Source organism: Thermodesulfovibrio sp. 3907-1M (assembly GCF_040450955.1).
GTDB classification, from domain to species: domain Bacteria; phylum Nitrospirota; class Thermodesulfovibrionia; order Thermodesulfovibrionales; family Thermodesulfovibrionaceae; genus Thermodesulfovibrio; species Thermodesulfovibrio autotrophicus.
The window spans coordinates 400649-458319 of record NZ_CP144373.1 but is presented as its reverse complement, the minus strand read 5'-3'; the positions used below and the strand labels follow the sequence as shown (position 1 = coordinate 458319).

The 57671-nt window shown below is 35.8% G+C and carries 57 protein-coding genes, 2 tRNA genes and 1 pseudogene (2 of these 60 running past the window's edge); 24 read left to right on the top strand and 36 right to left on the bottom strand.

The genetic code is table 11. The features are described 5' to 3' along the window. From lysS to V4D30_RS02470, 4 genes are all read right to left on the bottom strand, one after another. Positions 1–849, bottom strand: partial view of a lysine--tRNA ligase gene (lysS, locus tag V4D30_RS02485; RefSeq protein WP_353684675.1) — the 5' portion only. It extends 633 nt beyond the left edge of the window; 849 of the gene's 1482 nt are visible here — the first part of the coding sequence; it begins with the start codon at positions 847–849; its stop codon lies off the left edge, out of view. Positions 850–1269: 420 nt separating this feature from the next. Beyond that, positions 1270–1344 (bottom strand) — tRNA-Pro (locus V4D30_RS02480). A gap of 2 nt (positions 1345–1346) precedes the next feature. Beyond that, entirely contained in the window at positions 1347–1697 is a 351-nt protein-coding gene (locus tag V4D30_RS02475; protein WP_353684674.1) for a MerR family transcriptional regulator, read from the bottom strand. Between the two features lies 1 nt (position 1698). Beyond that, positions 1699–1983, bottom strand: a complete 285-nt coding sequence (locus V4D30_RS02470; RefSeq protein ID WP_353684673.1) for an integration host factor subunit alpha — start codon at positions 1981–1983, stop codon at positions 1699–1701. Positions 1984–2178: 195 nt separating this feature from the next. On the opposite strand from V4D30_RS02470, the gene V4D30_RS02465 reads away from it, so the two are divergent. The 6 genes from V4D30_RS02465 to rgy are packed head-to-tail and all read left to right on the top strand — an operon-like array spanning position 2179 to position 11949. Next, positions 2179–2583, top strand: coding sequence for a thioesterase family protein (locus V4D30_RS02465; protein ID WP_353684672.1), 405 nt, complete (start codon positions 2179–2181; stop codon positions 2581–2583). Between the two features lies 1 nt (position 2584). After that, positions 2585–3829, top strand: coding sequence for a beta-ketoacyl-[acyl-carrier-protein] synthase family protein (locus tag V4D30_RS02460; RefSeq protein ID WP_353684671.1), 1245 nt, complete (start codon positions 2585–2587; stop codon positions 3827–3829). An 11-nt stretch (positions 3830–3840) separates the two neighbouring features. Continuing rightward, on the top strand, positions 3841–5475 hold the full coding sequence (locus V4D30_RS02455; RefSeq protein WP_353684670.1) for a class I adenylate-forming enzyme family protein: 1635 nt from the start codon (positions 3841–3843) through the stop codon (positions 5473–5475). Positions 5476–5522: 47 nt separating this feature from the next. After that, positions 5523–6884: an alginate export family protein gene (locus V4D30_RS02450; RefSeq protein WP_353684669.1), complete on the top strand. Its 1362-nt coding sequence runs from the start codon at positions 5523–5525 to the stop codon at positions 6882–6884. A 14-nt stretch (positions 6885–6898) separates the two neighbouring features. Further along, on the top strand, positions 6899–8548 hold the full coding sequence (locus V4D30_RS02445) for an AMP-binding protein (protein ID WP_353684668.1): 1650 nt from the start codon (positions 6899–6901) through the stop codon (positions 8546–8548). Further along, positions 8545–11949, top strand: coding sequence for a reverse gyrase (gene rgy / locus V4D30_RS02440; protein WP_353684667.1), 3405 nt, complete (start codon positions 8545–8547; stop codon positions 11947–11949). Before V4D30_RS02445 ends, rgy begins: the two co-directional genes overlap by 4 nt. A gap of 5 nt (positions 11950–11954) precedes the next feature. Here rgy and V4D30_RS02435 read toward each other — a convergent pair whose 3' ends face one another. The 9 genes from V4D30_RS02435 to V4D30_RS02395 are packed head-to-tail and all read right to left on the bottom strand — an operon-like array spanning position 11955 to position 21533. After that, positions 11955–12422, bottom strand: a complete 468-nt coding sequence (locus V4D30_RS02435; protein ID WP_353684666.1) for a hydrogenase 3 maturation endopeptidase HyCI — start codon at positions 12420–12422, stop codon at positions 11955–11957. Next, the gene (locus V4D30_RS02430) at positions 12409–12879 is read right to left on the bottom strand and encodes an NADH-quinone oxidoreductase subunit B family protein (protein ID WP_353684665.1); all 471 of its coding nucleotides are present in this window, start codon (positions 12877–12879) and stop codon (positions 12409–12411) included. The genes V4D30_RS02435 and V4D30_RS02430 overlap by 14 nt, the downstream gene beginning before the upstream one ends. A 12-nt stretch (positions 12880–12891) precedes the next feature. After that, positions 12892–14343: a proton-conducting transporter membrane subunit gene (locus V4D30_RS02425; protein ID WP_353684664.1), complete on the bottom strand. Its 1452-nt coding sequence runs from the start codon at positions 14341–14343 to the stop codon at positions 12892–12894. Then, positions 14340–14984 carry a hypothetical protein gene (locus V4D30_RS02420; RefSeq protein ID WP_353684663.1) on the bottom strand — a complete coding sequence of 215 codons (645 nt, stop codon included), beginning with the start codon at positions 14982–14984 and terminating at the stop codon, positions 14340–14342. Before V4D30_RS02420 ends, V4D30_RS02425 begins: the two co-directional genes overlap by 4 nt. Before the next feature lies 1 nt (position 14985). After that, entirely contained in the window at positions 14986–15900 is a 915-nt protein-coding gene (locus V4D30_RS02415; protein WP_353684662.1) for an NADH-quinone oxidoreductase subunit H, read from the bottom strand. Beyond that, on the bottom strand, positions 15897–17960 hold the full coding sequence (locus V4D30_RS02410; protein ID WP_353684661.1) for a proton-conducting transporter membrane subunit: 2064 nt from the start codon (positions 17958–17960) through the stop codon (positions 15897–15899). Before V4D30_RS02410 ends, V4D30_RS02415 begins: the two co-directional genes overlap by 4 nt. Continuing rightward, entirely contained in the window at positions 17960–19417 is a 1458-nt protein-coding gene (locus tag V4D30_RS02405; RefSeq protein WP_353684660.1) for a hydrogenase 4 subunit D, read from the bottom strand. The genes V4D30_RS02410 and V4D30_RS02405 overlap by 1 nt, the downstream gene beginning before the upstream one ends. 9 nt (positions 19418–19426) lie before the next feature. After that, positions 19427–19915 carry a 4Fe-4S dicluster domain-containing protein gene (locus V4D30_RS02400; RefSeq protein WP_353684659.1) on the bottom strand — a complete coding sequence of 163 codons (489 nt, stop codon included), beginning with the start codon at positions 19913–19915 and terminating at the stop codon, positions 19427–19429. After that, positions 19908–21533 (bottom strand): NADH-quinone oxidoreductase subunit C, encoded by a 1626-nt coding sequence (locus tag V4D30_RS02395; RefSeq protein WP_353684658.1) that lies wholly within the window; start codon positions 21531–21533, stop codon positions 19908–19910. Before V4D30_RS02395 ends, V4D30_RS02400 begins: the two co-directional genes overlap by 8 nt. A gap of 495 nt (positions 21534–22028) precedes the next feature. Here V4D30_RS02395 and wrbA point away from each other — a divergent pair, with 495 nt between their 5' ends. The 6 genes from wrbA to phnD all read left to right on the top strand — a co-directional run bounded on the left by wrbA (position 22029) and on the right by phnD (position 27455). Further along, a complete protein-coding gene (wrbA, locus tag V4D30_RS02390; RefSeq protein ID WP_353684657.1) occupies positions 22029–22634 on the top strand; it encodes an NAD(P)H:quinone oxidoreductase in 606 nt (201 codons plus the stop codon). A 207-nt stretch (positions 22635–22841) separates the two neighbouring features. Continuing rightward, the gene (locus tag V4D30_RS02385) at positions 22842–23420 is read left to right on the top strand and encodes a Fe-Mn family superoxide dismutase (RefSeq protein WP_353684656.1); all 579 of its coding nucleotides are present in this window, start codon (positions 22842–22844) and stop codon (positions 23418–23420) included. 9 nt (positions 23421–23429) lie between these two features. Further along, a complete protein-coding gene (locus V4D30_RS02380; RefSeq protein ID WP_353684655.1) occupies positions 23430–24053 on the top strand; it encodes a TusE/DsrC/DsvC family sulfur relay protein in 624 nt (207 codons plus the stop codon). Beyond that, a complete protein-coding gene (locus V4D30_RS02375) occupies positions 24053–25771 on the top strand; it encodes a 2-oxoacid:acceptor oxidoreductase subunit alpha (RefSeq protein WP_353684654.1) in 1719 nt (572 codons plus the stop codon). Before V4D30_RS02380 ends, V4D30_RS02375 begins: the two co-directional genes overlap by 1 nt. Further along, positions 25749–26597: a 2-oxoacid:ferredoxin oxidoreductase subunit beta gene (locus V4D30_RS02370; protein ID WP_353684653.1), complete on the top strand. Its 849-nt coding sequence runs from the start codon at positions 25749–25751 to the stop codon at positions 26595–26597. The genes V4D30_RS02375 and V4D30_RS02370 overlap by 23 nt, the downstream gene beginning before the upstream one ends. A gap of 15 nt (positions 26598–26612) precedes the next feature. Continuing rightward, positions 26613–27455 (top strand): phosphate/phosphite/phosphonate ABC transporter substrate-binding protein, encoded by an 843-nt coding sequence (gene phnD / locus V4D30_RS02365; protein ID WP_353684652.1) that lies wholly within the window; start codon positions 26613–26615, stop codon positions 27453–27455. 111 nt (positions 27456–27566) lie between these two features. Here phnD and V4D30_RS02360 read toward each other — a convergent pair whose 3' ends face one another. Continuing rightward, the gene (locus V4D30_RS02360; protein WP_353684651.1) at positions 27567–27854 is read right to left on the bottom strand and encodes a hypothetical protein; all 288 of its coding nucleotides are present in this window, start codon (positions 27852–27854) and stop codon (positions 27567–27569) included. A gap of 136 nt (positions 27855–27990) precedes the next feature. Next, positions 27991–28137 (bottom strand): annotated as a pseudogene (locus tag V4D30_RS02355) (transposase); the annotation flags it as partial. Between the two features lie 90 nt (positions 28138–28227). On the opposite strand from V4D30_RS02355, the gene V4D30_RS02350 reads away from it, so the two are divergent. The 3 genes from V4D30_RS02350 to V4D30_RS02340 all read left to right on the top strand — a co-directional run bounded on the left by V4D30_RS02350 (position 28228) and on the right by V4D30_RS02340 (position 29988). Continuing rightward, a complete protein-coding gene (locus V4D30_RS02350) occupies positions 28228–28608 on the top strand; it encodes an FmdE family protein (protein WP_353684650.1) in 381 nt (126 codons plus the stop codon). A 328-nt stretch (positions 28609–28936) separates the two neighbouring features. After that, positions 28937–29683: a class I SAM-dependent methyltransferase gene (locus tag V4D30_RS02345; RefSeq protein ID WP_353684649.1), complete on the top strand. Its 747-nt coding sequence runs from the start codon at positions 28937–28939 to the stop codon at positions 29681–29683. Positions 29684–29841: 158 nt separating this feature from the next. Continuing rightward, the gene (locus tag V4D30_RS02340; protein ID WP_353684648.1) at positions 29842–29988 is read left to right on the top strand and encodes an AAA family ATPase; all 147 of its coding nucleotides are present in this window, start codon (positions 29842–29844) and stop codon (positions 29986–29988) included. 133 nt (positions 29989–30121) lie between these two features. Here V4D30_RS02340 and V4D30_RS02335 read toward each other — a convergent pair whose 3' ends face one another. Further along, positions 30122–32023 carry a methyl-accepting chemotaxis protein gene (locus tag V4D30_RS02335; RefSeq protein ID WP_353684647.1) on the bottom strand — a complete coding sequence of 634 codons (1902 nt, stop codon included), beginning with the start codon at positions 32021–32023 and terminating at the stop codon, positions 30122–30124. A gap of 54 nt (positions 32024–32077) precedes the next feature. Between V4D30_RS02335 and V4D30_RS02330 the strand changes: the two genes are divergently transcribed. Further along, on the top strand, positions 32078–32989 hold the full coding sequence (locus V4D30_RS02330) for a chordopoxvirus fusion protein (protein ID WP_353684646.1): 912 nt from the start codon (positions 32078–32080) through the stop codon (positions 32987–32989). A 118-nt stretch (positions 32990–33107) separates the two neighbouring features. Here V4D30_RS02330 and V4D30_RS02325 read toward each other — a convergent pair whose 3' ends face one another. The 4 genes from V4D30_RS02325 to V4D30_RS02310 form a co-directional block, all read right to left on the bottom strand. Further along, positions 33108–34286: a hypothetical protein gene (locus tag V4D30_RS02325; protein WP_353684645.1), complete on the bottom strand. Its 1179-nt coding sequence runs from the start codon at positions 34284–34286 to the stop codon at positions 33108–33110. Beyond that, on the bottom strand, positions 34283–34804 hold the full coding sequence (locus V4D30_RS02320; protein WP_353684644.1) for a cation transporting ATPase C-terminal domain-containing protein: 522 nt from the start codon (positions 34802–34804) through the stop codon (positions 34283–34285). The genes V4D30_RS02325 and V4D30_RS02320 overlap by 4 nt, the downstream gene beginning before the upstream one ends. Next, complete coding sequence (locus tag V4D30_RS02315; protein ID WP_353684643.1) at positions 34780–36801, bottom strand: HAD-IC family P-type ATPase; 2022 nt, start codon at positions 36799–36801, stop codon at positions 34780–34782. Before V4D30_RS02315 ends, V4D30_RS02320 begins: the two co-directional genes overlap by 25 nt. 312 nt (positions 36802–37113) lie before the next feature. Further along, positions 37114–37187: transfer RNA gene (locus V4D30_RS02310), tRNA-Arg, on the bottom strand. A 94-nt stretch (positions 37188–37281) separates the two neighbouring features. On the opposite strand from V4D30_RS02310, the gene V4D30_RS02305 reads away from it, so the two are divergent. Further along, positions 37282–38502, top strand: coding sequence for a transglycosylase SLT domain-containing protein (locus V4D30_RS02305; RefSeq protein WP_353684642.1), 1221 nt, complete (start codon positions 37282–37284; stop codon positions 38500–38502). Here V4D30_RS02305 and V4D30_RS02300 read toward each other — a convergent pair. The 13 genes from V4D30_RS02300 to V4D30_RS02240 form a co-directional block, all read right to left on the bottom strand. Continuing rightward, a complete protein-coding gene (locus V4D30_RS02300) occupies positions 38499–39101 on the bottom strand; it encodes a tetratricopeptide repeat protein (RefSeq protein ID WP_353684641.1) in 603 nt (200 codons plus the stop codon). The genes V4D30_RS02305 and V4D30_RS02300 overlap by 4 nt on opposite strands. After that, the gene (locus V4D30_RS02295) at positions 39101–39748 is read right to left on the bottom strand and encodes a histidinol phosphate phosphatase domain-containing protein (protein ID WP_353684640.1); all 648 of its coding nucleotides are present in this window, start codon (positions 39746–39748) and stop codon (positions 39101–39103) included. Before V4D30_RS02295 ends, V4D30_RS02300 begins: the two co-directional genes overlap by 1 nt. Beyond that, entirely contained in the window at positions 39745–40305 is a 561-nt protein-coding gene (locus tag V4D30_RS02290) for a hydrolase (protein WP_353684639.1), read from the bottom strand. The genes V4D30_RS02295 and V4D30_RS02290 overlap by 4 nt, the downstream gene beginning before the upstream one ends. Next, the gene (locus V4D30_RS02285) at positions 40306–40680 is read right to left on the bottom strand and encodes a response regulator (RefSeq protein WP_353684638.1); all 375 of its coding nucleotides are present in this window, start codon (positions 40678–40680) and stop codon (positions 40306–40308) included. It abuts the gene before it with no gap. Then, positions 40661–42520 (bottom strand): ATP-binding protein, encoded by a 1860-nt coding sequence (locus tag V4D30_RS02280; RefSeq protein ID WP_353684637.1) that lies wholly within the window; start codon positions 42518–42520, stop codon positions 40661–40663. Before V4D30_RS02280 ends, V4D30_RS02285 begins: the two co-directional genes overlap by 20 nt. A 2-nt stretch (positions 42521–42522) precedes the next feature. After that, positions 42523–43767: an ABC transporter substrate-binding protein gene (locus V4D30_RS02275; RefSeq protein WP_353684636.1), complete on the bottom strand. Its 1245-nt coding sequence runs from the start codon at positions 43765–43767 to the stop codon at positions 42523–42525. After that, positions 43749–43973, bottom strand: coding sequence for a sulfurtransferase TusA family protein (locus V4D30_RS02270; protein WP_353684635.1), 225 nt, complete (start codon positions 43971–43973; stop codon positions 43749–43751). Before V4D30_RS02270 ends, V4D30_RS02275 begins: the two co-directional genes overlap by 19 nt. Continuing rightward, positions 43954–45777 (bottom strand): 4Fe-4S binding protein, encoded by a 1824-nt coding sequence (locus tag V4D30_RS02265; protein WP_353684634.1) that lies wholly within the window; start codon positions 45775–45777, stop codon positions 43954–43956. The genes V4D30_RS02270 and V4D30_RS02265 overlap by 20 nt, the downstream gene beginning before the upstream one ends. Positions 45778–45826: 49 nt before the next feature. Continuing rightward, positions 45827–46051, bottom strand: coding sequence for a ferredoxin family protein (locus V4D30_RS02260; RefSeq protein ID WP_353684633.1), 225 nt, complete (start codon positions 46049–46051; stop codon positions 45827–45829). An 80-nt stretch (positions 46052–46131) separates the two neighbouring features. After that, positions 46132–46428, bottom strand: coding sequence for a selenite/tellurite reduction operon protein ExtJ (extJ, locus tag V4D30_RS02255; protein WP_353684632.1), 297 nt, complete (start codon positions 46426–46428; stop codon positions 46132–46134). Between the two features lie 39 nt (positions 46429–46467). Next, the gene (gene nrfD, locus V4D30_RS02250; protein ID WP_353684631.1) at positions 46468–47457 is read right to left on the bottom strand and encodes an NrfD/PsrC family molybdoenzyme membrane anchor subunit; all 990 of its coding nucleotides are present in this window, start codon (positions 47455–47457) and stop codon (positions 46468–46470) included. After that, a complete protein-coding gene (locus V4D30_RS02245) occupies positions 47454–48011 on the bottom strand; it encodes a 4Fe-4S dicluster domain-containing protein (RefSeq protein WP_353684630.1) in 558 nt (185 codons plus the stop codon). Before V4D30_RS02245 ends, nrfD begins: the two co-directional genes overlap by 4 nt. Before the next feature lie 2 nt (positions 48012–48013). After that, positions 48014–50206 carry a molybdopterin-dependent oxidoreductase gene (locus V4D30_RS02240; protein ID WP_353684629.1) on the bottom strand — a complete coding sequence of 731 codons (2193 nt, stop codon included), beginning with the start codon at positions 50204–50206 and terminating at the stop codon, positions 48014–48016. Positions 50207–50299: 93 nt separating this feature from the next. Here V4D30_RS02240 and V4D30_RS02235 point away from each other — a divergent pair, with 93 nt between their 5' ends. From V4D30_RS02235 to V4D30_RS02205, 7 genes are all read left to right on the top strand, one after another. Then, positions 50300–50773: a ubiquinol-cytochrome c reductase iron-sulfur subunit gene (locus V4D30_RS02235; protein WP_353684628.1), complete on the top strand. Its 474-nt coding sequence runs from the start codon at positions 50300–50302 to the stop codon at positions 50771–50773. Continuing rightward, positions 50770–51414 (top strand): cytochrome b N-terminal domain-containing protein, encoded by a 645-nt coding sequence (locus V4D30_RS02230; protein ID WP_353684627.1) that lies wholly within the window; start codon positions 50770–50772, stop codon positions 51412–51414. Before V4D30_RS02235 ends, V4D30_RS02230 begins: the two co-directional genes overlap by 4 nt. Then, positions 51411–51770, top strand: a complete 360-nt coding sequence (locus tag V4D30_RS02225; protein WP_353684626.1) for a hypothetical protein — start codon at positions 51411–51413, stop codon at positions 51768–51770. The genes V4D30_RS02230 and V4D30_RS02225 overlap by 4 nt, the downstream gene beginning before the upstream one ends. Continuing rightward, the gene (locus V4D30_RS02220; protein WP_353684625.1) at positions 51767–51901 is read left to right on the top strand and encodes a hypothetical protein; all 135 of its coding nucleotides are present in this window, start codon (positions 51767–51769) and stop codon (positions 51899–51901) included. The genes V4D30_RS02225 and V4D30_RS02220 overlap by 4 nt, the downstream gene beginning before the upstream one ends. A gap of 75 nt (positions 51902–51976) precedes the next feature. Further along, entirely contained in the window at positions 51977–53281 is a 1305-nt protein-coding gene (locus V4D30_RS02215) for a cytochrome ubiquinol oxidase subunit I (protein WP_353684624.1), read from the top strand. 2 nt (positions 53282–53283) lie between these two features. After that, complete coding sequence (gene cydB / locus V4D30_RS02210) at positions 53284–54306, top strand: cytochrome d ubiquinol oxidase subunit II (protein WP_353684623.1); 1023 nt, start codon at positions 53284–53286, stop codon at positions 54304–54306. A gap of 4 nt (positions 54307–54310) precedes the next feature. Beyond that, positions 54311–54718, top strand: coding sequence for an Rrf2 family transcriptional regulator (locus V4D30_RS02205; protein WP_353684622.1), 408 nt, complete (start codon positions 54311–54313; stop codon positions 54716–54718). Here the strand turns inward: V4D30_RS02205 and V4D30_RS02200 are convergent. The 3 genes from V4D30_RS02200 to leuS all read right to left on the bottom strand — a co-directional run. Beyond that, a complete protein-coding gene (locus V4D30_RS02200; RefSeq protein ID WP_353684621.1) occupies positions 54715–55257 on the bottom strand; it encodes an HD domain-containing protein in 543 nt (180 codons plus the stop codon). The two genes, V4D30_RS02205 and V4D30_RS02200, sit on opposite strands and share 4 nt — an antisense overlap. 12 nt (positions 55258–55269) lie before the next feature. After that, positions 55270–56469 (bottom strand): MFS transporter, encoded by a 1200-nt coding sequence (locus V4D30_RS02195; protein WP_353684620.1) that lies wholly within the window; start codon positions 56467–56469, stop codon positions 55270–55272. Positions 56470–56635: 166 nt separating this feature from the next. After that, positions 56636–57671, bottom strand: the end of a protein-coding gene (leuS, locus tag V4D30_RS02190) for a leucine--tRNA ligase (protein ID WP_353684619.1). It continues 1517 nt past the right edge of the window; the window shows 1036 of its 2553 coding nt (coding positions 1518–2553); its start codon lies off the right edge, out of view; its stop codon occupies positions 56636–56638.

Genomic DNA, 57671 nt, shown 5'->3' with positions numbered 1-57671 from the left:
AAAATCCATGAGCCAGTTATAGTCTTTGTAAGCCACATAAAACTCCACCATTGTGAATTCCGGATTGTGCTTCGTTGATATTCCCTCATTTCTAAAATTCTTCCCTATTTCAAAAACTCTTTCAAATCCGCCCACAAGAAGCCTTTTCAGATAAAGCTCTGGTGCAATTCTTAAGTAAAGCTCCATATCAAGAGCTTCATGATATGTTTTAAATGGCTTTGCTCTCGCACCTCCTGCAATTGTATGCATCATAGGAGTTTCAACTTCAAGGAATCCTTCCCTTTCAAGAAACTCTCTCAAATACTTAATAATTTGTTGTCTCTTTATAAAAGTTTCCTTTACTGATGGATTTACAATAAGGTCAACATATCTCTGCCTGTATCTTGCCTCTATATCTTTAAGTCCATGCCACTTTTCTGGAAGAGGCCTGAGGGATTTACTTAAAAAAACAAAGTTATGAACTTCTATTGTTAACTCATTTGTCTTTGTTCTAAAGAGTTTTCCTTCAACACCAATAATGTCGCCGATATCAAGATTTTTAATTAAAGAAAATTTTTCTCCTAAGACATCTTTTCTTAGATAAATTTGAATTCTTCCCTTTGAATCCTGTATATGGGCAAAAGCTGCTTTACCAAAATCTCTTAAAAGAATTATTCTTCCAGCAGCTGAGGTTCGTATGTTTTCCTGCTCCAGTTTTTCTTTATCAAGATCTCCAAATTTTGTAAAAATTTCTTCAGTGCTGTATTCAGGATCAAAAACTCCATTGTAAGGTTCAATACCAAGACTTCTCAGTGTTTCAAGTTTTTTAATCCTCTGCTGGATAAGTTCAGATAAAGGCGTTTCCTGCATATTACTAATTTATACCCCCTTTATTTATTGAAGCTGTTAAAAACTTGCAAACTCTTGAAAATCAAGAATTTGCAAGTCCTTCTAATTTTAAATTAACTCCGCACTAAGGCGGAGATCCCTCGGCTTCGCCTCGGGATGACATAAAAGAGGTGTCATTCCGAGCCTGCCCATACTTTGTCATTCCGAGCCTGCCAGAGGCAGGCGAGGAATCTCCTTTGTTTCTTTCGGCATTGGAAGACTCAGAGATTCCTCGGGTGGAATGCCACCCTCGGAATGACAAAAAAAGTGGAATGCCACACTCGGAATGACAATGAAAATGGCATTGAGCCCCTCGGGATGACAATAAAAACGCTTTTAAATATAACATTTTAAAGAACAACCTCTTATTCTACAGTCTTCATAAAATCTTTAATTAAAAAATCGGGGCGAGCCGATTTGAACGGCCGACCACTCGCACCCCAAGCGAGTGCGCTAACCAGGCTGCGCTACGCCCCGATTCAAGAAAGCATTCTCAAAATCTCTTTAAGTTTAATTCTTACTTTATCTAATATATCTTCTTTTGTTAGCGTTTCATTTGAAGCTTGCCTGTTATACATTTTTCCTAATTTCTGTCTCACTCCCTCTACAGTAAATCTCTCCTCATAAAGCATCTTTTTGATTAAAAAAAGCATCTCTATATCTTTTTTAGTATACAATCTTTGCCCTGTCTTTGTCTTTTTAGGCTTTAAAAAAGGGAACTCTGTTTCCCAGTATCTTAAAACATAAGGCTCAACTCCAACAATTCTGCTGGTTTCTCCAATTTTATAAAAAATTTTAAAAGGCAGTTGTTTTTGTATTGCCTCTCCCATTTCAGCTCATACTTTTCTGAATCCTTTGTTTCAACTGCTCACTTGGTCTGAAAGTAACCACTTTTCTTGGCTTAATTTCCACAGTTTGCATGGTCTTCGGATTTCTACCCATTCTACTTCCCTTTCTTCTTACTGTAAAAACTCCGAAACCTGATATTTTAACTACTTCTTCTTCCTTCAAAGCCTCTTTTATCGTGTCAAAAACTGTCTCCACAATTTTCTGTATCTCAGTTTTCGGTAATCCTACTCTTTCAAAAATGAAATTAATAAGATCAGCTTTCGTCATCACATCCCCCTCAGCTCAGCAATTTAGTTTATTGAATTTTATCTTATTTCATTGCGATATTGTCAAGTTAAAGGATTACCTTCAGGATTAAGCTGGATTAAGCGTCAGCAGGAGCCTCTTTGCTTACGCTCAAATTGGCAGAAAAAATTGCCACTGTACTTTACACAGATCTTTTTTTGTGATATAATTTTTACCGTGAATTCAGAGAGTTTTATAGATGTTCCAGTAAGAGTTAAGTATGCTGATACAGATAATTTTGGTATTGTTTATTATGGAAACTATGCAATATTTTTTGAAAAAGCAAGGACAGAGTATTTAAGGCAAAAAGGATATACTTACAAGGAATTGGAAAACAATGGATATCATCTTCCAGTTGTTGAGTTTCATGTTAAATATTACAAACCTGCAACATATGATGATTTGCTTATTATAAGAACTTCAATAGAAAGTTTAAAATCAAGAGGGATAGTATTTCGCTACGAAGTTTTTAAAGAAGAAGAAAAGATTGCAGAAGGTTTCACATATCATATCTGTGTTAACAGTGAAAATAAACCTGTTGCTCTTCCTCATTGTTTTATAGAAATTCTAAAAAATCTTTAAAATGAAACAAAAAGCTGTTATAACAGGAATGAATCTTATTACTCCTCTGGGAGTGAGTTTAGATATATGCTGGAGAAAATTAGTTAATGGAGAATCTGGAATTAGCCAAATTACATTTTTTAATCCTGAAAACAATAAATGTCAGATTGCAGGACAGTGTAATGACTTTTCAGCTGAAGAATTTCTTGATAAAAAAATAATATCTCGCTATGACAGAATGTTTCATTTTTTTATCTCAGTAGCTTTATTAACAGCAGAAACGTCAGGTTTTAAACCTGAATCAATTAAAGATCCTTTCAGATTTTCTATCATTGGAGCAAGTGCTATTGGTTGTCCTGCTACTTTTGAAAAAAATTATGGAATATTTACATCAAAAGGACCTAAAAAGGTCTCTCCTTTTTGCATTTTAAACTTAGCTGCCAATCCTGTGGCAGGAGAGGTAGCAAGAATTTTCAATGCCCGCGGACCACAGTATTTTCTTCAAGAAGCCTGTGCTGCAGGAACTAAAGCTATAGGGCTGGCTACAAAACTAATTCAGATGGGAATAATTGACATTGCAATGGTTATAGGAGCTGATGCAGGCATAACACCAACAATTATTGCAAGTCTTGAAAACATCGGAGCAATTGCTGGTGGGAAAGGAAATATAATGCCTCAACAAGCCTCAAGACCATTTGACAGTTTAAGATGTGGCTTTGTTCCTTCAGAGGGAGCTGGTTGCGTTATTGTAGAATCTTATGACCATGCTTTGAAAAGAGGAGCAATTCCTTTAGCTGAAGTTGCAGGATTTGGTGCAACCTGCGATGCCTATCATCCAACCGCACCAGAACCACAAGCTTTAAGCATTGCTGAATGCATGAAAATGGCTTTACAGGACGCAAGAGCTTCACCAGAAGAAATTGACTGCATTAATGCGCATGGAACCTCTACAGTTTTAAACGATTTAACTGAAACAGTAGCAATAAAAAAAGTTTTCAAAGAGCATGCCTACAGAATTCCTATTTCAGCAAATAAGTCAATGATTGGACATATGTGGGGAGCTGCTGGAGTAGTAGAAACTATTTTCTCCGTAAAAACAATAATTGAAGGAATTATACCTCCAACAATAAATCTTGAAAATCCTGATCCAGACTGTGATCTTGATTATGTTCCGAATAAAGCAAGAAAAAAAGAAGTGAACACAGTTTTAAAAAATTCTTTTGGTTTTGGAGGTATTAATGCTTCCTTGGTGTTAAAAAAGATTTAAGGAGGTTTCCCATGAGCAGTTACAATGTGGAAAGATTTAAAGAAATCTTTGAAAAAAATTTTACTTACCTGTCAGGCTTTTTAAGAAATGTTAAAAAATTTCCTGAAAAAGTAGCTCTTATTGATACAGACACTGCAAGACAGTGGACATACAGTGAGCTTAATAAAGAAGCAAACAGGTTTGCTTCAGCCTTAATTGAGGAAGGAGCAAAAAAGGGCGATGTTGTTATGTTTCAGCTTATGAATGTCCCGGAATTTGCTTTTATCTGGCTTGGATGTCAGAAAACTGGAACTGTAAGCAGTCCTGTAAATTTCAGACTTTCTTCGGGTGAAACTGCCTATACAATAGATGATTCGCAACCACGGATTTTTATATTTGACATAGCTTTAAAAGAAATGGTAAAGGAAGCAATTAAACTTTCAAAACATAAACCAAAAAGATTGATTTATGTAGGACATGGAGAATGTGAGTTTGCAATACCCTATGAAGAATATGTAAAAGGAAAACCGGATTTTGAGCCAATAGAACCTCCTCAGGAGGCTTATTCTGAAGTTACAAGGCTTTATACATCAGGAACAACTGGAAGACCTAAGGGAGTTCCTCTTAATAATATAAATGAAGTTTTAACAGCCATTGATGTAATTGTCAGTCTTGGCTTGAATAAAAACGATATTTTACTTAATCTTTCTCCATGGTTTCATCGTGGAGGGATTCACATCGGAGGTCCAAATCCAGGACTTTATCTTGGTGCAACAATTGCATCAATGAAAGCCTTTTATCCAAAACCTGCGTTAGAAGCAATAGAAAAATATAAAGTCACATTTATAATTGGTGTTCCTACAATGTATAAGGTCATGATGGAGGAACAGAAAAAGCATCATCATGATTTAAGCTCTTTAAGAGGTCTTGTAAGCATGGGTTCTCCACTTGACAGAGCACTTTGTATTGAGATGCAGAATGTATTTACTCCAAACATTTTCAACGGGTACGGCACCTCTGAAACATTCTGGAATACTCTCTTAATACCGGAAGATCTTCCTCAGATGGCTGGAACTGCTGGCAGGGCAGTTTTATTTGATGAGGTTAGAGTAGTAAGAGTTTATGAAGACAGACTTGCAGAACCAGAAGAAATTGTTAAAAAAGACAATCAGGAAGTTGGCGAAGTCATTATAAAATCACTTAAATGCAGTTATGATTACCACAACAAACCTGAAGAGACAAATAAAAAAATTAACAAAGAATGGTTTTATACAGGAGACCTTGCTACATGGGATGAAAATGATTATATAACAATCGTTTCAAGAAAAGATGATATGGTTATTGTAGGAGGAGAAAACATTTATCCAATTCAAATAGAAGAAGTAATACAGGAGCATCCAAAGGTAATGTATTGTGCAGTTGTGGGAGTTCCTGATGAAAAAAGAGGACAGGCTCTGGTAGCCTATGTTGTAAAAAAAGATGAAACCTTAACTCTTGAGGAACTTAAAAATTTCATATCAAAACATCCCATGCTTCCAGCCTACAAAAGACCTCGTTACTGGAGATTTCTTGATTCCCTTCCAATGACAGCTACAGGAAAGAAACAACATTATAAACTTAGAGAACAAGCCAGAGAAGACTTAAAAAATGGCTTACTTTTAAGATAATTCAGGAGGTGTAAGATGGGGTAATTATTTTATTTTTGATCTTTTTGTTGTCTTTTCCTTTTTTTGCCTTTGCAATTGAACATGAGACAGGGGGTGCCATAAGACTCAGACAGGAAATACTTGATAATTTCATTTACCTTGGAACAACCCACTCACCAGCTGATGATAGAAGCTATTTTAGATTGAGAATTCAACTCTGGGATAATGTTAAGTTTAATGATAAAATCTCTCTTTACGCAAGACTGGCAACAGAGCCGAGATATCATGTTTCAGGTCCATATCGGGTTACTCTTGACAATGGAACAAATTTAAAAAGGCTTGATCAGGATGAAATCTTTATTGACAACCTTTATTTAGATCTTAAAACTCCCTTTAACCTTCCCTTAAACCTCAGAATCGGAAGACAGGATTTTCTTGGAAAAGACATGTATGGAGAAGGATTTATAATTTTTGATGGAACTCCTGCTGATGGATCAAGAAGCTTTTATTTCAATGCTGTTAAACTTCAGCTTATCTTAGCTGAAGGACATACTGTTGACTTTGTTTACATATCAGATCCTGTAACAGATGTTTATCTTCCGAGCCTTCATCCTTCTGCATATGATACAGAAAAAGAAACAAGCAGGCTTTATATAAATCACAAAAAAAGAGTTACTGCCACTCATGAACAGGGCTTTTTAATATATGGAAGAAATAAACTCTCTCAGAAATTTACAGTTGAGCCATATTATCTTTACAAGACAGAGGATGAATGGGATGGCAACCCTGAGCTTAATTTTCATACTTTTGGAATGAGAGCAGTCTTCAAGATAAACGATGAATGGTCATTAAGAGGAGAAATGGCTCGCCAGATTGGTAAATACTCTGATGGGAAAGATAAAACAGGATTTGGTGGATATATTTTTTTAGCAAAGGCTTTTCCACAGGTAAAACTATCTCCAAAAATTGAAGCAGGCTTTGTTTATTTATCTGGAGATAATAGAAATACACCTAATAAAGATGAATCATGGAATCCTCCTTTTTCAAGAGCTGCATTTACAAATGAGCTCTTTGCATATATAGTTATTCCAGAGACTTTATCAAAAGGAGGTCCGATACCGGGTTACTGGACAAACTTAAAGGAAGTGGTAACAAAATTAATTTTAACTCCTTCCAAAAATGCTAATCTTTGTTTTTCATATCAGCATCTCTGGGCAGATAAAAAAACTAATTTCATAGGAACACTTAGTCAGATGTTTTCAAACGAAGGTTATGACAGAGGGCATATGTTAACTTTTCTTGGAACATATCAGTTTACAAAAAATATTGACGGACTTTTACAGTTTGAATACTTCATACCTGAAGACTTTTATACATCAAAAGCAAAAAATGCCACATTTATAAGATGGCAAATTCAGTATAAACTTTAGAAGGAGTCAGTAAGATGAAAATTGATGTTACAACGCTTTATGGAAGAAGAGCAATTAATAGATGGGAAAGAGTTTCAGTCGGTGATATTATGGAAAGAGTTACATGGTCTTTTCCTGATAAAGAAGCTTTAATTGCATGGGCTGGTGCTTGCTCTGATGAATCATTAAAAAGAGTAACATACAGACAGGGTGATAGAATTGCAAATCAGTTTGCAAATGCTTTACTTGAACAAGGACTCAAAAGGGCAGATAGAGTTCTTTTTTATTGCGCCAATTCTGTAGAGTTTTTTCTGGCTCAGATAGGGACAATAAAAGCTGGCGGAGTGATAGTTCCTGTAAATGTTATGTTAGCTCCAGATTTACTGGATTACATAATAAATCATGTGGAACCAAGCTTTTTAGTTACAGATACGAAAACCTATCCAAGAGCACAGGAGATTTTTAAAAGAAGTAAAATTCATCCCCTTGTTACAATTCCAATAGGTGGAGATGCTGTATCTGGAAGCAAAAGTTTTTTTGAATTTATTGAATCCCAACCCGATTCCGAGCCAGAAGTGGAAATACACGGAGATGATATATTTCAGATTCAATATACAGCAGGAACCACAGGAATGCCAAAAGGAGTTATGCATTCTCATATTTACATGTATTTTTGTGGAATTGGCTGGGCAATGAGCCATAGAGGAGTTTTACTTACAGAAACTGATATAAGAACAGGAATTTTTTATCCAATTTTTCACATAGCCTGTCAGGGAATGACTTTTGGTACTCTTCTTTGCGGCGGAACTGCTATCATTTCAAGAGGAATTGATCATTACAGCATGGCAGAGGCTATATCTAAGGAAAAAATAACATGGGTTTTTGCTGCGCCACATGATTTTTACAGAATCTGTGAAATAATAGAGGAAAATCCAGAAAAATATGATACAACATCTCTTAAGGCGATTTCTTATGGATGGGGACCTTTCAGACCTGATTATGATAAAAGAATGAGAAAGATATTTGAAGAAAATCTTTTAATTGTTGGAAATGATGGGCAGACTGAATGCGTGTATGATACAAGAATGTGGCATCATAAGTGGTATAAAAAGTACGAAGAAAAAGAACCTGCTTTTAATTATCTTGGAGTACCTCATCCTTTTTACGCAACAACAATAATGGATGACAGTGGTAAAATATGTGCTCCTGGAATTGTAGGACACAAAGTTATGCGTTCTCCTGTTATGATGGCAGGATATTACAAAGATGAAGAAGCAACCCGTCACGCTTTCAGATTTGGATGGTTTGATGGAGGAGATGCAGCTATGTATGATGAAGAAGGGCTTATTATAATGGTTGACAGATACAAGGATATAATAAAATGCGGTGGTGCCAATGTTTCAAGCATCCGTGTTGAACAGATTTTAAAACTTCATCCAAAGGTAGAAAATGTTGCAGTAGTTGGACTTCCTCATCCAAAATGGGAGGAAGCTCCTGTAGCCTTTGTTGTTTTAAAAGAAGGAGAAAATACAACAGAAAAAGAATTATTATCTTTTTGTAGATACAGGCTTGCTTTTTATGAAATTCCTAAAGCTATAATCTTTATAGAAAGTCTTCCACAGACAGTGGGTGGAAAAATTCAGAAATATAAACTGAAAGAGGAGTATAAAAATCTTTTTATATGATTCCAGTCCTGTTTAAAAAGTTATGTCCTAACTGCGGTGGGGAGATAAACTCTCAAAGACTGGAAAAAGGTCTTCCCTGTGAAAAATGCCTTCCCGATGAAGAGATTGATCCCTGTAAATTCATAGAATCAGGAAATTATATAGAAATTTGCCAGATTAACGAACATGTTAAAAAATGGGAAAACCATTTTGAAAAATGTATAAAATCAAACCCATGGAGTCTTCAAAAAACATGGGCAAAAAGAGTTTTTTCTGGCAGTTCCTTTGCTCTTTTAGCACCAACAGGAGTTGGCAAAACTTCTTTTGGAATCTCTATGGCATCATATCTTGCAAGGGAAGATAAAAAGTCATACATTATTGTGCCAACAAAACTTTTAGTTGAACAGGTCTGTAAGCGTTTAGAAGATTTTGGACTTAAAGATGAGATTCTTGCTTTTAATGAAACCACTGCAAAACTTAAAGAAAGACTAAAAAAAGAGGATTTCAAAGTTCTCATTACCACATCAATGTTCCTTTATAAAAATCAGAAAATAATTCCAGAAAACTTCAACTTTATTTTTATTGACGATGTAGATTCCTTTTTAAAAACAGCCAAAAATGTTGATAAAGTTCTCTATTTACTCGGATTTTCTCCATCTGACATTGCAAAAGCTCTTGAACTCATTTTACTTAAAGCAAAGGCTAACAAAACTGATACTGACTGGAAAAAGATAAATGAAATTCAGAAAGAGCTTGACAAATTAAAAAGTCACAAGAAAGGTGTGCTTGTGGTATCTTCTGCCACCAGTCAACCTCGTTCAAAGAGAATAAAAATTTTTCGTGAACTTCTGGGATTTGAAATTGGCACTCCCACATTTTATTTAAGAAATGTTGTTGATGTCTTTACTGAAAGAGGTTCATTGGTTGAATGGATTAAAAAACTTGGTAATGGAGGGCTGGTTTTTATCTCTTCTGATAAAGGGAAAGAGGGAATAAATGAAGTTATAAGGGAATTCAAAAAAAATGGAATAAAGGCAGTATCCTATGAAAATATAAATGATACAGCAATACACAGTTTTGAAACAGGTAAAGTAGATGTTTTAGTGGGTATAGCTTCTTATAAAAATCCTTTAGCTCGTGGATTTGACATGCCCCATGCTGTCAGATACGCACTTTTTCATGGAGTACCAAAAATTGTTATTTCCTTAAAGTTTGAATCAAACCTGAGTCATCTTTTATGGTCAGTCTCTTCAATTCGTTCTTTTATTGTTAAAAAATTACCAGAATACACACAGAAAATAAACAGCTGGATTAATCAATTAAGAAAATTTCAATCTCTAACCGAAGAGTTTATAAGTTTAAAACACTCTCTCAGAAAGAGAATAGACAGTTTAAGAGAAGAAATCGGCAATTTTTTCTCATCAAAAGAAGTTTTGAATTTACTGAATTCTTCTGACGAAATAACACTTAGATTCACTGAAGAAGGCTATCTTATGATGGTATCCGATGCTACGGGGTATCTACAGGCAAGTGGAAGAACTTCAAGAATGTATGCGGGTGGAATTACAAAGGGACTTTCATTAATTTTAGTAGATGATAAAGCTACTTTTAAACATCTTATGAGAAAGGTAAAATGGTTCAGTGATGAAATAAAGTTTTTGCCTGTAGAGGAGATTGACTTAGACAGTATTTTAAAAGAAATTGATAGGGACAGGGCAAAAATTAAAGAGTTTTTCAAAACAAAGAAACATGAGGACAGTAAAGATCCACTGAAACCTGTTTTAATTATTGTAGAGTCTCCAAATAAAGCAAGAACCATTGCAAACTTTTTTGGCAAACCTGTAAAAAGAAAAATCTTTGATCATGACATTTTTGAAACATCCATTGAAGACAGATATATAATGCTTACATCCTCTTATGGACACATTCTTGATTTGATAAAAAATGAAGCTTTTTATGGAGTATTAGTTAACAAGAACATTATTCCAATTTATGAAACCATTGAAGATAAAGACTCAATAATCAAAAGCATAAGAAAAATTGCTGTAGAGGCAGAGCAGGTTCTTATTGCTACAGATCCCGATACTGAAGGAGAAAAGATAGGCTGGGATATTCACGAGATATTAAAACCCTACGTGAAAGATATAAAGAGAATGGAATTTCACGAAGTTACTAAAAAAGCAGTAATTAAAGCATTAAAAGAACCAAGAGATTTTGATTTAAATCTTGTTAAAGCCCAGATCGTAAGAAGAATTGCTGATAGATGGATTGGATTTGAGTTTTCTCAGTTACTTCAAAAAAATTTCGGAAAACAAACTCTTTCAGCTGGAAGAGTTCAAACTCCTGTATTAGGCTGGATAATTAACAGGGAAAAGGAATACAAAGAAAAAATCTATAAAGTTGTATTTTTAATAGGAGAAAATAATAAAAAACTAAGAATTAGTTTTGACTTTGAAGATAAACAGGAAGCCATGAAATTTTTTGCCGGTTTAAAAGAAGCTCAAATTGAAATTATTTCAGAGGAAGAAAAAATAGAAATGCCTCAACCTCCTTACAGAACTGATACGATGCTTAAAGATGCTGGAGATTTTTATAAATTTTCCCTACCAAAAACAATGGAACTTGCTCAAACCCTTTTTGAACTTGGATTTATAACTTATCACAGAACAGACTCTCAAAGAGTCTCTGATGCTGGAATTAATGTGGCAAAGGAATTCATAAAAGAAGAGTTTGGTCTGGAATACTTTTTACCAAGACTCTGGTTTGAAGGAGGTGCCCATGAATGCATCAGACCTACAAAAGCAATTGAACCTGAAGAATTAAGCTCAATGCTCATAACTGGACAGATTGAAGGACTAAGTAAAGAACATCTTCTTCTTTATGAAATGATTTTTAGAAGATTTATTGCAAGCCAGATGAGACCAGTTAAGTCTAAATATAGAGAAATTCTAATCAAAGCATTGGATAAACAACAAAAAATTAACTTGCGGACAGAGATAATTGAAGACGGCTGGAACAGAATTTTAAAAATTGAGACTTATCCTGCGGAAGAAGGTATTTTTAATATAGAAAATACCAAACAAATCAAACAACAGCCAAAGGTTTATCTTTACACTTACAGTGAGCTTGTAGCAAAAATGAAGGAAAAGGGAATTGGAAGACCTTCAACCTATGCCAGCATTGTTGAAAAACTCCTTGATAGAAAATATATCTTTGAATCAAAAGGCTTTTTAATTCCTACAGAGCTTGGTAAAACCGTGTATTTTTATTTAAATCAAAAAGAAGAGATAAAAAGCTTTCTTTCCGAAGAATTTACAGAACAGCTTGAATCATTCATGGATAAAGTGGAAGAAGGTATTATTGATTATGAAAAACTGCTTCATGATTTATATAAAAAGATTTTAAAAACAAGAAAACGTTGAGAATTCTACTTTTTTAAAGCTTGAATTAAAATATTTTTTAAAATTTCTGCCACCCCTAAAACTTTTTCACTCACTGATTTTCCAAAATCCGTATTTTCAGGTTGAATGCCAATTATGAAGATTTCAGTTTTGATTTTTGATCTTATGTATTCAATACACATTTTAAGATTACTCTGATGGCTTGAGATTCCTGTGTGCAGTAAATTCTCCTCTTTTAAAAAAACTACTGCTGCAGGTTCATGATTCATATGCACAGCATCAATAAAAATAACTGTATCTGGTTTATGCTGGATTATTTTGTCAATAAATCTCTCAGGTTTATCTTCACAGTCAATCAATATTGCATTTATTTTTTCATTACTAAGTGCTTTTACAATGTATGAACCTACGGCATCATCTCCTCTTAAGGGATTGCCTATTCCTGCGATTAAAACCCTTCCTTTAATCTGTTTTAAAAATTCATTCAATTCCAATTTGTTCTGCCACAAGAGGTTTTATTTTCTTTTTTGATATTCCAAGAGCTTGAGCAATTCCAAAGAGAATTGCCTCAGGACGGGGAGGACATCCTGGGATGTATAAATTTACTGGAATTACTTTATCAACTCCACCAACTACATTGTAGCTGTCAAACCATATTCCACCTGCTGTTGCACAGGAGCCAAGAGCAATAACAATCTTTGGCTCAGGAGTTGCTTCATAAACTGATTTAACAAACTCTACAGTAGGTCTTGTTACAGGTCCTGAAATAACAAGTGCATCTGCATGTCGTGGAGAACTTACTGCTTTCATTCCAAATCTTTCAATGTCATAGTAAGGAGTAAGTACATCAAGAAGTTCTATATCACAGCCATTGCATGCTCCTGTGTTTACATGAAATATCCATATTGATTTTTTTAGTGCCTTTTGAGCTAATTTTTTAAGCAAAGACATCTTAAGCCTCCTTTAGCCAGCGATTTTTATAATTCCCTTTGTTGCCATGTCAATAACAGGATGAATAATTTCTGGATATATTCCAAAAATGATTAATACTACAGCAAAAACTCCAGTACAAAATATCATTGAAAAAGGCACAGGGCTTGTGAAAACCTCAATTTTTTCATTTTTCTCCCAGAATATTGATATTGCTGTCCTTAAAAGAGCAATGGCACAGATAAACTCTGATAAAATTAAGACTATTGATACCCATAAAAAACCTTCACTGGTAATGGCAATAAATATTGTAACTGAACTTAAAAAGCTTGCAAAAAGTGGCATTCCTCCTGCTGCCAGTGAACCGATAAAAAACAATATGGTAATCGTAGGCATTTTGCCAATTGATCTCTTTATTTCCTCAATTTTTCTGCTTCCTGTGGCATAGATTATTGCTCCTGCTGAAAAAAATAATATCCCTTTCATAACAGTATGATTTATAATATGGAAAATGCCTCCGAATAATCCTTCATAACTCTTCAAAGCCAGAGCTGACGCTATAAATCCCATCTCACTTATGCTTATGTAGGCAATCAATTTTTTGATATCTCTTTGATTAAATGCAAGGATAGCGCCAATCAACATGCTTAATGATGAAAGGGTTATCACAAGAGTCTTTATTTCTTCGTAATTAAGAGAGAATATTGTTACTGTGCGGGCTAATCCATAAAATCCAAGCTTTGTTACTGCTCCAGCTAAAAATACTGTAATTGAAGATGGAGACTCTGCATAGGAGTCAGGCAACCAGAGATGGAATGGAATTAATCCTGCTTTTGTGAAAAATCCAACAATGAATAAAAATGCAGACAGAAGGGCAATATTTCGCGGTAAACTTTTAATCACTTCTCCAATATTGCTTATCATTATAGGTTTTCCAGCAATGTAGAAAAGTAAAATAATTCCGAGCAAGCTAAAAAGAATTCCCACATTAACTAAAATTAAATATTTAAAACCTGCTTTCAATGATTCCTTATTTAAGTTGAAAACAACGAGATAAACTGAAAGAATGCTGCTTAATTCAACTGTAATATAAAGCCAGAAAAGATTGTTCAAAGTGAATGAAAGATTCATAAATGCTGTCCCGATAAGTATAACACTGTAATAAATATGAAAGCTTTCTTTTCTGTGTCCATAAACTCTAACAATATATTTTGGTGAATATAAAATTACCATCAAAGCAACAAATTCAACTATTAACTGCATGAGCAGACTTAATCCATCAATGTAAAAAATTTCTCCAGAAGATAAAGATTTTCCATCCGATGAAACTAATGAATTCCATGAAAGCACCGTTGACAGCATAGCTAAAATTATTGAAAAAGTGGAAAACAATTCCTTTACTAAAGCTCTTTTACCAAAAAGAAGAATTATTAAAGAACCTAAAGCTGGAGCTATAAAACTGAAAGTGAGCAGAATAAAACTCATTGTTCACTCCTTTGAGAGTTTAATTCTTTAAATTTCTTAATCTCTTCTCTAAAAAATACTTCATTCAGCCTTACAACAATATAGACAAAAAATAGCACTGCCACAACAAAATTGAAAGTTAATGAAATTTCAATAAGCTTTGGCATATGGGGAATCATGCTTATTATCAGGAAATGAATTCCGTTTTCAATAATAAAAAAGCTTATTATCATTTTCACCATGTCTTTTTTTGATATGAAAAGATAAAAACCATATATAGAAAGGGTTAATCCACAAGAAAAGCTTGAAAGCACCTCTGGCAATTGAGATGCTTTAAATATTTCAACAAAATGAAAACCAACAGAAAGAACAACTATTGATAAGGCTATAGAAAGAGGATGGGATACTGAAGGTTTTTCTTCTGTCTCAATTCTGTTTTTAAGACACTTAAGTAAAAAAACAGGCATTAAAACAGCTCTTACAATCAGATCAACTGTCCCTATTATATAAAAAGAAGGTATTTCATGGATGTAGCCAATAGCAAAGACTGCCACAACAATAAAAAGAGAATGGGGAACAAGACTTAAAGCGGAAAACTTTAAGCTTTTAGCTTCTCCTGCAAGAAAAGTAAAAAATAAAATTATAATGTAGAGTATCTCCATATTACACCCCTAAAAGTGCAAGAAATATAGATGTTAATGAAAAAATAGCAAGAGTAAGGTTATATTTCAGCGCCTGGTCAATTCTGAGTCTCGGATTTAAAGCTTCAATGAGAGTGCTTATAAATATAATTATTGAGACTTTTATCAAAGCAATGCCTGTGTTCAATAAAGAGTTTTCCAGCAGGGGCCAGGGAATAAAAATCTGAGTAAAAACAAGACAGAAAAGAACCTGCCTTGACATGTTAGCCCATTTAACGCATGCATATTTTGGTCCACTCAATTCAATAAGGACACCTTCTGCAATCTCCTGTTCAGCTTCAGATATATCAAAGGGAATTTTACCAATCAAAGCCTGAAGCGAGAGAAATACACAGACTGTTGCAAGAAGCATGGAAACATTTGGTCCACTGGCATGATACCATGTAACTATATCTCCAATTTTAAAAGACCCAGCATTTATAGCGCCTGTTATGAGAGCTATTGCAAGAATTGGCTCAACTGAGAGATGTAGCATCATTTTTCGTGATGCACCAATGTAAGCAAAGGGATTTTCAGAGGCAGATGCGGTAATAATTATTGCGATTCCAACAACTGTAATTATATAAATAAAAAGAAATATATCTCCCCAGAAGTTTAACGGTGGAGTTAATCCTGTTATAGGAATTAAAAGACAAGCCACTGCAATGCTTACAACTGACAGATATGGTGAAAGCCGGAAAAGTGGATTTATCGTTGATTTCAGGTCTTCCTTTCCCATTAATTTGATAATGTCATAATATGATTGAAGCGGAGGAGGTCCTACTCTGCTCTGTATCAATGCCCTTACTTTTCTGGTAAATCCATCAAAAAATGGAGAAAGGAGTAAAACGACAAATATATTTATAATTGATGAATATATGAGAAAATCTGAAATCATAACCTTCCTCCTGCAAAATAAAACAGTAAGATCATAACGAGAATGCTACCACATATAAGCCATGCAATATATTTTTTCGTTGTTAACCCGTGTATTTTATATAGTGATTCAAATATCTTTATCAAAATATTTGCCACTGGATAATAAAGCCATTCATCGGGATGAAGAATTTTTAAAACTCTTTCCGGTATTGAGATTTTGATTGACGGAGTTGTAACAGGATAAAATCCTTTAAATTGAATTTTTCCAATACTGAAGCTCACAAGGTCTTTAAAGGGCTGATAAAAACTATGTCCTCTATATGCTACTTCTTCAGGAACATGTTCTTTTCCACCATACCATGTTTCTACTTCTCTTTTAGGAGCCTGAGCATATTTTTCAAAGGAGAATATTAAAAGACATAGAATCAGCAATGGAATCATAACAAAAACAGGAAACCACGCACCCTGAGAATAATTTTTAATAAAGTTAATCTCAACCCCAGCAATATTGCCTGTAAAAACTGATGAAAAATCTGGTAAAGAGGCTGATGAAGCCGCGGTGGCAGCATAAATAATCTTTAAAGGGAAGATGGGAAATAATCCTGTTAAAATACAAAGTATTGCAAGGATTAACTGGGGCAAAACCATACTCCATGGTAAATTTCTTTTTTCATCAACTGTTCCCTGAAGCTTTCCCATAAAAGCAGAATTTACAAATTTAAGAAAAGATGCTAAAGTTACTGCAGAGATAAAAACAGAGATGATTCCGAAAACTATAAAAGCTCCTCTTATGAGGAAGAATACTTCTGACTGTTTTGCTGTCCAGATTGAGGACTCAAAAATAAGAAGTTTTGATATAAAACCATTAAATGGAGGAACTCCAGCAATTGATAGAGAGGCAATCAAAGCAGTGATTGCTGTAAGAGGCATTACTTTTATCAATCCTGAAACCCTGTTAAGGTCAGTTGTGCCTGTTTTATAAAAAATTGAGCCAGCATTTAAAAATAAAAGGCTTTTATAAATAGAATTATTGAAAACATGAAATAATCCTCCCACCAGTGCAATAGCACCGAGAAAGGGATTAATTTTTAAAAAATAAAGTCCAACACCAATTCCAAGAAGCATGTATCCTACCTGTCCAATTGCATGGAATGACATGAGTCTTTTAGCTTCATCCTGTGTTAAAGCAGCAATTGTTCCAATAAAGATTGAAAAAACTCCAGATGTTGCGATAATAAATCCCCATATCTGAGTATGAAAAGAAAGAGGAAGCACAGAACAGAAAAATCTCAGGAGAGCATAAACTGCAAGCTTTGACATTACTCCACCAAAGAAAGAAGAAGCTGATGACGGTGGCTGTGGATATGCATTTGGAAGCCAGAATCCAAAAGGAAGAACTCCAGCTTTTGTAACAAAGGCTATGAAAAAGCAGAACAAAATAAAATGAGCAACTCCTGGGTGATTGTTTATGATAAATGCAAAACCTTTATTTATTTCATGAAAAGAAAAATCATTGCTGTATGAATAAAGAATTACTGAGGCAAGAATTAAAAATGCTGTTGCCACATGAGTAGTAATAAAATACTGAAGTCCTCCTTTAATTGCTGGTTTCCTCTCTTTTTCAAAAACAACAAGAAACCACGAGCTAAGCGTCATAAACTCCCAGAAAACTATGAAAAATAGAATATCCTTTACAGAGACAACTCCCACAGATGAGATAAAAAGAAGCATTAAAAAGGGATAAAAACCAGCTGGTGAATTTGATTTATAAGCATTAAGATACTTCCACGAAAATAAAGACACGCAGAAGGAAATCAACGATATTATTAAAAGAAATAAAACAGAGAGAGAATCAATGCTTATAAGAAAAGAAGAGTTTAACAGAGGCTTAAGGGAAAAGAGATTATGTTCAACAATTTTGTTTGCAAGGAGTACATCTATGGAAAGATAAAAAAGACATGCTGATGATATAGCTGTCAGAAAAGCTATTAAAATTCCAGACAGATTTTTATTTTTAATAAAAGATGTTAATACTGCTGCAGAAATCAAAGTTAAAAATGAAATATAAAGATATTCCATCAATGCCCTCCTGATAAAGCTTTAACAAAGGGATAACCAATTAAAGGAGAGAGCAGACTCAAAATTAAAAGCAACATTAAACTGAGCTTCATTGATAAAGGAAGATTGTTACTGGCTTTCATTACCTTTTCTGATGCTTCTCCAAAGAAGACTCTATGCCCCACAAAAATATACCAGCAAAAGGAAAGAATGCTTTCAAAAATTGCAGTGATACCGAATGCTGTAGCGGCTGTATTTTTAATTTCAAAAGCTCCTGTAAAAATCATGAATTTACTCCAGAATCCTGAAAAAGGTGGAACTCCAATTATTGCAAACATTCCTGCAAGAAAACATGCAGTAAAAAGGGGAAATTTCTTTGAGACTCCCTGAAGTTCTTTAATACTTTTTGAGCCTGTTGCATAGGCAATTGCACCAACTGAGAGAAAAAGCAAACCCTTTGCAAATCCATGATTAATAATATGAAAAATTCCTCCACAACCTGCTGTTTTTGAACCATAGATTCCAAGAGATACACCAAGGAAAATATAGCCAAGATGTCCTATGGTTGAGTAGGCAAGCAGTTTTTTCAGGTCATCCTGAAGATAGTATAAAATTACAGAAAGCATCATTGTTGAAATAGCAATAATTCCTACAATAAAGGCTTCATTTTCTGTAAAAGAGGAGTTAGAAAGATAAATTCTTGCCATCAGATAAACTCCTGCTTTCACCATTGCTGCTGCATGAAGATAGGCACTTACTGGTGTTGGAGCTACCATTGCATCAGGTAACCAGGTAAAAAGGGGTATCTGAGCTGACTTTGCAGTGGCAGCAAAAAACAGAAGAGCAAAAACAATAAACTTACTGGATAAAGATAGTGAATCAATTACTGAAAAATCAAAGGATTTTGCCTGACAATACATTAAAGCAAGGGCAATTAAAAAGCCAATTCCACCGATATGAGTCATTATGAATGCTTTTAATCCAGAAAAAAGAGCCTTTTTGTCTTTTGTGTAAGAAATTAAAGCCCATGAACATAGAGTAGTTATTTCCCAGAAGAAAAATAACTGTAAAAAATTGACAGCTGTAACAACTCCAACCATTGCACCAATAAAAAGAAGTATAAGAAAGTAGTAACTTCCGTAGGGTTTGTAAAAGGGATGATCAGCATTCAAAGGAGACATATATCCACAGGAGTATGAAACTACAAAAAAGCCAATTACAGTTATAAGAATAAGTAAAATTAATGTGAGGGGATCACAAAAAACTCCGAAACTCAATTCAGCATTAAGCCATTTAAATAATGAAAAACTGTAATAAACTCTCATTGTTGAAAGAGATGTCTCAAAAATACTCAGCAGGCTGAATAAAAGTGTAATCAGACAAAATACAGAAGCAATAGGTCCAGCTTTATTTTTAAAAATATAAGATAGTAAAGCTCCGATAAATGGTGTAATCAATGTTAAATATAAGAAATCCATACTAACTCCTTAAGAAGCTGCTTTTCTTCTGCATTCAGGGCATATTTTAAGTTTACTAATCTGTTCCTCGCTTTTTTCCTGAAGCCTTTCAATCTGCTTTTTTAACATATTCAATGAAATAAAGGGTTTTCCACAAATGATGCATTTCACCATCTTTATTTTTATAACGATCTCAAGGTCTTTTTTGTTGTCAGTAGCAAGTTCATACTCATGAGTAATTCTGATTGCTTTCTCAGGACAGGCAGCAGCACATCTTCCACAATATATACATCTACCTGATGAAAACATGACGATTTTTTCGTCCTCATGATTTTCAATGGTTATTAATCTTGAAGGACATGTTTTTACACAGTTTCCACAACCTATACATTTGTTTGGGTCAACCTCAAGTCTTCCTCTCAGATTTTCAGGCGGAGTAACAGGAACAAAGGGATAAGGTCTTGTGATTTTTTTATGCCTTGATGAAAGTAAGAGAGCTTTTATTTTACTTTTAAACATTTTTTAATTCCTCTGCTGTATAAACTTTTACAGAATGTTTTTTTAAATCAAAAACTTCATATCTTTCAGTACAGGAAAAACATGGGTCAATACTTCCAATAATTAAAGGAGCATCGGCTATTGAAGCTCCTTTAAGCATAACAGAAAGAATCTGATAATTCTGATATGATGGAGCTCTCACACTCCATCTGTAAGGTCTTCCATCAGGACCAGTCATAACATAGTGAAAAAGCTGTCCTCTTGGTGCTTCAATGTAAGATATGGCTTCTTTCCACGGTTCAATTTTTGAGACTTTCACCGATGTTTGTCCTTCTGGAATATTTTCAATAATCTGCCTGAGAATGCTTATTGAAATCAAAATTTCTTCCAGTCTTACAAGGGTTCTTGCCCATACGTCTCCTGCTCTATTTAAAGGAACTCTGAAATTCAGCATCGGATAGGCAGCGTAGGGAAAATTAACTCTCATATCAATGTTTATTCCTGAAGCTCTTGCAACAGGACCGCATACGCAGTATTTTTTTGCCTCATCATTATTGAGAATCCCTACATTTTTAAATCTTAGCTGTATCACTTCATCATCAAGAATAATTTCTCTGAGCTCTCTTACTTCTCTTTCAATATCTGATATTACCTTTTCTATGTCTTTTAGATGCTCTGGTTGAACATCAATAGTGACTCCTCCAACAATATTTATTCCATAAGTTTTTCTATTTCCTGTTATAATCTCGCATATATACATAACGGGCTCACGAATTCTCCATGACTGCATAAAAAGCGTATCAAAACCAACAATATGAGCTGCAAGCCCTACCCATAAAAGGTGACTGTGAAGTCTCTCCAGTTCAAGAAACATGCTGCGGATAAACTTTGCCCTCAAGGGAATTTCAATATTTGCAGCTTTTTCAACTGCCTGACAGTATGCACAGGAATGAACAAATCCGCAGATACCGCAGATTCTTTCCGCAAGAAAAGGAATCTGCTGATAATTCAAAGCGCTTTCAGCAAGCTTTTCAATTCCTCTATGGACATAAAAACCTCTGTAGTCAAAATCAACAATCTCTTCTCCATCAACAATTAATCTAAAATATGCAGGCTCTTCAAGGGATGGATAAAATGGACCAATTGGAATAACTGTTTTACCTTCTTGTGGTTTCTTGAGAGGCTGAGGCTGTTTTGATTCAGGTGGTTTGGTGTTGTAGGAAAAATCTTTTCTTAAAGGATGTATTCCCTGTGGCCAGTTGTCAGGAAGAACAAGCCTTCTTGGATCAGGATGTCCTTCAAATTTTATCCCGAATAAGTCATTACATTCTCTTTCAGCCCATATTACTGCTGGAATTATTTCTGAGATTGATGCTATTGAAGGTTCAGAGGAATCCAGAGAAGTTTTTAAAATAACATTCATTTTATCATCAATAAGAGAGAAAAAATAATTAAGTTCAATCTGATTTCTCTGAGTAATAAAATCAATGGCTGTAAGATGGACAAATCTTGCTCGCTGCATCACAAGAAGTTTTGCAACCTCTTTTATTTGAGAGGGATTTGTGTGGATAACAAGATTTTCCTCGGTAGTTTCAATTTTTTCAGCTATATCCACAATATTTTCTGCAATTTTCTTCATAAATAAATTATTCCGGAAAAATTGTTTAATTTCAAATAACAATTATTAATATCAGGATAACATTTTTTTGGTATAATTTAAATGACTAAAAAAGTGAGATTGAGGCTGTTCATTAAAAATGATAACTTTGTCATGCGGAGCTTTTTAGTTGTCATGCCGTGGGTGGCATTATAGTTTTTGTCATTCCGAGGGGCTCAATGCCATTTTCATTGTCATTCCGAGGGTGGCATTCCACCAAAGGAATCTCTGAAATAGTGAGAACAAAGGAGATTCCTCGCCTGCCTCTGGCAGGCTCGGAATGACAAAGTATGGGCACAGGCTCGGAATGACAAAGTATGAGCAGGTTCGGAATGACAGAGAAAAAGGGGTTGGAATAACAGAAAAAGGGCTCGGAGTGACAGTAATTGAAAATTAATTATATTTGAAAGTTCTTGATTTTTCAAGAAATTGTAAATTTTTGAATAGTCTCAAAAATCTTTAAGTAGGAGGGATGTTATGAAAATTCTTATTGTCTATTACAGCACCTTTGGTAATACCTATAAGATGGCAAGATTGATAGCAGAAGGAGTTAAAGAAGCAGGAGGCGATCCTGTAATAAGAAAATGCCCTGAACTTATTCCAGAACAGGTTATTGCTTCAAGACCGGATATGCAGGCTGGTAGAGAAATGCAAAAGGATATACCTGTTGTTACTATTGATGATTTTAAAAATGCTGATGGATATGCCTTTGGAACTCCGACAAGATTTGGTAATGTATCTGCCCAGCTTAAAAATGTTATTGATCAGCTTGGTCCCTTGTGGATACAGAGAATTTTTGAAGGCAAACCAGCAGGAGTTTTTGTTTCAACAGGAACAATGCATGGAGGACAGGAAAGCACAATTTTGACATTTATGACTGTTTTGCTTCATCTTGGATTTGTTATTGTAGGTGTGCCTTACTCTGTTGCTGATCTTTATCTTACAAAAGGTGGAGGCTCTCCCTATGGACCAGGTCATGTAGCAGAAGCTGAAAACAAAAGAGAAATTGATGAAAACGAAGCAAATATCTGTAAAGCCTTTGGTAGAAGACTTACTGAAATAGCTAAAAAACTTAAAAGATAAATTTGCGCACAGAAGGTCTTAAAATTTTTAGAGTGCTCCTGCAGCCTGAATTTAAAAATCACTTGCTTTAGCTCGGGATAAAAAAATGTCATCTCAAGTTGCATATGAGGAATAACATTTTTATCGCCAAATTAAGAAAATAGCTTGACATTTTAATTTTTATTTGATAATCTTTATTCAAGAAAACTTTTTCGCAGGAGGTTAAATATGTCTTATCAGGCAAATGATTACTCAAAATTAATTGGAATGCAGGGATTCAGTGAAACACTTCTTAAAAATCACTTTACTCTGTATCAGGGCTATGTGACAAATACAAATAAACTTCTTGACACCCTTAAAGCAATGCTCAATGAAGGTAAACAGAGCACACCTGAGTATGCAGAGCTGAAAAGAAGGCTTGGATGGGAGTGGAATGGCGTAAGACTTCATGAGCTTTACTTTGAAAATCTTGGCGGTGATGGCGTTTTTCCTCAGGATGGTAAACTGGCAAAGCTGATTAATGAAAACTTTGGTAGCTTTGAAAACTGGTTAAAGGACTTCAAGGCAACAGGCACAATGCGCGGAATCGGATGGGTAATTCTCTATCAGGATACTCTAACAGGCAAACTTATGAATTTCTGGATTAATGAGCATGATGTGGGACATCCCTCAGGTTGTAATCCTCTTCTTATAATGGATGTTTTTGAGCATGCCTTTATGATTGATTACGGACTTAAGCGTGCTGATTACATTGAAGCATTCTTTAAAAACATTAACTGGCATGAAGTAGAAAAAAGAGTAAAATAGGAGGAGTATATGGCTTATACAGTTGATGAATTAAAAAACAAAATTCTTGAAATGTATCCTGAAGTAAAGGAACACGGTTTCAATGTAAATATTTACTACAGCGAAGAAAAACAGGCATACATAATCAGATTCCAGAAAGGCACTTCTGAACTCATAACCCATCTTGACAAACAGGATGCCGATGATTGCATAAACAATGTAAAATGCGTTTATCTTGGAGTTCAGATAGGACAGTTCATCAAGAATTTCACTGAAAGAGAAAGATTTGAGAGAGAAAAGCCTGAAAAGGTTTCAGAATACAAAGCAGTTGAAAAATCCGTTGCATTTGACGAAGAGGGGTATTTAAAAAACATAAATGACTGGAATGAAAAAGTAGCCCAGGCAATTGCTCTCAGAGAAGGACTCGGAATACTATCAAAAGATCAGCTTGAGATTGTAAAATTCATAAACGAATACTACAAAAAATACAACTACTTTCCCGTGCTTAATGCAGTTTGTAAAAATGTTAATCAGCCAAAAGACTGCATAGCGGAAAAATTAATAGACCCACTTTTAGCATGGAAGATTGCAGGACTTCCAAAGCCTGATGATACTTTGGTAAACATAGTAAAATATGGCGTAACTCCAACATAATGGATTACACAATAAAAATTGGTGGTGAAGCAGGACAGGGTATCCAGACAGTCGGGGATATCCTCTCCCATATATTTGCCCGTGCAGGCTATCATGTATTCACCCATCAGGACTATGAATCCCGCATAAGAGGCGGACACAATTTTTATCAGATTAGAATCTCCGACAAACCTGTAACAGCCTCACGAAGCAAGGTTGACATAATAGTTGCCCTTGATAAAGAAAGCATTACGGAGCATGAAAAGGAACTTAGCCCTCAGGGGCATGTTCTTTATGACTCTACTTTTCTTAAAGAAAAGTATGATAAACCACATTTCCTCGATGTTCCTCTTTTTGAGCTTGCTCAAACTCACGGTGGAAGCAAAATAATGGCAAACACCGTGGCAGTGGGTGCTGTTATTGGAATGCTTGGTATGAATCCTGAGATTATGTATGAAACTTTAAGAAAAACTTTTAAGAAAAAGGGTGAGGAAGTTATAGATGCAAACCTGAAATCTTCAAAAGCTGGCTATGAGTATGCCCGTAAGCAGTGTCTTACCTGTTCTTTTATGGTATCAGGATTTGCCTCACCAAAGCTTCTTATTACAGGTAACGAAGCCATAGGTTTTGGTGCAATTGCCTCTGGATTAAAGTTTTACTCTGCCTATCCAATGACTCCATCAACGGGTATATTTAATTTTGTAGCTGAAAATGCAAGGGACTTCGGTATAGTGGTTGAGCAGGCAGAGGATGAAATAGCAGCAGTCAATATGGCAATAGGTGCTTCCTTTGCAGGAGTAAGAGCAATGACAGGTACATCTGGAGGTGGTTTTGCGCTTATGGTTGAAGGTATCTCACTTGCAGGGATGACAGAAACTCCTCTTGTAATCGCACTTGCCCAGAGACCAGGACCTGCCACAGGACTTCCAACAAGAACAGAGCAAGCTGACTTACTTTTTGCCCTTTATGCAGGTCATGGAGAGTTTCCAAAGGTAATATTTGCTCCTGGAAGTCCTGAACAGGCAGTTTATCTTACAAACAAAGCCTTTGACCTGGCTGAAAAATATCAGATCACCGCCATAATTCTTACGGATCAATATCTTGCAGACAGTCAGTGGAGTTATGAAGGATTTGACTTGAGCAAGCTCAAATACAATGACTATCGCTTAAGAGGCGATAAATTTAGAAGACTAAACTACTATGCCAGGCATTCATTTACAGAAACAGGCGTTTCTCCTCTTTTGGTCCCTGGTGACTCAGTGCATCTTGTTGTAACAGACTCTGATGAACACGATGAAGAAGGACACATTATTGAGGATGCAGAGACAAGGATAAAGATGGTTGAAAAAAGACTCTTCAGAAAAATGCCGCTCATAAAGAGAGAGATTGAACCACCAATACTTTATGGAGAAAGTTCTCCTCAGATTGTGCTTTTATGCTGGGGTTCAATGTATGGAATAGTAAAGGAAGTGGTAGATAAACTTTCTGAGAAATATAAAATCGCCATGCTTCATTTCAGCGAACTTTATCCAATGCCTGAAGATATGGGCTGGCTTGAAATCTTAAAAAATGCAAAACTATGCATAAACATTGAGCAGAATGCAACAGGTCAGTTTGCCAGACTTCTTAAGATGGAAACAGGCTTTAGCATTGAAAAGCATATAAATCGCTTTGATGGAAGAGCATTTACAGTGGATGAACTAAAGGAGAAGGTATATGCCTGCATTGGAAGATTATAAAGGAAGAAAGCCTGCCTGGTGCCCTGGCTGTGGAAACTTTATGATTTTAAAAGCCTTCAATGAGGCAATGGTTGAACTGGGACTAAATCCTCACGAATTTGTAATCGTCTCAGGAATTGGACAGGCTGGAAAGTTTCCCCATTATACAAGGTGTCATACCTTTAATGGACTTCACGGAAGAACTCTTCCTGTTGCAACAGGAATAAAGCTTGTCAATCACAGGCTGAAAGTCTTTGCAGTGGCAGGTGATGGAGACTGTTACGGTGAAGGAGGGAATCATCTCATTCATGCCATAAGGCGAAACATAGATGTGAAACTCTTTGTCCATGACAATCAAATTTATGGGCTTACAAAGGGACAGGCATCGCCAACCACAATGAAGGGAGTGGTAACAAAGACTCAGCCATTTGGAGTATTCTCAGAGCAGTTTAATCCCCTTGCCATGGCAATAGCTTTAAACTGTAGTTTTGTTGCAAGAGCCTTTGCAGGTGACATAGAGCATCTGAAATCAGTAATAAAAGAAGCTGTCAATCACAAAGGCTTTGCCCTTGTTGATATTCTTCAGCCATGTGTGAGCTTTAATAAAATTAACACCTTTGAATGGTATCGTCAGAGAGTTTATAAACTTGAAAAGGATTATGACCCATCTGATAGAACCAGAGCCTTTGAAAAGGCTCTTGAGTGGGGTGAAAGAATTCCTATAGGCGTTATCTATAAAGCAGAAAGACTCACCTTTGAGGAGCAGATTCCTGTAATTAGAGAAAAATCTCTTGTGGAACAGAATGTTCAGTTTAATGTTAAAAAATTAATTGAAAAATTTTTATAATTAAAAAGTTGTTTAATGAAAGTTTTAACAAGTATTATTTTAATTGTTTTTTTAATTGTTTCTTCGGCATCAGCTAAAGAAAATTATTTAATCTTTTTGGTCTCTCCAATGGTTTCACCTGTAGCTACAATATCAAACTTTTCTGAATTTGTAAAATATCTTGAAAAAAGGACAGGGAAAAAAATTATTTTAAAGCAACGCAGAAGTTATGATGAGATTAATGAACTTTTAAAAAATGGACAGGCTCATTTTGCTTATTTATGCACTGGTGGATATCTTGCTGGAAGACAACAGTTTGGACTTGAAATTCTTGTAACGCCAATGATACGAAATAAATTAACATATAATTCTTATATAATTGTGAGGAAAAACAGCAGAATTAAAGATATTGCCCAATTAAAAGGTAAAATTTTCGCATTTACAGACCCTCTTTCTTTAACTGGAAAATTATTTATGACCGCATTAATTAATGAAAAGGGTTATTTAACAAAAAATTATTTCTCCAGAACCTTTTATACTGGAGGTCATGAAAACTCCATAGAAGCAGTGGTAAAGGGACTTGCAGATGGAGCTGCTGTACACAGTATTGTTTTTGATGAGATGAAGAAAAGAAAGGAAACTACTATAAATGAAGTAAAAATTATTATGAAATCACCAGACTTCGGCAATCCACCATTTGTTGTGTCTCCAATGTTGTCAGAGAAAGAAAAAAAGCAACTTTTAAAAATTTTAATCACCATGCATAAAGATAAATTAGGCAAGAAAATTCTTGATCTGATTGGAATAGATAGATTTGTATATCCTGAGTCACATATTTATTTTTCTGCACACAAAATATATCAAAAAGTTAGAGAATGAAAAAATTTTTTGACAGTATAATTTTTAAGATTTCAGCTACTGTTACTACTGTAATTTTACTTGTAACTATAGTTTGTACATGGTTTATTATTCAACAGGAAAAAAGGAGACTTAACTTATTTTTAATTCTACAAATTTAGCATTTTCATCAAGATATTTAAGAGCAAAAAGCTGTCTTAATCTATAACTATTTGCTACTAAATGTGGTACAAGTTTATCTAACCATTTATCATGTAAATTAATCATCTGGATAAATAAGTTTATCTCAAGCATCTTAAAGCCTGCAAAATATCCTCCATATTCCATTCTCATATACTCAAGCCCTGCATTAAGAGATTCAGCAGGATAATCCAAAAAAGCTAAAAGGTTTTTTGCTATACTTCTCAAGATATTTACCATAATTTGGATTTACTTTCTTAACCAGTTCAAGTAATTTCTTGAAAACCTCCTTTCCTTCTTCTAAAGATGTAGCTTGTTTTATTGCTTTCCAGAGACGGTAAATTTCTTGAGTATTTTTAAGATTAAGTTTATTTTTTTAGTTTCTATAAAACTGAACAAAACAGAACTGGTGATCTGCAAGTGGAAAGAGCTTAGCAATGAGTTTATCAAGTCCAGTGAAGTGATCAGTGACAAAAATAGTAACTTTACTTAGTCCTCTTGAAATTAGATTTTGAAGAACTTCAGAGCAAAACTTTTTTTAACCATTTGCACCCCCTTAAGTTTAATTTTATCTCTATCATAAATTTTTTACACAAAATTTTGCTTAATCCCCATGGGTAATAAAAATCTTATTGTTCACAATTACGGAAAACTTGCTCTTTCAATCGTCCTTCGTGAAAATGGAGAGGGCTACAGAGCATCATTAAAAAAAGAGGCTATAAATGCCAGTGAGAGAATAAAAAAATTTTTACTAAGAGAGGGTAAACTCAGTCATGAGGAAAGAGATAAACTGATTGAAGATTTTTTAAACCTTGATGAAAAATATTTCAAGATTGAAAAAATCAGGGTGAAACTTCCTACTCGGGATGAACAGCAGGAGATTGTTGAATGTACTGAATGTGAAGAGCTTCAGCCGAATAACTTTACAGCCACTGTAAATGGAAAAATTCTATGCCAATTATGTTCCGGGCAAAGTTATTTTGAAAAAATTTAGTTTATTTAAAACTCCTTCAGATACAAGCTCAGCAGAGTCTTTTGCTATTTTTACTCCGAGATCCTTTGCTTTTTCAATAGTTCTATTCCATACAGTAAGTGCAACACCTTATTCTTTTCATGACGAAAAATTTTCAATTGAAAAAGAGGAAGCCCCAGAACCGTTTTTTAAAATATTGATATAGTGATATTTTATTTTTTCATGATATTTCAATATTGTAACCACACAGGTATTTCAGGTTATTGACAAAGTTATAAAAATCATATAAAATTGATGAAATTTCGGTCTGAAGACTGTTGTAACCTGATTTAAAAAATAATAAGTGGTCATGAAGGCCACAGTTTCGGGCAGAAGCCTGAAGCTGTGGCTTTTTTATTTGATTATGATAGCAACGGAAATAAAGAAAATCTCATACTGGAATGAGAATGCAAAATGGTACAGGCTATGGCGTGAGCACAACTCATACCATGAGCCCATTAAAAACTTCCTTTTTAAATTCACTCAGCCCGGATTAAAAATCCTTGATATCGGTGCTGGAGATGGAGTATTAAGCTTTCCTTTAATAAAAAAAGGTTGTAATGTAACAGCTCTTGAACCTGCTCTGGCAATGCAAAACTATCTTTATGAAAACTCTCTTGCTCATGGCATCAAACTAAAAATTGAACCAAGAAGATTTGAAGAATTAGAATGCTATGAAATCAGAGAGTTTGATTTTGCTTTAGCCTGTAACAGTCTTCACCTTACTGAATATGGAATTGAAGGCTCAATGTTCAAGCTTTTTAGCTCTCAGGTGCAAAGTATTTTTCTTGTTACTGAGAGAGCCTTCTGTCCTGATGATTTTAACTTAATTTATCCTGAATACACACTGATTTTTAACCACTCCTACATCTCAGAAAGCTCCTTTGCCTATCACAGCCTTGATGAGATTTTTGAACATTGGGAGTTTAAATACAAAAGAGAGCTTTTCAGCTGGGAAAAACAAAAGCTTTTAAAATCAATTACTTACGAAAAGGGACATTACTGGCTCAAAGATTTTGCAGTAGTAAATATATTTTACTGGAGGAGGGGAGTATGAAATTAAACAGGGGTTTATTAGTCTATGGGCAAAGGGGAGTTGGCAAAACAACTTTTCTGCTTTCAAAGACCTTGAATAAGCCTTTCTTTATATATCTTTTATATATCTGTTGACCATCCGCTGGTCGTGGACATCAATATATATATGAGCTTGAAGAGATGGCTTCCAGAGCAGGTTATCAGGGTATTGTCTTTGATGAAATTCAATATGCAAGAAATTGGTCGGTTCAGATTAAAGCATTATACGATTCTTTTCCCGATGCATATATCTGGGTCAGTGGAAGCAGTAGTTTGCTTCTTAAATGACGGAATAGATCTGCCAATAAGGAATAAGATACCCCTTTATTTTTTAGGATTACTTTATTATCAGGGTAAATCCAAATTCCCATTCTTTTTGCATGCTAAAACAGTAAAGGGAAGTTTTCGGGAATCAGTCTGCTTAAACCCTCATGTTTTGCTGGCAATCTCTTTTCAGATTATCAAGCAAATTCACAAGATTGTGTGATAGGGTTTCTATCTGTCTGTATAGTTCTTCAGCTCGCTTTGTATCTCCACGATTGCAGGCAGAGATTGCCTCTTTTGCCAGAGAGTGAATTCTTGCATGGGGCTCATCTATTGCTTTAAAACTTGCAAGGTGTCCACAGAGTCTCTGACCTTCATCAAGATACCATTTACCAAATCTACAGTTTCTATGGTCTGGAAGCTGCTCTGCAGAAAGAGAAAGTGAACCAGTAAGGCAGGCTCCAATTTTTCCTACAAATACTCTGTGGTCTGTCTTTGCAAGGTCAATGACTAAAAACCTACTTGCCTCTGTTTTAAAGCCTGATGTGGCATTTCTTAAATCTTCCACGATCTTTGTAAGTTCATTTACGCTTGTCATGACTTCCGAGGCAATCCTTTCCATCTCCTTTGCAATCTCCGATGTTTTTTCTATATTCTTTGCCACCTCCTCACTTGCTGCAGACTGTTCATCCACTGCTGTTGCAATCTGTGTAATCTGATCTTTCACTCTGTTTACTGAATCAACAATGTGTAGGAGAGAGTTTCCAAGTTCCTTGATAAATTCATTTGCCTTTGTGACATTTTTAAGAGAAATATCCATTGATCTGCTTGTTGCCTCAGCCTCGTTCTGGATGTTTCTAATTTTTTCTGATATTTCATCGGTTGCCTTTATTGTCCGCTCTGCCAATTTACGAACCTCATCAGCTACTACTGCAAAACCTCTTCCCTGTTCACCCGCTCTTGCTGCCTCTATTGCTGCATTGAGAGCAAGAAGATTGGTCTGGTCAGCTATGTCTTTTATTACTGTTACAATCTCACCTATTTCTTCTGCTCTCCGATTAAGACTTTGAACAACCTGAGAAAGTTCTGCAGTGGATTGATAAACTTCCTCCACAACCTTTATAGCATCATTTGATAGTGCTTTGCCTTCACTGGCTGTTTTCATTGCTTCCTCTGCGCTTTCCGCTGCCTGAGAGGCATTTTTCGCAATGTCAGTTATTGTCTGACTCATCTCTTCAGCAGCTGTTGCAATCTGAGATGCCTGTGAGGACTGATTGCGAGAACCATCAGAAGCTCTCTCAGCCCGTTCCCTTAACTTATCCGTTGAATCTATTACACCAACCACTGTCTGAAGGATTTTATCTATAATTCCTGAAAAAGATTGAACCATTCCATTAAGATGACTTCCAAGCTGAGATATTTCATCTTTGCCTTTGGTTTCAACCTTTGTGGTTAAATCATCCTTAGAGACTCTTTCTATCAGATTAGAAAAATTATAAATGGGCTTAATTATCTTTTTCTGAGTCATAATAAAGATAAGTGCCAAAAGAGCAACATTGACTGCAAATATTGTGATCTGAATAACTTTTGAGGTAACTACTTTTTTTCTGGAGTAATTCTCTGCTGCAAAGACAACTTCGTTTGTAAGTTTGAAATAGTCTTCCGAGTCCTCAAGAAGCTTTCCTGAAAGGGTCTTGTCCTGTCTGAAGTTTTTAATTAAATTCTTTAAAGATGCCCATTTTGTTTTAAGCTCATTAAGTTTTGAGGTAAACCTCTCATCAGTTACCTTTGGAAGGTTTAACTCCTTGCTTCCTTCGGAAAGTCCTGTGATAATTTTATCAAGATTTGCAATAAGCTCATCAGATGGTTTTCCCGCAAGTTCAAGTTTTATCAGTCTCTGCGTTCCACCTCTAACTATGCCAGCGTAATTTACAACTCTTCCATCGTCAGTCATTCCTGCGAGAGATACAAACATTAAAGCAGTGCCTGTGAGAGAAAAGACAAAAAGGAGATGTATCAAGCCATAGCAAGAAGTCTCCTGCATTAAGAGATGTGTCATTCCCTGCTAATTTTTGATATTTAATTCTTCCTTAAAAAAGTGTTAAACTATTTTATGCTATTCAGCGTTGAGCTCATTGAAGAACTAGAAAATCTTGATCCACAGGTCAGGTCTGCTTTTCTGAAAATTCTCAAACTTATAGAGAAGGCAATAGGTGAAGTAGTAAAGCGTGAAGACTTCCTTGAACTAAAAAGAGAAGTTGAACGACTGGCAAAGGCTGTTGCAGAGCTCGCTGAGGCTCAAAAACGCACTGAACAAAGACTGACACGACTTGAAACAGTTGTTGCAGAACTCGCTGAGGCTCAAAAACGCACTGAACAAAGACTGACACGACTTGAAACAGTTGTTGCAGAACTCGCTGAGGCTCAAAAACGCACTGAACAAAGACTGACACGACTTGAAACAGTTGTTGCAGAACTCGCTGAGGCTCAAAAACGCACTGAGGAAAGACTCAACGAACTCGCTGAGGCTCAAAAACGCACTGAGGAAAGACTCAACGAACTCGCTGAGGCTCAAAAACGCACTGAGGAAGAACTCAGGCAACTTATAGGAGAACACAGAAAAACAAGGGAACAGCTTGGAGGACTCTCTCATGCAATTGGATATGTTCTTGAAGACAGAGCCTACAAAGGGCTTCCCGCTCTCCTTAAAAGAGACTTTGCAGTAGAAAGCATTGAATTCATAAGAAGAGACTACATTGAAATCTCTCCCAACAGATATGAAGAGATAAACATCTTTGGCAAAGCAAAAACTAATGATAAAGAGCAATGGATACTTGGAGAATGCAAAGCCCAGCTTAAAAAGACAGACATAGACAGCTTTCTCAGTAAAGTAAGAAGAGTTGAACCCTATCTCAAAGGAGAAAAGATACTTGTTACAGTCACCTATCAGGCATCACCGCCTGTAAGAAAGTATGCAGAGGAAAAGGGGATTAAACTATACCTGTCCTATGAAATGCCTCTTTAATTTACGGACTAAAGACTGCCATTTCCCTTTCAGGCATTTGCAGTAAAAAGTTGAGATTACCGCGCCAGACCTCATTGGATTCAAAATTTCAGTATTTAAGATATATCAGAAAATCTCCCTAAATTTTATTACAAAGATTTATCACAGGAATTTTCAGACCCTTTGATATATAATCAAGTAAGAGGGTTAAGTCTTCAAATGTTCTGTATATTTTTTCGGTCTGTCTTGGAAATTCTGTAAAAAATAGCTGGTATTTTTTGCCACTAGTCGTTCTTGCATCAACATAGAATAGAAATGTGCCTGTTCTGCTTGAAATCTGATCTCTAATCTCTATTTGTTTAATCTGGGAAATGGGAATAATAACTGAGATAATTAGCTTCTTTACAGTAATAACTCCTCTTAACCTGTCAATAGTGACATTGATTGGAGCTATCATTTTTCTCATGACATTGAAAATTAAAAAATAAAACAGGAATGGAAGAACAAGAGAGAGAGGATTTTTTAATGATTTAAAAAATAAAAGCATAATCAGCAAAATAGGAAATACCACAAAAACAAGAAGCAATCTCAATATGTCATATGTATTAGGCTTCCTGTAGAGTTTTATTCTTGAGTGACCTAATTCTTCAATAATGAGATAGGGTATATTTATACTGTTTCTGTCAATCTCAAGTTTTTCTTCTTCAAAAAACAACTCGCCTGAATCAGTGATTTTTCTTCTTTCATCAAAGCCTTTACTGAAGTTTATTCTGAAACCATCAACTTTACGATAGGCTGTATAAGTTTGAAATCCCGATATTAGAGCGAGATTAAGGAAAATTTTTGCTATATCTTCATTGTTTTCAACTTCATCTATTTCAAAAAATGCAGTAATTTTCTTATAATTTGTCTCCATTTCCATTCTTATCCTTTTTTCCTTACCAATTTTATATAAAGAAACATTGATTTTTAATAAAGATTCAAAGGGGATTTTTTCTTTTTTTCTGAAAATCCTATACTTTATCCAACCAAGCTCCATGAATCTATTAGAACTTTGTACGCTTATCAGAAAGAGTTTAGGGGGAGCTGAAATAAAAATTAAGATCACTATTACAAGAAAAACCATTATAAAGGTAAACAAGAGTAATTCTTTCTTCTCTACTAATAATTTTTCTATCAAAATCAAGAATATGGGTAGTTCAACAATAACAAGGATTAGCAAAAGGAAAATTATTTTTACATCCTTTGTAAAAATGCCTTCTTTTGAGATTAACTCTAACGATTCTGACCAGATGTTTTCCCTTTCTGATAGTTTCATCTTTTCCTTCTAAACCACTTATCAATTTCAACAACCACTATGACTGAAAGAGAGACGAGAAGAATATTCTGCCAGTCAGCCATTGAGATTGGCTGTGTTCTGAAAATCCACTGAAATGCTGGAAGATATATAAAAGCAAGTTGAGCAAGAAAGGATGCAATTAGACTGAAGAAAAGGAATGGATTGCTGAGCAGAGGGATTTTAAATATGGATTCATACTCAGAGCGACTGTTCCATGCTTGAAAAAACTGGAAGAAAACCATTGTGGTAACTGCCACTGTGCGGGCTTTCTCAATAGATGCACCGTTTTCCAGTGCATTCATAAAGTTAAAAACTATTCCCGCTGATATTAGTACTCCCACAATTATTGTCCTTTCAATCAAAAGCTTTGACATTATACCCTCTTTTGGGTCCCTTGGAGGTCTTTCAAGAACTCCCTTTTCTCCTGGCTCAAAGGCAAGAGCTACATCCTGAAGTCCATTTGTTACAAGATTTATCCATAAAATCTGTGCTGGCACATAGGGAATGGGGACGAGGCTTCCTTTGCTACATCTGTTCCGCTTTTGCCCATGGCAATACCTATATGGGCAGACTTCAATGCCGGTGCATCATTTACACCATCACCTGTTACCGCCACAATCTCTCCGTGACGCTTGAACTGCTCAACAATTCTTAATTTATGTTCAGGGGATACCCTTGCATAAACTGAGACTTCCTTTACTTTATGAAAAAGCTCTTCATCGCTCATATTTTCAAGTTCCTTTCCAGTAATAACCTTTGACTTGCTGTCTGAAATTCCAAGCATCTCTCCGATTGCCTTCGCAGTAACTGCATGATCTCCTGTAATCATTACTACCCTGATACCTGCCTTTTTACATCCCTTTATAGCCTCAATTGCTTCAGGTCTTGGAGGGTCAATCATTCCCTGTAATCCAGCAAAAACTAAACCTGAGACAGCATCACACTTTTCCAATTCCCTGCAACTTATTTCTTCAATTTCCTCTCTCACTTCTCTGTAAGCAAATGCAAGAACTCTGAGCCCTTTCTTTGCAAACTCACTGGCAAGATGAAGAACCTTTTCTCTATCTATTTCATTTCCATAGGAATCCTTCACACACATATCAATAACTTTTTCAGGTGCTCCCTTGACAAATATGAATCTTTTACCTTTATGAATGTTTAAGGTTGCCATATAGCCTCTTTCAGATTCAAAGGGAATTATGGCAAACTGTCTGTATTTTTCCTTTTCTTCCTCAGGATTAAGTCCTGCTTTCATAGCTGAAACAATTAAAGCAGCCTCTGTTGGATCTCCCTCAATCCTGTAATCTCCATTATCCAGATAAACAGAGGATTCATTGCAAAGTAAGCCGATTCTTAATAAATCCATGAGATGTTTTCTTTCAGCTGCATTTATGGACAAGCCTTCATGAAGTATCCTGCCAGTTGGCTCGTATCCACTTCCTTCTACTTCATAAACTTCTTTTCCATCGTAAATAACTTTTACTGTCATCTCATTCTTTGTCAGTGTTCCTGTCTTGTCTGAGCCAATAACTGTGGTGCTACCAAGTGTTTCCACTGCGTGAAGCTTTCTTACAATCGCATTGTGCCTTGCCATTCTTGCCACGCCAACTGCAAGAACTATTGTTACAACAACGGGTAAGCCTTCAGGAATGGCAGCCACTGCAGCAGCAACCGCTGTCATAAACATCTCTTTAATTGACTCACCCACAATCAATCCAGCAATGAAAAGCATTACAGATGCTGAAAGCACAAGAATTCCAATGGCATTTGCAAATTTTGTTATCTTATCCTGAAGTGGTGCTCTTACTGCCTCTGCTTCTTTTATGTGCTTTGCAATCTTACCAAATACTGTATTCATTCCTGTTTCAACAACCACACCCTTTGCTCTTCCGCTTACCACAACGGTTCCCATGAATGCCATATTTTTCTGGTCTCCATAGGTGAGATTTTCCTCTTTTATTGTGTGATGATGTTTTTCCACAGGAAGAGATTCTCCAGTAAGTATGGATTCATCAATCTTAAGTTCAACAGTGTGAATAAGTCTTATGTCCGCAGGAACACGAATTCCAGAGTAAAGAAGAACAATATCTCCAGGAACAAGCTCTTCACTGCTGATTTCCCTTTCCACTGCATCCCTCAGCACCTTTGCCTTTGGAACGAGCATTTTCTTCAGCGCTCTAACACTCTGCTCAGCCTTGTATTCCTGAAAATAACCAATAATTGCATTAAGTATGACCACTGCAAAGATTACTGCTGCATCAATGTATTCTTTAAGAACTATGGAGATAGTTCCGGCGATTAGAAGAATATAAATAAGAGGGCTTGTAAACTGATGAAGGAAAATCTTAAATTTTTTGACTCTGTCTTCTTCCTGAAGCCTGTTATAACCGTATTTAACAAGCCTTTTCCGGACTTCTTCAGAGGTTAAGCCTTTTTCATTAGTGTTAAGTTTTTGATAAATATCTCTTATGCTAAGTTGATACCAGTTCCTCATCAGGTTCCTTTAAAAATTTTTCCTGCAACTCAGGAGAAAAATTTGTAAGGATTGTATCATCCTCAATTCCAAGAATCAAAAGAATTTTTTTAAAGTCCTTTAAAGTTTCAAAAAAGAATCTTGCAGAAGAAACATAGGTTACAACCTCTATGGAGTCAAATTTTTGAGGATTAAAAAATTCCCTGAATGAATCTGAAAATTTTTCATTATTGAAAAAAATTGAAAGTGTCTCTTTCTGGGCAAGGACTTTATCATGCTTTTCAAAAAGATTTATTGATATATTATAACCTCTGGGTTTATCTTCAGGACAAATGCCCCCTGCAGGGATCGAACCTGCGACACCAGGTTTAGGAAACCTGTGCTCTATCCTACTGAGCTAAGGGGGCTAAAAAAATTATAGCAAAAACTAAATAAAACTGCCAAATTTCAGAAAGAAAAGGGGTTGAAAAATTAACATGTTTTAGGGTATAAAAAATAGTTATGAAAAAACTGGTAAGCTTAATCATTTTTCTCATCTTTACTCTCTCAACTCCATGCTATTCTGAAGACAACAAAGATACTACTCCCTCTCTCAAGCAGGATGAGAAAAAAGAAGTGATATTCTCAGGGAATGAGGATTTTAAACTTCTGCCTGATACAAATGAAAGCTTTATCGGAAAAATAGAGAAGCATATCAATTTATTCTCAGAAAAATTAAGAGAGAAATTTGCCCTTTGGCTGAGCCGTTCAACAAAGTATATGGAAAAAATGAAGGAGATACTGATAGAAAAGGGATTGCCGGAAGACCTTGTTTATTTACCTTTAATAGAAAGCGGATTTAATGTTAATGCTCGTTCAAGGGCAAAGGCTGTTGGCCCATGGCAGTTTATTGAAAGCACTGCTAAAAGATATGGTTTAGTAGTTGACTGGTGGAGAGATGAAAGAAAAGACCCTATTAAATCAACCATTGCTGCTGCAAACTATCTGAAAGATCTTTATCAAATGTTTGGAGACTGGTCGCTTGCCCTGGCAGCTTACAATGCTGGTGAAGGAAGAATCTATAAAGCCATGAACAGGGTTGGTGAAAATGATTACTGGATGCTTTTAAATACTAAGTATCTTCCAAAGGAAACAAAAAATTATGTTCCAAAATACATTGCTGCAATAACAATTGCAAAACAACCTGAAAATTTTGGTTTTGGAAATATAAAGGAACATGAAAGTTTAAGTTATGAAGAAGTTGTTATCCCATCTCCTACTGATCTTGATGTAATTGCCAGATGCGCAGGGGTTGATGTTAACGCTATTAAAGAATTAAATCCTGAGCTAAAAAGGTGGTCTACTCCAATGAACGTTAAAGAATACATTATCAGGATCCCTGAAGGCAGAAAAGACACTTTTCTTTTAAACTTTGAAAAAATACCAGCTGAAAAAAGATTCAGCCATGATACATATATCACAAAAAAAGGTGATACAGTTTATAAAATTGCTAAAAAAACAGGTTATTCCATCACAGTGCTTTATGAGATGAACGGAGCGGAGTTATTCAAAAATTTACAACCCGGCACAAAAATTATGATTCCTCCCCATGAAAAATTTACTCCTTTAAAGGAAGATAAATTCTATGAAAAGAAAATTGCAAAAAAGAAAATCATTTCAAAAAACAAAAAAACCTCTCAACACAGCAAAACTAAAAGAGTGAAAAAAAATAAAAAGGCTTAATGATTTAACTTTTCTAACTCAACTTTTGCTGGTTCAACCATTGTAGAATAAGGAAACTTATTAATAAGCTCTTCATAATATTTTCTGGACTCCTCTCTGTTATCAGTGACTTTTGCCAGCTCAAATAAAGCAGCATCTTTCATAACAATAGATTTTCCATTTATGATTTCCTTTAACGATTTGATTGTCCGCTCTTTATCATTGTTCTTAAGATAAATCATGGCAATTTTAAATTTTGCAAGATTTGAAAAAGTTTCATCATCCATACTTGCCACCTTATTTAAGTATTCAATAGCTTTCTTGTTATCTTCAGCTAAAGAGTATGAATATCCAGCATTTATAAGATAAATAATTTTTTTCTTTTTTTCATAAGCTTTTGCAAATAGATCACCTGCCTGAGAAAATTTCTTCTGCAACATTGCCTTATAGGCTTCATATTCAATTTCTTTTGCATCGCTTTCCTGTTTAAGATTGTAAATATAAAAGCCTGTTATGAGAAAAACTATGCTTAGAAATATAAAAATTCCTATCACCAGCTTCTTTTTTTGAGCAATTAATTTTTCTTTAATGGTTACAACATCTTCTGCCTTATGTTTCATTAAGCCTTCCTCCTTACAATTTCTTCCATATTCTGAAATACTTTATTGATCTCTACCTGAGATAGCCCGGCACCTCTTAATACTTTTATGGCAAAATCCTTTGAGATAAAATCTCCAGGTGAATGGGAATCAGTGTTAATAACAAGTTTTGCCCCATGTTTTAAAGCCATGCTGGCAACATGACCATTGCTGAGGCTGTGACCCCTTCTTGATGTAATCTCAAGATATATTTTTCGCTCTGCTGCCCATGATGCTTCTTCCTCAGTTATCAATCCTGGATGAGCAAGAATGTCAATGTCTGACTGCAGAGCCATTCTATTTGTTCCTTCTTTAACTGGCTCAACAAGGGTTTCACCATGAACAATAACTATTTTTGCACCAAGCCTTCGTGCTTCTTTTGCCATTTCTGGAATTGTATATGGAGGAACATGGGTTAGCTCTATTCCTGGAAGTAAAACAACACTGGTAAAAGGCTGAATATCCTTCATTGCTTTTACAATTCTTGGAATAATTAACTCAATGTTTGACTGATCTGCATGGTCAGTTATTGCAAGGGCTTTATAACCAATTGCCTCGGCTCTTCTGATAATCTCTGCAGGAATCAATTCTCCATCGCTGAAAACACTGTGAATGTGAAAGTCTATCACTTTATAAACTCCAGCATTTTTTTAAACTCAGCTGTTCCTGCTTTTTTAAGCAGTTGAAATACCAGTGTTTCCGTGCATGTTATAACTGCACCAGCATTTTTCATGAGTTCAATCCCTATTTTCCAGTCCTGTTTTTTACGGCTGCATACAGCATCAGAAGGAACAAAAACATGGTAGCCCCTTTGAAGCAGGTCAAGTGCTGTCTGCCATACACATACATGGGTTTCCATTCCTGTAAGAATGATTTTTTGCCTGTTAAGCTCTCGAATTTTGCTGATGAATTTTTCCTCTCCCGCTGAGCTAAAACTTATTTTTTCAATGGCTTCATCATTGATCAAGCTCTTTATCTCCTCAAGAGTTTTTCCCAATCCTTTTGGATACTGTTCGGTAAAGATAATGGGAATTTGATAAATTTTGCAAAGTTCAACAAATGTAATGATATTTTTTACTGTTTTCTCAAGAATATCCTCTTTCATTGCCTTAGCAAGTTTTTCCTGCATATCAATTATTACAAACAGAGCATTTTCAGGGCTTATAAAAAACTTTTCAAAGCTCATTTATTCCTCCTCTGCAAGTTCTCTTAAAAGTTTTATTATATCATCTATTTTAAATGGTTTTGTAACATACCATTTTACTCCCAGTTCCCTGGCAGTCTGTTTGTCTATTTCCTGTCCCTTTGCTGTAAGCATAACAACTTTCATCTTCCACGAAGGTGGCTCTTTCTGTAGAATTCTACAAATCTCAAATCCACTCATTTTGGGCATCATTATGTCCAGTAAAACTATGTCAGGTTTTTCCTTTCTAATTAACTCAAGACCTTCAACGCCATCGCATGCTTCAACTGCCTGAATCTGCATATCCTCTATCTCTTCAATTATCTGTAAAATTAGCTCTCTTATGAGAGGCTCATCATCAACTATTAATATTTTCATTAACTCCCTCCCATTTTCTTTTTAAAGGAATCGTGAAATAAAATGTGCTTCCTCTGCCCAATATGCTTTCAACCCAGATTTTTCCTCCATGAGCTTCAACAATCTGCTTTGAAATTGGAAGCCCCAATCCTGTGCCCCTTGGTTTACCCCTTATAAGGTCTCCAACCTGTTTAAATTTCTCAAAAATCCTGTCTTTTTCTTCTTCAGGAATTCCTATACCAGTGTCTTCCACAGATACGAGTATTTCATCTCCATTAAGCTGTGCTTTGCATTTTACATATCCTCTTTCAGTAAACTTTAAAGCATTTGATAGCAGATTAATTACCACCTGAATGAGTCTTTCTCTATCAGCGTTAATAACTGGCAAATCTGGTTGAATCTCTATGTAGCAGGGAAGCCCTTTCTGTTCAAAAAGCGATGAAAGAGCCTTGTATGCATCTGTTATGACTTCATTTAGTGAAATCTCTGCGAAATTCCATACTGTCTTACCTGACTCAAGTTTTGAAATGTCAAGAACATCATTTATCAAAGATGTAATCCTCTCTCCTTCAGAAAAAATGATGTTAAAATTTTTATTAATCTTGCTTACTGCTTTGGATAACTTTGAATCGTTAAGGTCAAGATGGGGAAGAATATTTTCAACGAACTTCTTATTTATCATCTCAACAAATCCAAGTATTGAAGTAAGCGGCGTTCTTAATTCATGACTTACCACAGTGATAAACTCAGTTTTAAGTCTGTCAACTTCTTTTTCCTGAGTAATGTCTCTTATTAAGATAACAGAACCAAGAATTCCTTTTGCCTCTGATTCTTCAGAAAAATACTCTTTTTTAATGCTTTTTGCAACAGCCTTTCCAATCCTTTTATTAACAAGATTTATCTCAGTAGAAACAACTTCTTCAGTATTAAGAGATTTTTCTACCAGTTTATTTAGTTCCTTTCCAAGAATATCAATATTTTTCCCTATCATTTCAAACTCTGCCTTACCAAACATTTCTGAAGCAGCTGGATTAATGTGATTTATTACTCCGTCTTTATCAACAACAATGAGTCCATCAGCCATGTTATCAATTATGGTGGTCAGATAGGCAAGAGTATCCTGAAGCTCTACAACAGCATCTTTAAGAGCAAACTCGTATCTGTCAAATACTTCATTTATGTTATTTGCCATTGATTGCATTGTATTGGCAAGAAGTCCTATTTCATCCTTTGATTTAATCTCCACTTTAGCATCAAAGTCATGGGCAAGAAGCTTTTTAGCATATTCAGTCAACTGATTAAGGGGCTGGGATATTCTATTAACCATAAAGTATGCAAGAAGCACACTAAAAATAAAGATTAGACAAAGAAGTGTAAGCTGTTTACCAAGCACAGCCCACATTTTTTGATTGATGTTGTTTTTATTCATTCCCACGTGAACGTAACCTACAGCTCCTTCTGTAATTGGAGAAACTATGTCCAAAAAATCTCCTGCTCCCTGAATACTTACATCTTTTATGCCACTTTTATGTATCTGGGCAATTTCCTTAATCTCTTCAGGAATTGTGGGAATAAATGTATGTGAGATTATCTCACCTGTGGAGTCAACAACAAAAACATAGGAAACTCCTTCAATTTCAAGAAACTGATCTATCATTGCCTGAACAGTGGCAGAATCAAGATTGAGAATTGTTTCTGCAGAAGATGAGGCAATGCTACTTGCAATAGCAGTTCCTTTTGATTTGTATTCTTCAGCCAGATTATTATAGAGATGCCATCCAGAAAAAACACTTATTGTTACGAATATAATAGCAAAGAGAAATATTATTCCAAGCAGTGTTTTCTGAAAAAGCTTTGACATCCTCATTTTTTCCACTCGCTCCAGTCTTTTATTGGAACAAATTTGCCATTTTTGTAAGTTGTATAATAAACTCTATCCAATGCCTGATGTTTCAGCGGAGAGAAACTAATTTTTTCATCAATGCCTATATCAAGATTTTTAATATGTTCCACCACTTTTTTAATATTTTCTCTTTTTGGTTCTTTGCCAAGTCTTTTAAGAACTTCAACAATAACTTTTGCATTAAGAAAGCCTTCAAAGCTTACAAAACTGTATTTAAGGGGTTTATAGTCTGCCTCCATCAACTCTGGAGGTGGCATGGGATTATACTTATCCATAAAAGCTCTATACTGCCTTACTGCCGGTAAACTCATGTCTTCATAGCTTGGTACAACCTGAGAGTTTATCAGATTGTGGGTATATTTTTTACCAGTTTTTTTCTCTTCTTCAAGAAGAAGATTTATCATAAATTCACTACCTACAAAAGATACATTTGCAATAGGAACATCCCATCCCATGTCTCTTGCATCTCTTATAAATCCTGCACAGGCTGCATAAGCACCAACGGATATAACAGCATCTGCTCCAGCGTTTTTTAGAATCTCAACCTGTTTTTTAAAACTCTCTGAATATTTAGCACCTCTTTTATATGTTGCCTCTGCTACTATTTTAGAACCGTATTTTGCAAGTGTTTTTCTTACGCCATCCCATCCACTTCTTCCATAGGCATCAGCCTGATAAAAGATTCCTATTTTTTTTCTTCCAATTTTTATGAAATTCTCCACAAGCCCACCTGTTTCCTGTTCATAGGATGCTCTTAAATTAAATACATATTCATCATAAGGAGGCTTTCTGTGAGGTAGAGCTCCTGTAAAAGGGAAAAATAAATAAATATTCCTATTGCTGTAACTTTTCAGTATTGGCAGTATTCTTGTTACAGTAGGAGTTCCAACATAGTTAAACAGGGTAAAAACTCTGTCTTCTTCAACGAGCTTTATGGTGTTTTTTATTGTGGGAATCGGATTATAACCGTCATCGTAAGCTTTAATAACGATTTTTTTTCCGTAAATGCCACCATTTCGGTTAATGTAATCAAAGTATGCCATTGCTCCTCTGTAAAGCTCTATTCCAAGTCCTCTTGTTGGACCCTTAAAGGCTGCTGACATACCAAGAACTATGGTATCATTGTATTGTGTGGCATATATGAAGGAGGGAATTAATAAAAAAAGAGTGATGATTAAAAAAATCTTTAAAACTGAACCTGACATCTTTTCACTCCATTGCCTTCATCCTTTATCCAAAGAAGAGTTTTATTGTTTCTTCTGCACCAGTTTTTAACATCGTTTTCAAAGGTTGGACAGTCTGCAATAACTTCAAGAATATCTCCCTTTTTCATTTTTAATGCTTTGATTGTCATCTGAATTGTTGGTTGTGGACATTTTAAGCCACGAGCATCAAGTAAAATCACTGCCATAACTTACCTCCTCAATTGCATCAACTATTCCCTCTATCTCAGATAAAATTTCCTCATCAGTGTAGCCATCAATATCAATTGCCTTTGAAGGACATGAAGCCACGCATATCCCGCATCCTTCGCAAAGAACTTCAATAATCTCTGGTTTTCCCATTACACTCTCAATTGCTCTATAGGGACATTGAGATAAACATATGCCACAACGGCTGCATTTATTATAGTCTATTTTTGCTATAAATGGTTGCCTTATTATTTTCTCCTTAAATGAGCTGAGAAGTTCTCCAACCTGAGCCATTACATCAGTTATTGTTTCCTGTATTGTCATAGGCTCTTTGACAGAGCCTGTAAAAAATACTCCTGAGACTTCCTCTATTTTTTTATCTGACACAATTGCAGGACATAGAACAACAATGTCACAGGGAATTTTATCGTTTTTAAAAGAAATAATCAATGAATCTTCTCTTTCAATCTTTAACTCCTTTAAGTTTTCATATCTTAAAACTTTTGTCAGAGGGTCTTTAATTGCCTGTGAATAAAGTTTGTATGCCTTTTTACCTGGAAGCACTATTTCCTTAACAAAGTGAATTATTTCAACATCTGGCTGAATCTGTCTGATTACTCTGTTAAACTTAAAAGCATACTGACAGCATATTTTACTGCAGTAGGGATAGTAATCTTCATCAAGGCTTCCAACACAATGAATAATTGCAATCCTATGGGGAACACTTCCTGAACTGGTTATTATTTCTCCTTTGGCAGGTCCCTCAGAGTTTAAAATTTCTTCAAATTCCAGCGCATTATAGACATCTTTAAATTTTCCATATCCAAGCTCAGCAAAGGCTTTACAATCAATAAGCTCAAATCCTGTTGCCCAGAGTATGGCATTGACTTTTATAGTTTCTTCATTCTCTGATTCATTGAAATTTATTGCATCTGGCACAGGACACTCCTTTATGCATAAATTACACTCCTTTCCTTTAAGAGCAAGACACAGCTCAGGATTTATTCTTGCCACTGCTGGAAGTTTCATCGATTCTACTCTGATAGCATTTACTGGACAGACTTCTTCACATTGAGAGCAACCAATACATTTTCCAGGATTAACATAAACTGGCTTTGATAAAACCTTTGCAAAAAGGCTTCCGAAAAATCCTTTTAATTCTTTTAATTCCGAATTTAATCTCAGTTCTATATCAGAACTTAAAACCTCCTCAATCATTGGATGTACCACGCAGGGTCCGCAGGAAAGGTCTGGAAAGAGTTTTTCATATCTGGTAATTTTACCACCAAGTGAGTTTTCCCTTTCAATAAGATAAACTTTCCGACCAGCCCTTGAAAGAGCGAGTGCTGCCTTGAGTCCTGCTATACCTCCTCCAACAACCATTATATTATCTGAAACTGGAAATTCTTTTTCAAAAAGAGGTTTTTGTTTTTTCAGTCTTTCCAATGCTCCCTTGAAAAGTGCATATATTTTTTTCAGTGCTTCCTGTTTATCTTTAGTAACCCATACAACCTGTTCTCTGATATTAACAATATTGATCATATATGGATTAATCCCTGCTTTTTGAGCAATACTCTGAAATACAGACTCTTTATTTTTGGGCGAGCAGGCAAGAATAATTAATCCGTCAGGTTTTCTTGAGATGAGTAAATCTATAATTTCTTTTTGTGTCTCCTCAGAGCAGGCTAATTCAAATTTTTCAAACCATGCAACTTTGTCAGTTATTAAAGCTTTAAGTTTTTCAAAATCAATCTTTTCAGTTATCTGCCCAGCACAGGCACAAAAAATAACCCCGATTTTCAACACTGCCCTCTTACTGAGATAAATTTAAGACTATTTTACCACAAAAGACTCAATCTTCTACGAATACCTCTATGGCAATTTCAGGGCATACAACTGCACACATCGCACATCCTGTGCAGCTGTCAGGATTGGAAAATCTTGCAGGGAAAAAACCAGAGGAATTAAACTCCGAGGAAAGTTCAATACATCCCTTAGGGCATGTTAATACACAGTATTTGCATCCTTTACATCTTTCTGTGTCAATAACAATTAAACCTCTCGCCTTTGTTTGCATAGACTTAATTTTAAATGTTTTAATGTTTTAAAGTCAAACTATGGAGGAAGGATACAAATCTCCTTCCTCCATAGTTTTAATTAACAACCTTCAACAGCTTTTTTCTTCTTCGGTGTTGGTGTGGCTTCTTTACCTTTTTCTTTTGTTACCACACCATCTTTTACTGTAACTTTGTCTCCCACTTTAATACCTTTTACATTTTTAACTTCTACTGTAACTTCTTTGCCATCAGCCTGCTTGATTGTAAGTTTTTTCCCTTCAATTTTTGTAATCGTCCCCTGTACCACCTCAGTTTTCTTAGTATCTGCAGCAAACGATACAAAAGCTACTGCAAATACAAATGTTAAAACAATCAGTAATGCTATTGCTTTTTTCATTCTGTCACCTCCTTTCTTTTCAGAATTTGTTAAATTATATCAATAAGCTGACAGTTTTGTTAACTGTCCAGCATATACTATTGCTGCCCTTAAAATCAATGTCCCAGCGATCACGAGAATAGCTGCAAAGTTCATCCTGAAAATCTGAGCTTTTGTAAACTCTGCATGCAAACCATCTTCAAACTCCTTTAACTCACCAAGTTTAATTCTTAATGCTAAAGGAAGCAGTAAAAATATGGCGATCAAGGCAAGTGTAAAGATAAAGTGTTCACTTGTAAGAGAGAAAAATGGCGCAATAGCTTTTTTATAAGGTGCAGTGGAAGTATAAAGTCCATAGAAAAACAAAGCTATCACAACAAGTTCTGCAACTATTAACCATATATCAATCTTCGTAAATAAAAATTTTATCTCAGCCTTTTTAGCTATTATAACAACCATTGCTGCACCAGAAGAGAGAGCTGATACGAGAAACAGAATCGGCAGTGTTGCATTATTCCATAAAGGAATTGCTGCAAAGGAGCTTAAAAGCACACCGGTGTATATTCCAAGAAATATTCCTAAAGCAAAATTTAATTTTGCTATGGGTCTCATTCTAAGAGCAAGTTTTTCAGAAAGCTTAATAAGTAATGGAAGTTTAAGTCTATGTCTTTGCTCTTTAGGAATCACAGCCAGTATATAAAGAGCATTGGCAAAAAGCACAGCTGGTACTCCCCATGTACCCCAGGACATTAAAGAGAGAGGCTGAAAGGTTAAATAGCCCCATACAAGATGCAAGGGTGAACCAAGGTCAAGAATTATGAATAAAGCACCAACTGCAAGCACAATAAATGCAATTAAAGGAGCTCTAACGCATTGCGCAAGCTCTTCCACAGGTTGCTTTGGAATTCTGAGGTTTGCAATTGAACACATTACAAGTATTCCAGCAGAAAGACCTCCAAGAAAAAGATAAAAAACAATTCTCCAGTCCCAGACCTCCAGATGGGGAAATGTTATTGCGTTTGTTCCTGTAATGCTCAACTCTATCATCATAAACCTCCTGCAAATTTTTTATTAATGTAAAACACCCTTGGTGATGTGCCAGCAAATTCAAGCCTGACAGTAGCTTCATGTTTTTTTAAAAGCTGTGATACCTCACTATTTGGATCATCAAGGTCTCCAAAGATTCTTGATTTTCCAAGGCAGGTTTCAACACAGGCTGGTTTTCTGCCTTCTTTAAGTCTGTGCTCACAAAACGTACATTTATCAGCCACTCCTTCAGGAGTTGAGTATCTTGCATCATAGGGACAGGCTAAAATGCATGCCTTGCAGCCAATGCATTTTTTTTTGTCAATCTGAACTGTTCCATCCTTTGCTCTGTGGGATGCTCTTGTAGGGCAGGCATCTATGCATGGTGCATTTTCGCAGTGATTGCAAAGCTCTGACCTCAGTTCCATTCTTAAATTCGGGAATTCGCCTCTCACTTCTTCAACCACCCGTGTTCTAAAATATCCATCTGCAACACCGTTTTCCTTTTTACAGGCAATCACACATGCCATACATCCAATACATCTTTCCACATCTATAACCATTACATATTTTGGCATGTCTAAACCTCCTTTGTAATCTTCACAAAATTAACCCTCATCCCAACACTTCCTGAAATCTGGTCTATGGCATACCTTGTAATTAACTGCTGATCATCAGCTCCTCTGAGGTATGCTTTCCTTAAAAGTTTAGATGTTGAACCAAATCCATGGACAAGATAGATACAGTCTGGTCTTATTCGTTCTGTTACTTTTGCTCTTACTTTATTACTCTTTACTCCGTCCTGATTTACAAGAACAATGTAGTCACCCTGTTTAACTCCAAGCCTTTTTGCCACCTTTGCATTAATCCATGCAACATTTTCTTCCATGAGTTCCCATAAAGAAGGATTATTGGTTGTCCTTGAAAAAGTATGAACTGGTGCCCTTCCATAGATAAGTCTGAACCATCCTTCTGGTGGCTGTTCATGCTTTGTGTATCTCGGGACAGGGTCAAAACCATTTTCCTTAAGCTCTTTACTGTAAAGCTCTATCTTGCCTGAGGGTGTTTTAAATTTAAAGTCCTCACCCGGTAAGATGTAGGGTTTAGCACTCTCTGGAAAATCAATATATCCCTTTTTAGCAAGTTCAGAATAATCAATTCCCCAGGCTTGAGCCTTGATTTTTAAAAAATCCTCAAAGGTATTCCACGGAAAGTAATTCTCAAGATCGAGCTTTTTACCGAGTTCTTTAGCTATCCACCATCCTGGCTTGGTATCATACATGGGCTGAATGACAGGCTGGCGAATTGAAACTCCAAAGGCTCTTTCCTTAACAGTGAATAAATCATCATGTCGCTCAAGATAGGTGCATTCAGGTAACACTACATCAGCAAGCATCACTCCATCATAGGGCATCATGTCAACAGCCACAAGAAGATCAAGTTTTTGAACAGCTTGCAGTGTCTGTCTTTGATCTGGCATTGCTTTCATTATGTTAGTTCCTGTTATAAACCATGCTTTGATTGGATATGGTTGTTCTGTCAAGGTAGCTCTAACAATTTCGTGGGTTACTCCTTCTTCACCTGCAAAAGGATAATTGCCCTTGTTTATTGCAGGCTTTTGCGGCTCTGGATAATTATTCTCTGAGAGAAACACCGGCTCAAGCTTTTTCTTTGGAGTGAGATAAATTCCACCAGGTCTTCCATAAGCTCCAAGAAGTGCTGTTAATATGGCAACAGCACGCTGACGCTGAACGTTGTCTGAATACCAAGCAGTGTGTCTTCCAGGATGTATCAAAACATGAGGTTTATTTTTCCCAATTATTCTTGCTGTTTCAACAATTAAACTGGTTGGAATCTCCGTTTCCTTTTCAGCCCATTCTGGCGTATACTGTTTTACTGAACTGGCAACTTCATTAAAACCTACAGTGTATTTTGCTACATACTCTTTATCATAAAGTTCTTCCTGAATTATTAAGTTTATCCATGAAAGTAAAAGAGCCAGATCAGTACCAGGCTTTATTGGTAACCAGTATTTTGCCTTACCAGCTGCTGTTGAAAATCTCGGATCAACAACTATAACAGTAGCACCTCTACCAACTGCTTCTGCAAATTCCTGACACTGGGAGTTATGAGCGTTCTCACCAAGATGGCTACCTATCAAGACAACTACTTTGCTGTTCTTTAGATCAAGTCTTTCAGGATTGCCAACATCTTCTCCAAAGGTAACTTCAAAGGCTACACCACGAGCACCTCTGCAAAGTGCAAAGGAAGGCATTGCAAAATTAGGAGAGCCAAAAGCCTGAAGAAGATGCATAAAGTAAGTTGATACTGTTCCATGTGTAAGTAAGGCTATTGATTCTGCTCCATACTGTTCTTTAATTTTCTGCATTTTATCTGCCACAAATCCAAGTGCTTCATCCCATGAAACCTTTTTAAACTTTGCCTCTCCTCTTTTGCCTGTGTTGATAAGAGGTGTTTTTAATCTGTCTGGATCATAAAGGAGCCCTATTCCACCATGACCTCTTGCACATAATTTCCCCCGAGAGTTTGGATGAAGAGGGTTTCCATCAAGTTTTACTACTTTACCATCCACAACCTTAGCAATTACGCCACACCGCCAGAAACACATCTCGCATGTAGTGGGAACATATTGAGGTAATGAGACAGGCTTTTTACCAAGACCTAAAACAGAGGTTACAACTGAAGTTCCAGCTACAGCTACTCCACCTGTTGCAGCTGCAATTTTGAGAAAATCTCTTCGGGTAATGGTCATACCCTCACCCCCTTGCTTTTGTTATACTATATATAAAATGGTATCCAAAAAAAATTTTTTTGTCAATAAATTTTTACAATAGGATATGGGGGTATGAAAAAAATTAGTTTAAATGATAATAATTTGCATAACCAGAAAAGAAGACTTTTTTTAAAAAAGATAATTAATTTTCTATTTTTAACTGCAGGATTTTTATTTGTAATTACTGGTTTAATCTTTTTAGTACCTAAAAAACCTAAAAACAAACCGTATAAATTTTTTGAAGTCTCAGAGGATAAAATTCCCAAGGAAGGTGTAAAAAAAGTTGATATAGCCATTGAAGAAAAAAAATCCATGAAAATATTTCTTGTAAATCAAAAAAATTCAATAATTGCTCTTTCACCTGTATGCACCCACCTTGGCTGTTTTGTAAACTTTGACAGAACCGTAAATGAATTCATATGTCCATGCCATGGTGGCAGATATGATACAGATGGGAAAGTAATTGATGGTCCGCCTAAAGAGGCTCTTCACAGACTCCCCGTTAAGATGGAAAATGGCAGAATTTTGATAGGGATAAAACTATGAAACTCATTGATTGGTTTCTTGACAGATTCAGATTAAAATCCGCTCATAGAGGAATTTTTGAAAGAGACATTCCAGAGGGCATAAATTACTTCTATTGTTTTGGTGGAATTGCTTTTACCGCATTTTTAATATGTCTGCTCTCCGGGCTTTTTCTGTCATTTTATTATACTCCTTCTGAAAAAGAAGCTTATTTAAGCATTCAGAAAATTCATGAAGAAGTATATCTTGGAAAACTAATGCGAGGAATTCACAAATGGTCTGCCAATCTACTGATTGTAAGCCTTATAATTCACTCAATAAGAGTTTTTATTACCAGAAGTTACAGACCTCCACGGGAATTAAACTGGATTGTTGGAGTTACTATATTCGTAATTGTGATGTTTGAGGGCTTTACTGGATATCTTCTTCCATGGGATCAAAAAGCTTACTGGGCAACTGTTGTTGGAACAAATATTATCGGAAGCATACCGATATTGGGCGAAACTCTTTTACTGATCGTAAGAGGCGGATATGAGGTAACTGGAATTACTCTCTCAAGATTTTACAGTTTCCATGTGCTGTGGTTTCCCTTGATTATAGTTATTCTTTTATGGGCACATTTTCATATGATTAAAAAGCTTGGCATATCAAAACCCCTATGAAAAAGAAGTTTTACCCAGATTATCTTATTGAAGTTTTGTTTTTTGCAATCACTACTTTTGAAATAATTCTCATACTGGCTTTTCTATTTCCTCCTGTTATTGGAAAAGAAATTGACTTCACAGCAGCCTATCAACCCCGTCCTGAGTGGTATTATCTCTGGCTCTTTTATCTGTTGAGATTTTTCTCAACTGATCAAGTTTTTATAGGTGGAGTTTTGTTGCCCTTTACATTAATAGCCTTTCTCCTTTTTATTCCGTGGATTGAGAAAAAAATTGGATGGATGTTAACAGCAATCATTGGACTAATTTTTCTACTTCTATTTATCATAACCACCATAATTGAAGCCTTATCATGATAGCCCATATGGGTATAAAGTATGAATTTTTAAGCTATTTCTTTGCAATCATAACCACCATAGTTATAAGTTTTGTCCTGATTAAAACAGTGATTGCTCTTACCAAAAAACAGATTTGTGTGGAGGAATGATATGAAAAAAATATCTCTTGACAAAATTTTTAAAAGTGGATAAAATTAGTCAACAATAAATTTAAGGAGGGAGGTATGGATACAGTATTATTAAGTAGGCTACAGTTTGCCATAACTGCAGCCTTCCATTTTATCTTTGTTCCCCTTACACTCGGACTTTCAATTCTTGTAGCTTACATGGAAAGCAGGTATGTGGCAACAGGTGATAGGGATTATTTAAGGATGGCAAAGTTCTGGGGAAAGCTTTTCTTAATTAATTTTGCACTGGGAGTTGTTACAGGAATTACGCTGGAATTTCAGTTTGGAATGAACTGGGCTGAGTATTCGCGGTATGTGGGAGATATATTTGGTTCTCCTCTGGCAATTGAAGCAACTCTGGCATTCTTCCTTGAGTCAACATTCATTGGTGTGTGGATTTTCGGCTGGAATAGAATCTCTCCAAAACTGCACGCTCTCTCCATATGGCTTGTGGCACTGGCAACAAATCTTTCTGCTCTTTGGATTTTAATTGCCAATGGATGGATGCAGCATCCTGTTGGTTATGTCTTGAGGAATGGAAGGGCAGAGATGGTTGATTTCTGGGCAGTTGTAACAAATCCTTATGGGTTACTTAAGTTTGCTCATACAGTTCTTTCTGGCTGGATTGTTGCAGGATTTTTCGTTTTAGGGATCTCTGCATATCATCTTTTAAGAAAAAACGAGACTGAATTTTTCAAAAAAGCTTTAAAAATTGGAGCAACCTTTGCACTTGTAAGCTCAATTCTTGTTGCTGCAGTGGGTGACTTCCATGCAAAAGAAGTATCTCGCACTCAGCCAACAAAGCTTGCCGCAATGGAATCTCTATGGGAAACCACTAATGATGCCCCAATGTATCTAATTCTTGTGCCAGATCCTAAGAATGAGAGAAACGCTGTTGAAGCTATCGGAATTCCTTCCCTGTTAAGCATCCTTGCAGGACAGAAAGAAATAAAGGGATTAAAAGAGTTTCCACCTTCTGAAAGACCTCCCGTAACCATTACTTTTCTCAGCTTCAGACTCATGGTAGGACTGGGTTTTCTCTTTATAATACTTGCTCTATGGGCATTGCTTAAATTTAAAACCATTGAAAATGCTACCACGCTTCTAAGATTACTTCTTTGGTCAATCCCTCTTCCTTATATTGCAGCACAGCTTGGATGGATTGTGGCAGAGGTGGGACGACAGCCCTGGATTGTTTATGGATTGCTTAAAACAGCTGATGCTGTATCAAAGGCAGTTGAACCTGCTCAGGTAGTGGCTTCTTTAGTAGGATTTACACTCTTTTATGGTGCTCTTGGAATAATTGATATTTACCTTCTTGCAAAATATGCAAGAAAAGGTCCTGAACCAAAGGAGGTGTAGTTATGGAGTTTCAAACTATATGGTTTATTTTATGGGGACTGTTATGGGCAGTTTATTTTGCCCTTGACGGATTTGATCTTGGTGCTGGAGTTCTCTATCCCTTCATTGCAAAAAATGAGATGGATAAAAAAGCAATGCTTCATGCAATTGGTCCTGTTTGGAATGGGAATGAAGTTTGGCTTATTACCGCAGGTGGCGCTACTTTTGCTGCCTTTCCTACAACCTATGCCTATATGTTCAGCTATCTTTATACTCCGCTTTTGATAATTCTTTTTGCACTAATATTCAGGGGAGTAGCTGTTGAATTGAGAGGCAAAGCAACTTCAGAGCAGATGAAAAAGTTCTGGGATTTCTGGGTATTTGCTGGAAGTTTTATTCCTGCTCTGCTTTTTGGTGTTGCCTTTGGAAACATATTTATGGGACTTCCCTTTGATGACTCTGGATACTATGCAACAGTATTCAGTCTTCTTAATCCGTATGGCTTGATTGTTGGTTTATTGTTTTTATTTACCTTTATAGTACATGGAGGATTGTGGACAGCACTCAGAGTTCCAGATACGTTGGCAGAAAAAGCTGCTTTAAAAGCTAAAAAATTCTGGTATCTGCAGGCTATATGTGCAGTGCTCTTTTTGATTTTAACAGCAGTCTTTACAAATCTTTACGATAACTATCTTAAACTTCCATATTGGTTTGTCGTTCCTGCAATTGCTGTGGCGTGTCTGCTTGCAACAGGATTTTATCTAATGAAAAATAAAAGAGGTAAAGCTTTTATATCATCCGTTTTGTTTATCATAACTGTTGTATTCAGTGGAGTCATCGGACTTTATCCAAATCTTATTCCCTCAGCCATTGATCCGAAATACAGTCTCACAATATTTAACTCGTCTTCAAGCCCCTATACTCTGAAGGTGATGACAATTGTGGTAATAATCTTCGTTCCCATTGTTCTTTTTTATCAGGCGTGGACATATAAAACATTCATGTACAAAATCACAGAAAAAGAGCTTAAGGAGGAAGGCTATTAAGGGATTGCAGATTACAAGGGAAACAGACTATGCAATAAGAACTGTACTTTATCTCTCAGGAAAAGTTGGACTCACAGCAAAAGCTGAGGAGATTTCAAGGGAGATGGAGATCCCAAAGAGTTTTCTCATGAAAATACTGAAAAAGCTTGAGAATGCGGGGATTCTTTCCCTGAAAAGAGGAGTAAGTGGTGGAGTAGAATTACAAAAAAAGCCTAATAATATAACTCTCTATGATGTAATTGTGGCAATGGAGAAGACAGTAGCACTTAACAGATGCGTTGTTAATAAAAAAATCTGTGGACTTTCTTCACGTTGTCCTGTTCATCCAGTATGGTTCAGGGTAAGAGACAGATTAATTCAGATATTGAAAGAGATTAATTTTTCAGTGCTACTAACTCAGGGAGCTGCTTAGTCAGCTCCCTTAAACAGATTAAGCCATTCTCTAAAGATTTTTACCTTTTCCTCACCGTGTCTTGAAAGGTCCTTTATTATTTCCTCAACAGTTCTTACTCTTACAGAGCCGTCAGACTCTTTTGAGAAAAACTTGTCTGCATAGGCAATTATTTTTTCCTCCATACTAATGGGTAACATATCTCGCTGAGGCAAAGGAAGTTTGTTTTTTATTATCTCTTCCTTTGTTATTCCAACTCCTGTATGTCTTTCACAGACAAGAGCATGCTGGGGAAATCCCTCTTTTTCAAGAATTTCCCGTCCGAGATATCCATGGGCAATATAGGGAAATTTGCCATGACAGTCAAGTTTTGGAGTGTTCGTTAGAAAAATGCCAATATCATGCAGCATTGCTGCTTCATAAATAAACTGCCTGTCCACATCAAACTTTTCTGCGATTTTTAAAGCTTTCTCTGCAACTGCTTGAGAGTGATTTATAAGGATTTTATATGCTATGCTCTGAGGATTGTAATGTTTTTTTATGATTTCAAGGGGGTTCATAAATTCATTATATCACAGAGCTTTTCTTTTAGTGGCAGGCAAGATTTTAAGAAAGATTATTCCTCCCGCGAGACATATTAAAGAATATAATTCAAGCACTGTCTTAACACCAAATTTTTGTACTAATGCTCCAACAACAAGATTGCCTATTGGTGTAAAACCAAGAAAAACAAAGGCAAAAAAACTCATTACTCTTCCTCTAAGTCTTTGCTCTGTTAGATTTTGAATAAAACTGTTACTTACAGTAAAAAAATTAACAAACGCAATGCCAAGTAAAAATGCAAATCCCATTGTTAAATAAATATTGTGAGAGAGGGCAACTCCAGAAAGTCCTACGGGAAACAAAAGAGAAGCTCTGAAAATATGATTCAATTTCTCCTGTATATCTCTCTTTAAAGCTATAAAAATACCTGACAGAAGCGAACCTAATCCAACGGATGAGACTATCATGCTAAATCCCTCTGCTTCTACCTTTAATATTTCTCCAGCTATTATCGGAAGAATTGTCATAAAAGAAACTCCGAATAATGTAAAAATTCCCACAGAGCAAATTATATTTAAGATCTGTCTGTTTTTAAGAATGAACTGCCATCCCTCTTTCAGGCTCTCTTTAAAAGAAACATGGCTTGAGGAAGTTGAAAAATTTAGTTTAATGCTGAAAAGAATAAAAATAAGTGGCAGAAAGCTTAATGCATTGAGATAAAAACACATATAAAAACTTAAATGAGCTACAATAAATCCTGCAAGCATTGGTCCCAAGATTCTTGCAATATTAAAAGATATAGACTGCATTGCTATAGCAGAAGTAATCATGTCCTGATGCACTATCTCAGTTATAAAAGCCTGCCTTGCCGGCATGTCAAAAGATGTAGCTATTCCGAGAACAAAAGAAGCAATGGCAATGTGCCAGATGTTTATGAGGTTTAAATAAATTAGCACTCCGATTACCACAGCCGGCAGAGATGAGAGAATCTGAGTAGCAATTAAGATGTTCCTTCTTGGATATCTATCAGCTACCACACCTCCAAATAAACTAAAAAGCAATGTGGGAAATGAAGTAATAAAGGAAATCAGACCGAGATAAAAGGCAGATTTTGTGAGAACATAAACAAGCCAGCTCTGTGCTATCTGCTGCATCCATGTGCCACTTAGAGATATGACCTGACCTATCCAGTAGGCTCTAAACTCTTTAATTTTCAAAGGATGGGACATTTTTTATTATATCATTTAACAATAAAAAGAACCTCTTCAGTGCCTTTAGAAAGACTTACCAAAGAGGTTCTTTGAAGGATTAGTTTAATTAAGAAAAGCTTCCATATTTTTTTTGAGTTCAAAAGGGATCTTTGAATTCCTGCTCTGGCTTGAAGTATCTGATACCCTATCCTTTCACCACAATGTTTACCAACTTGCCTTTGACAGGGATTACTTTAAGGATTTCTTTACCGTCTATCCACTGCTTTACTTTTTCGTCATCAAGGGCAATTTTTACAACATCTTCATCGCTCAATCCCTGTGGAATCATTATCTTTGAACGAACTTTGCCATTTATCTGTACAACAAGCTCTATCATCTGCTCTTTTGCAAGTTCTTCATCGTAAGAGGGCCATGGTTCGTTGAGAATAAAGCCTTGTTCGCCGATTTCATGCCAGAGTTCTTCAGCAATGTGTGGTGCAAAAGGGCTCAGAAGAAGAAGGAAGTTTTTAAGGGCGAATTTGAATAGTTTGCGTTCTTCATCGGTTTTAGGTTCATAACTGTAAACTTCATTTACAAACTCCATAAGCCTTGCAATGGCTGTGTTAAACTGGTATTCCTTTTCTATGTCAAGGGTAACACGCTTTATTGTGCGGTGAATAAGGCTTAATATATTAGATTCTCCTGTCATCCCGATGGACAAAACCCCGAGGGATCTCGCTTCTGAATCATCAATAGATGTATTTTTAAGCCACCCATGATGTTTATAAAAAAGGGCATAAACTCTCTTTAAAAATCTGTGTGCACCTTCAACACCCTGAGATGACCATTCAAGGTCTTTTTCAGGTGGTGCTGCAAAAAGAGTGAAAACCCTTACTGTGTCTGTTCCGTAAGTTTCAATCATCTCATCGGGATCAACTATGTTTTTCTTTGACTTGGACATCTTCTCCACTCTTCCAGTCTGCACAGGCTTTCCACAGTGAATGCATCTGCCATCTTTGACTTCCTTTGGAAAGAGCCAATCATGCTCTAAGCATCGGTAGCTTTCCATGCAGACCATTCCCTGTGTAAGGAGCCTCTCAAAGGGTTCATCAAAGGGAAGAATTCCTAAGTCACGAAGCACCTTTGTAAAAAATCTCGCATAAAGAAGATGTAGCACCGCATGCTCAATCCCGCCAATGTACTGATCAACTGGCATCCAGTATTTAATTTTCTCCCTATGA

Excerpts from the sequence above, each read along its gene's own strand:
- V4D30_RS02475 (WP_353684674.1), bottom strand. The coding sequence starts at position 1,697 with ATGGGAGAGGCAATACAAAAACAACTGCCTTTTAAAATTTTTTATAAA.
- V4D30_RS02470 (WP_353684673.1), bottom strand. The coding sequence starts at position 1,983 with ATGACGAAAGCTGATCTTATTAATTTCATTTTTGAAAGAGTAGGATTA.
- V4D30_RS02460 (WP_353684671.1), top strand. The coding sequence starts at position 2,585 with ATGAAACAAAAAGCTGTTATAACAGGAATGAATCTTATTACTCCTCTG.
- V4D30_RS02455 (WP_353684670.1), top strand. The coding sequence starts at position 3,841 with ATGAGCAGTTACAATGTGGAAAGATTTAAAGAAATCTTTGAAAAAAAT.
- V4D30_RS02445 (WP_353684668.1), top strand. The coding sequence starts at position 6,899 with ATGAAAATTGATGTTACAACGCTTTATGGAAGAAGAGCAATTAATAGA.
- rgy (WP_353684667.1), top strand. The coding sequence starts at position 8,545 with ATGATTCCAGTCCTGTTTAAAAAGTTATGTCCTAACTGCGGTGGGGAG.
- V4D30_RS02430 (WP_353684665.1), bottom strand. The coding sequence starts at position 12,879 with ATGTCTTTGCTTAAAAAATTAGCTCAAAAGGCACTAAAAAAATCAATA.
- V4D30_RS02425 (WP_353684664.1), bottom strand. The coding sequence starts at position 14,343 with ATGAGTTTTATTCTGCTCACTTTCAGTTTTATAGCTCCAGCTTTAGGT.
- V4D30_RS02420 (WP_353684663.1), bottom strand. The coding sequence starts at position 14,984 with ATGGAGATACTCTACATTATAATTTTATTTTTTACTTTTCTTGCAGGA.
- V4D30_RS02415 (WP_353684662.1), bottom strand. The coding sequence starts at position 15,900 with ATGATTTCAGATTTTCTCATATATTCATCAATTATAAATATATTTGTC.
- V4D30_RS02410 (WP_353684661.1), bottom strand. The coding sequence starts at position 17,960 with ATGGAATATCTTTATATTTCATTTTTAACTTTGATTTCTGCAGCAGTA.
- V4D30_RS02405 (WP_353684660.1), bottom strand. The coding sequence starts at position 19,417 with ATGGATTTCTTATATTTAACATTGATTACACCATTTATCGGAGCTTTA.
- V4D30_RS02400 (WP_353684659.1), bottom strand. The coding sequence starts at position 19,915 with ATGTTTAAAAGTAAAATAAAAGCTCTCTTACTTTCATCAAGGCATAAA.
- V4D30_RS02395 (WP_353684658.1), bottom strand. The coding sequence starts at position 21,533 with ATGAAGAAAATTGCAGAAAATATTGTGGATATAGCTGAAAAAATTGAA.
- wrbA (WP_353684657.1), top strand. The coding sequence starts at position 22,029 with ATGAAAATTCTTATTGTCTATTACAGCACCTTTGGTAATACCTATAAG.
- V4D30_RS02385 (WP_353684656.1), top strand. The coding sequence starts at position 22,842 with ATGTCTTATCAGGCAAATGATTACTCAAAATTAATTGGAATGCAGGGA.
- V4D30_RS02380 (WP_353684655.1), top strand. The coding sequence starts at position 23,430 with ATGGCTTATACAGTTGATGAATTAAAAAACAAAATTCTTGAAATGTAT.
- V4D30_RS02375 (WP_353684654.1), top strand. The coding sequence starts at position 24,053 with ATGGATTACACAATAAAAATTGGTGGTGAAGCAGGACAGGGTATCCAG.
- V4D30_RS02370 (WP_353684653.1), top strand. The coding sequence starts at position 25,749 with ATGCCTGCATTGGAAGATTATAAAGGAAGAAAGCCTGCCTGGTGCCCT.
- phnD (WP_353684652.1), top strand. The coding sequence starts at position 26,613 with ATGAAAGTTTTAACAAGTATTATTTTAATTGTTTTTTTAATTGTTTCT.
- V4D30_RS02360 (WP_353684651.1), bottom strand. The coding sequence starts at position 27,854 with ATGGTAAATATCTTGAGAAGTATAGCAAAAAACCTTTTAGCTTTTTTG.
- V4D30_RS02350 (WP_353684650.1), top strand. The coding sequence starts at position 28,228 with ATGGGTAATAAAAATCTTATTGTTCACAATTACGGAAAACTTGCTCTT.
- V4D30_RS02345 (WP_353684649.1), top strand. The coding sequence starts at position 28,937 with ATGAAGGCCACAGTTTCGGGCAGAAGCCTGAAGCTGTGGCTTTTTTAT.
- V4D30_RS02340 (WP_353684648.1), top strand. The coding sequence starts at position 29,842 with ATGGCTTCCAGAGCAGGTTATCAGGGTATTGTCTTTGATGAAATTCAA.
- V4D30_RS02335 (WP_353684647.1), bottom strand. The coding sequence starts at position 32,023 with ATGACACATCTCTTAATGCAGGAGACTTCTTGCTATGGCTTGATACAT.
- V4D30_RS02330 (WP_353684646.1), top strand. The coding sequence starts at position 32,078 with ATGCTATTCAGCGTTGAGCTCATTGAAGAACTAGAAAATCTTGATCCA.
- V4D30_RS02325 (WP_353684645.1), bottom strand. The coding sequence starts at position 34,286 with ATGAAACTATCAGAAAGGGAAAACATCTGGTCAGAATCGTTAGAGTTA.
- V4D30_RS02315 (WP_353684643.1), bottom strand. The coding sequence starts at position 36,801 with ATGAGGAACTGGTATCAACTTAGCATAAGAGATATTTATCAAAAACTT.
- V4D30_RS02305 (WP_353684642.1), top strand. The coding sequence starts at position 37,282 with ATGAAAAAACTGGTAAGCTTAATCATTTTTCTCATCTTTACTCTCTCA.
- V4D30_RS02300 (WP_353684641.1), bottom strand. The coding sequence starts at position 39,101 with ATGAAACATAAGGCAGAAGATGTTGTAACCATTAAAGAAAAATTAATT.
- V4D30_RS02290 (WP_353684639.1), bottom strand. The coding sequence starts at position 40,305 with ATGAGCTTTGAAAAGTTTTTTATAAGCCCTGAAAATGCTCTGTTTGTA.
- V4D30_RS02285 (WP_353684638.1), bottom strand. The coding sequence starts at position 40,680 with ATGAAAATATTAATAGTTGATGATGAGCCTCTCATAAGAGAGCTAATT.
- V4D30_RS02280 (WP_353684637.1), bottom strand. The coding sequence starts at position 42,520 with ATGTCAAAGCTTTTTCAGAAAACACTGCTTGGAATAATATTTCTCTTT.
- V4D30_RS02275 (WP_353684636.1), bottom strand. The coding sequence starts at position 43,767 with ATGTCAGGTTCAGTTTTAAAGATTTTTTTAATCATCACTCTTTTTTTA.
- V4D30_RS02270 (WP_353684635.1), bottom strand. The coding sequence starts at position 43,973 with ATGGCAGTGATTTTACTTGATGCTCGTGGCTTAAAATGTCCACAACCA.
- V4D30_RS02260 (WP_353684633.1), bottom strand. The coding sequence starts at position 46,051 with ATGCAAACAAAGGCGAGAGGTTTAATTGTTATTGACACAGAAAGATGT.
- extJ (WP_353684632.1), bottom strand. The coding sequence starts at position 46,428 with ATGAAAAAAGCAATAGCATTACTGATTGTTTTAACATTTGTATTTGCA.
- nrfD (WP_353684631.1), bottom strand. The coding sequence starts at position 47,457 with ATGATGATAGAGTTGAGCATTACAGGAACAAACGCAATAACATTTCCC.
- V4D30_RS02245 (WP_353684630.1), bottom strand. The coding sequence starts at position 48,011 with ATGCCAAAATATGTAATGGTTATAGATGTGGAAAGATGTATTGGATGT.
- V4D30_RS02240 (WP_353684629.1), bottom strand. The coding sequence starts at position 50,206 with ATGACCATTACCCGAAGAGATTTTCTCAAAATTGCAGCTGCAACAGGT.
- V4D30_RS02235 (WP_353684628.1), top strand. The coding sequence starts at position 50,300 with ATGAAAAAAATTAGTTTAAATGATAATAATTTGCATAACCAGAAAAGA.
- V4D30_RS02230 (WP_353684627.1), top strand. The coding sequence starts at position 50,770 with ATGAAACTCATTGATTGGTTTCTTGACAGATTCAGATTAAAATCCGCT.
- V4D30_RS02225 (WP_353684626.1), top strand. The coding sequence starts at position 51,411 with ATGAAAAAGAAGTTTTACCCAGATTATCTTATTGAAGTTTTGTTTTTT.
- V4D30_RS02220 (WP_353684625.1), top strand. The coding sequence starts at position 51,767 with ATGATAGCCCATATGGGTATAAAGTATGAATTTTTAAGCTATTTCTTT.
- V4D30_RS02215 (WP_353684624.1), top strand. The coding sequence starts at position 51,977 with ATGGATACAGTATTATTAAGTAGGCTACAGTTTGCCATAACTGCAGCC.
- cydB (WP_353684623.1), top strand. The coding sequence starts at position 53,284 with ATGGAGTTTCAAACTATATGGTTTATTTTATGGGGACTGTTATGGGCA.
- V4D30_RS02200 (WP_353684621.1), bottom strand. The coding sequence starts at position 55,257 with ATGAACCCCCTTGAAATCATAAAAAAACATTACAATCCTCAGAGCATA.
- V4D30_RS02195 (WP_353684620.1), bottom strand. The coding sequence starts at position 56,469 with ATGTCCCATCCTTTGAAAATTAAAGAGTTTAGAGCCTACTGGATAGGT.